We start from the raw sequence: 55637 nt of genomic DNA, 5'->3' as shown, positions 1-55637 counted from the left end.
CAGAAGGTCATGCACGCCGTCTGGGGCGCGCACATGATGTCGCTGACCAAGCTGATCGTGGTCGTCGACTCCGACTGCGACGTGCACGATCTGCACGAGGTCGCCTGGCGGGCGCTGGGCAACACCGACTACGCCCGGGACCTGAGCATCGTCGAGGGCCCGGTCGACCATCTGGACCACGCCTCCTACCAGCAGTTCTGGGGCGGCAAGGCCGGTATCGACGCGACGAAGAAGTGGCCCGAGGAGGGCTACACGCGCGACGGCGGCTGGCCCGACATGGTCGAGTCCGACCCGGAGACGGCGGCGAAGGTCGACCGCCGCTGGAAGGAGTACGGGCTGTGAGTTCCGCATCCGCCGCCATCCCGCAGCCGGGACGCACCAAGGCCTTCCTCCGGCTGGTGATGATCGAGCACTCGGTCTTCGCGCTGCCCTTCGCCTACATCGCCGCGCTCACGGCGATGTTCCAGTGGGACAAGAACATCCACTGGGGCAAGCTGCTGCTGGTCACCGTCTGCATGGTGGGCCTGCGCACCTTCGCGATGGCGGTCAACCGGATCATCGACCGGGAGATCGACGCGAGGAACCCGCGCACGGCGCAGCGCGAACTGGTGACGGGCGCGATGTCGGTGAAGCACGCGTGGACGGGTGCGCTGATCGCCCTGGCCGTTTTCCTCGGCGCCGCTGCCCTGCTGAACCCCCTGTGCCTGGCGCTGGCCCCCATCGCGGTGATCCCGATGGTGATCTACCCGTACGGCAAGCGGTTCACGAACTTCCCGCAGGCCATCCTCGGCCTCGCCCAGGCGATGGGCCCGGTCGGCGGCTGGCTGGCGATCTCGGGTTCCTGGTCCTGGGACGCGGTGCTCCTCGGTCTCGCCGTCGGCATCTGGATCGGCGGCTTCGACCTGATCTACGCCTGCCAGGACGTCGAAACCGACCGTGAGATCGGCGTCATGTCCGTCCCGGCCCGCTTCGGCATCCCGGCGGCCATCTGGGGAGCACGGGTCTGCCACGCGGTGACGACGGCCCTCTTCGTCTGGTACGCCCTCGCCACCGGCGCCGGTGCCTTCTTCTGGCTGGGCCTGCTGATCGTCGCCGCCGCGTTCCTCTACGAGCACTCGATCGTCCGCCCCCACGACCTGTCCCGCGTGAACAGGGCGTTCTTCAGCGTCAACGGCTTCATCGGCATCGCCCTGTTCGTGTGCGCGCTGCTGGATCTGCTGGTGCGCGGCCTCACCGTGTGAGCGCGGGCGGTGCTGCCGGGTCGCGGCGGAACACGAACGCCGCCGCCACACCCGCCAGCAGGCCCAGCAGATGGCCCTGCCAGCTGACGCCCGTCTGGGTCGGGGCCAGGCCCGCCAGGATCGAGCCGCCCCAGATCGAGGCGATCAGGACGCCCGCCAGGACGCCCCAGGGGCGGCGCTCGACGAAGCCGCTGACCAGAAGGAAGCCGAAGAGGCCGAAGATCACGCCGGAGGCGCCCGCGGTGTTGGTGCGGTCCGGGGCTATCAGCCAGACGCCCAGGCCGTCGACGACGATGATCAGCGCGCAGACGAGCAGGAACCTGCGCAGGCCCGCGAGCGCGGCGAGGAAGCCGAGGACCAGCAGCGGCACGGTGTTCGCCGCCAGATGGGCGAAGCCGAAGTGGATGAAGGACGACGGGACGACGTCGACCAGCTCGGACGGGTCGCGCGGGGTGACGCCGAAGCGGTCCAGCGCGTGGCCCGTCGCCACGTCCACCACTTCCAGCAGCCACAGCAGCGCCACCCAGGCCAGCATCAGCTTGCCCGCGACCAGCGCACGGTCGCCCGGTGACCACCCGGCTTGCGGACCCGACATGGCGACCCCCAGTGCTCGCTCATCCCCTCCGTGCAACGGCCCGCCCCCCTTGGCCGGTTCCCACCCTGGGACGCCGGATAGGCTCGGTCTTGTGAACCCAGTCAAGCCAGGCGAGATGCCGCGTACGCCTTGGATCGTAGGGGTGTCCGGCGCCTCGGGCACCCCGTATGCCGCTGCCGTGCTGCGGGCGCTTCTCGCCGCCGGCGAGAGCGTCGACCTCGTGGTGTCCCGGGCCTCCCGGCTCACCCTGCTGGACGAGACCGGGATCTCCTTCCGGGACGCCCACTGGCAGACTGACCTGCAGGAATGGCTGTCCCGGGGCGCCGACGGCAAGCCGGACACCTTCTCCGTCGACATCGGCGCCGTACGCCACTGGAGCGCCGGCGACCTGGCCGCCGGGCCCTCCTCGGGGTCGTACCCCACCAAGGGCATGCTCATCGTGCCCGCCTCGACGGCGAGCGTGGCCGGAGTCGCGCTCGGTCTGTCGAAGGACCTGCTGCAACGGGCGGCGAGCGTGACCCTCAAAGAGGGCCGCAAGCTGATCGTGGCCGTACGCGAGACCCCGCTGAACGGCCAGACCCTGCGGCATCTGGTCACCCTCGACGACGCGGGCGCGACGGTCGTGCCCGCCTCACCCGCCTTCTACGCGGGCGCGACGCACATCCAGGACCTGGTGGACTTCGTCGCCGGACGCGTACTCGACGCGGCGGGCGTGCCGCACGGGCTCTACCGCCGTTGGCAAGGTGAACTCGGCGGCGGTGCACACCGCGACGGCTGAGCAGCACCCGAACCTCATCGGACTCAACGACAACTTCAGCGGAAGGCTTCGATCGCAATGGACGCGGTGGACAGGCAGCTCATCCAGGCCCTGAGGGAGAACGGCCGGGCCTCCTACGCGGAGCTGGGACGCCTCGTCGGACTGTCGGGACCCAGTGTCACCGACCGCATCAACCGGCTGGAGGCGGCCGGAGTCATCACCGGCTACCGGGCCACCGTCGACGCCGCCTCGCTCGGCCTCGGCGTCACCGCCCTGATCGGTATCTCACTCTCCGACGCCACCGACCACGAGGACGTGGCGCAGCGGCTGAAGGACCTCTCGGAGATCGAGGACTGCTGGTTCATCGCGGGCGACGACTCGTACATGCTCAAGGTGCGGGCGGCGGACGTGGACGGCCTGGAGAAGATGATCCGGCGGCTCAGCGGAATCGAGGGCGTCTCCCGGACGCGTACGACCATCGTGCTCTCCACGAAGTGGGAGAACCGGGTCGGAGAGCTGCCCGAAGAGGAGTAGTCGTACCGTTGGGGACGTCGTCGATGAAAGGTGTGGGCATGGATCTCGGGCTCAAGCGCGAGCTGGAGGAGAAGGTCAGGGCGGGTGTCCGCCTGACCCGTGAGGACGGCATCGCGCTGTACGAGTCGGACGACCTGGCCTGGCTCGGCGGCCTCGCGCACGAGGTGCGGACGCGCAAGAACGGCGACGTCGTGCACTTCAACGTCAACCGCCACCTCAACATGACGAACGTGTGCACGGCCTCCTGCGCGTACTGCTCCTTCCAGCGCAAGCCGGGGGAGAAGGACGCGTACACGATGCGCATCGAGGAGGCCGTGAAGCTCGCGAAGGCGATGGAGTCGGAGAACCTCACCGAGCTGCACATCGTCAACGGGCTGCACCCGAACCTGCCGTGGCGGTACTACCCGCGGTCGCTGCGGGAGCTGAAGGCCGCGCTGCCGCACGTCTCGCTGAAGGCGTTCACCGCCACCGAGATCCACCACTTCGAGACGATCTCCGGGATGAGCGCGAGCGAGATCCTCGACGAGCTGATCGACGCGGGGCTGGAGTCGCTCACCGGTGGTGGCGCCGAGATCTTCGACTGGGAGGTCCGGCAGCACATCGTGGACCACCGGACCCACTGGGAGGACTGGTCCCGGATCCACCGGCTCGCGCACGAGAAGGGTCTGAAGACCCCGTGCACGATGCTGTACGGGCACATCGAGGAGCCCCGGCACCGGGTGGACCACGTGCTGCGGCTGCGTGAGCTGCAGGACGAGACCGGCGGCTTCCAGGTCTTCATTCCGCTGCGGTACCAGCACGACTTCGTCGACATGCAGGACGGCAAGGTGCGGAATCGCCTTCAGGCGCGGACACAGATGGCGACGGGGGCGGAGGCGCTGAAGACCTTCGCGGTGTCGCGGCTGCTGTTCGACAACGTGCCGCACGTCAAGGTGTTCTGGGTGATGCACGGGGTGCAGACGGCGCAGCTCGCGTTGCAGCACGGTGCGGACGACATGGACGGGTCGGTCGTCGAGTACAAGATCACTCATGACGCGGACAACTACGGGACGCCGAACAAGCTGACGCGTGAGGATCTGCTGGATCTGATCCGGGATGCCGGGTTCCGGCCCGTGGAGCGGAACACCAGGTACGAGATCATCCGAGAGTACGAGGGTTCTGACCCGGAGCGTCGCGAATCGCCGCAGCCCATGCGGGTGTGATTGCGGCTTTCGGTGCGTGGGGGCTGGTCGCGCAGTTCCCCGCGCCCCCGGGTGGGGTACTCGGAGGGCATGGTCAGGACCTCGGCGCCTGAGGACGCCTACACCGCTGAGCCCTTCTTGCCCGAGCGCGGCGGTCTTCCCGCTCTGCGGCGGGCCGCTGCCGAGTGTCGGGGGTGTCCGCTGCACCGGGACGCCACCCAGACCGTGTTCGGGGCCGGCAGCAAGGACGCCCGGGTCATGCTCGTGGGGGAGCAGCCCGGGGATCAGGAGGACTGGCAGGGGAAGCCGTTCGTCGGGCCTGCCGGGAAGCTGCTGGACCGGGCCTTGGAGGAGGCCGGCATCGACCCCTCCGAGGCCTATGTCACCAACGCCGTGAAGCACTTCAAGTTCACGCAGGCCGAGCCCCGGAAGCGGCGGATCCACAAGGCGCCGAGCCTGCGGGAGACGACCGCGTGCGGACCCTGGCTGGCCGCTGAGCTCGCGGTCGTGGAGCCGGAGCTGATCGTCGTCCTGGGGGCCACCGCCGGGAAGGCGCTGCTCGGGTCCTCGTTCCGGGTCACGCAGGTGCGGGGGACGGTGCTGGAGGAGGAGATCCACGGTCGGGCCGAGCGACTGGTGCCGACCGTGCACCCGTCGTCGGTGCTGCGGTCCGACGACCGGGAGGCGGCGTACCGGGGGCTGGTGTCGGACCTGAAAGTGGCGGCGGACGCCCTCTCGTAATAGCTACAATCGCTCCATGCCCCTTACCTTCACGCTCGACCCCGCCGTCACGCCCGAGCTGCGTGACGGCCTGCTCGATCTGTGGACCGACGTCTCCAACGCCGGCGGAGCCGTCGGGTACGTGCCGCCGGTGACGCGGGAGGAGATCCGCCCCGCGCTGGTGCAGCACTTCGCGTCGATGGCGGAGGGCCGGGTCAAACTCCTCGTCGGGCACGACGAGGAGGGGCGGGTCGCGGCGACCGCGTTCCTGACCTACAACACGCATCACCTGATGACGCACTGGCTGTGGCTGTACACCGTGATGGTGCACCCGCGGCACCAGGGGAAGGGCTACGGCCGGGATCTGCTGGGAGCCGCCGCGGACGCAGCCCGGGGCATGGACGGGATCGAGTCGATCCGGCTGACCTGCCGGGGCGGTCTCGGTCTCGAGCGGTTCTACGCGTCCTGCGGATACAAGGAGGTCGGGCGGATCCCCGGGGCGATCCGGGTGGCGCCGGGAGACGACCGGGACGACGTCATCATGCTGCTGCCCCTCGCCTGACCCCCGTGCAAGATCGGCCGCTCGGCGTGCTTCACTGGACGGTGCCCCTTTGGGTGCGTTCTGGCCGTTCGAACCGGAAGAGTGGATTGAGATGCTCCGCTACACGCTGATGCGCCTCGGAATCTTCGTGGGCTGCCTCGTGGTCGTCTGGGGCGCTGTCTACTCCGGCATCGCCCCGCGCGGGCTCGGCAACAGCAACGGGCTGTGGATCGTGGCCCTCGCCCTGCTCATCTCCGCGCCGATCAGCCTGGTCGCGCTGCGCAAGGAGCGGGACCGGGCGTCGGTCCAGGTCGCGCAGCGGGTCGACCGGATGAAGGCCAACCTGGACGCCAACCGCAACCAGGAGGACGTCGCCGACGACACCGCCCGGGCCCAGGGGCAGACCTCGTAAGGTCCCTCACGCGCGTTCCGGCGCCCCGTTTCCGTACATGCTCGGAAACGGGGCGCTTTGCGTTGTATGGGTGTGTGTGCGTCGTCACCTATCAAAGCCAGGCTTTGGGGTCCCCAAAGCTCAGGTGTTAAGGTCGTGGTATGAAGTCAGCAGTCGCGCCCCTTTCGCCCCTGAGCGTTTCGCTCGTGGCGCGGCTGCACGTGGATCTCTGTCGGTGCGCGTCCGCTTTCTGTCGTCCCTGACGTAACGCAACCCCCCGCCGTATCCCACGTCAGCTCCCCTACGCGTCCCCCCAACGGAGTCAGTCCGTGTCCTCACACACGAAGTCCTTCAAGGTGCCCTTCTGGGCCCAGATACTCGCCGGTCTCCTCCTGGGTGTGCTGCTCGGCTGGCTCGCCCGCGACCAGGATCTGTCCTGGCTGGTCACGACCCTGGAGAAGGTCGGTGACACCTTCATCGGGCTGCTGAAGCTCGCGGTCGCCCCGCTCGTCTTCTTCGCGATCCTGGTCTCGATCACCAACCTGCGGAAGGTCAACAACGCGGCCCGCCTGGCCTCGCGCACCCTCCTGTGGTTCATGGTCACGTCGCTGATCGCGGTGAGCATCGGCCTGATCATCGGCCTGGTCACCAACCCGGGCTCCGGTACCGGACTCACGCCCAAGGACGGCGCGAAGCCCGAGAGCACCGGTTCCTGGATCGACTTCCTGACCGGCATCGTCCCGACCGACGTCATCACGCCGTTCACCGAGCTGAACGTGCTGCAGATCGTCTTCATGGCCGCCGTCGCCGGTATCGCCGCCCTCCAGCTCGGCGAGAAGGCCCAGCCCATCCTCACCCTGAGCGAGTCCGTCCTCAGCCTGCTCCAGAAGGCGCTGTGGTGGGTCATCCGGCTCGCCCCGCTCGGCACGATCGGCCTCATCGGTCACGCCATCGCCACCTACGGCTGGGACCTGATCGGCAAGTACGCGACGTTCACCGCCGACATCTACGTCGGCTGCCTCATCGTGATGTTCGGCGTCTACCCGACGCTGCTCGCGACCGTCGCCAAGGTCAACCCGATCCAGTTCTTCAAGGGTGCCTGGCCCGCGATCCAGCTGGCCTTCGTCTCCCGCTCCTCCGTCGGCACCATGCCGCTGACGCAGAAGGTCACCGAGCGGCTCGGCGTGCCGAAGGAGTACGCCTCCTTCGCGGTGCCGTTCGGCGCGACGACCAAGATGGACGGCTGCGCCGCGATCTACCCGGCGATCGCCGCGATCTTCGTCGCCCAGATCTTCGACATCCAGCTGGGCGTCGGCGACTACCTGCTGATCGCGTTCGTCTCGGTGGTCGGCTCCGCCGCCACGGCCGGTCTGACCGGCGCGACGGTCATGCTGACCCTCACCCTGTCCACCCTCGGCCTGCCGATGGAGGGCGTGGGCCTGCTCCTCGCGATCGACCCGATCCTGGACATGATCCGCACCGCGACCAACGTCGCCGGGCAGGCGCTGATCCCGGTGCTGGTCTCGGCCCGGGAGAACCTGCTCGACCGCGACGCGTACGCCACGGCCGACGGCTCCTCCCTGGACGAGCCGCTCGACGAGCCGCGCGACAAGGCCGAGCCGGTCCCCACGGCCGCCTGACGGCCGACGGCACAGACGCGTCGAAGGGCCCCCTGGGCGGTCCTCCTCCGGTTTCCCGGGCGAGGGCCGACCAGGGGGCCCGTACGCTAAGCGGTATGGGTGCCGTGAAGACCAAGCGGATGCCGCGTGCGGTCCGTGAACAGCAGATGCTGGACGCCGCCGTGCAGACCTTCGGCCAACGGGGCTACATGGCCGCGTCGATGGACGAGATAGCCGAACTCGCCGGCGTGTCCAAGCCGTTGGTCTACCTCTACCTCAACTCGAAGGAAGACCTCTTCACCGCCTGCATCCGCCGGGAGGCCAAGGCCCTCGTCGAGGCGGTACGGGCCGGGGTCCGTCGTGACCTGCCCGCCGACCGGCAACTGTGGGAAGGCCTCGGTGCCTTCTTCACGCACACCGGCGAGAACCCGGACGCGTGGTCGGTCCTGCACCTCCAGGCCCGTACGCACGGCGAGCCGTTCGCCGCCGAGGTCACCGCGATGCGCGAGGAGATCGTCGCCTTCGTGACCCAGTTGATCCTCGCCGGTGCCCGGGAGGCCCACCGGGACCCCGACCTTCCGGAGCGTGAGGTCGCCGGGCTCGCCGAGGCCCTGGTCGGCGCAGCCGAGTCGCTCGCCGCCTGGGCCAACGCCACCCCGGGCGTCACGGCCCGCCAGGCCGCGGCCACCCTGATGAACTTCGCCTGGGCGGGGCTCGGCGACCTCATGGCCGGGCGGCCCTGGGCACCTCCGGAGGAGCCGCCGGGCCCTCACGCCGGGTAGACGTCCCCCGTCACATGGATCCGGTCCTCCGGGCCACGCAGTTCGAAGCGGCCGTCCCGCGCCGCGTACGTCACCGTTCCGGGCAGCAGGACCGGTGCCCTGAACTCCGCGCGCAGATGGCAGCACTCCGGGACGCCGTGCGCGGCGAGACAGCGGGCCACGGTCCACATGCCGTGGGCGATGGCCCGGGGAAAGCCGAACAGCCGGGCGGTGAGCGGGTGCAGGTGGATCGGGTTGCGGTCCCCGGAGGCGGCCCCGTAGCGGCGCCCGACATCCCCGGCGAGCCGCCACTCGGCGAGCGCGGGCAGCGGCTTGCGCGCCTCCGGCTCCCGGGGAGCCGCGGTCAGCCGGTGGGTGCGGTGCCGGGCCAGGTACGTGCTCCTCGACTCCCATACGACGTCCCCGCCGCCGCGCACCTCGGTGACGACCGTGGCTTCCGTGCCGCGCCGGTGGGGGACCAACCCCTCGATGTGCACGGAGAGTTCGTACGAGCCGCCAGCCGGCATCCGTGCGTGCCGGGTGACGGTGATCGACGTGTGGACGAGGCCGAGCAGCGGCAGCGGGAAGCCCCGGCCGCTCATCAGCCGCATGGCCAGGGGGAAGCCGAGCACGTGCGGGTACGTCACCGGCAGCGCGTCCTCCCCGGTCGGGAACCCGCAGACCCGCTCGTACGCCGCGAGCCGCGTGAAGTCGACGCGCAGGCCCGGCAGGACGAGCCGGGTACGGGGGAAGTCCGCGTCGGGACTGGGGCGTTTGAAGGCGGACAGCAGGGCGCCGCGGGCGAGGAGCGGTGCGAGGGAGGGGGACTGGGCGAGGGCGAGATCGCTCGGGCCGGCCATCATGCCCCCAGCAGGCTCTGGCCGCAGACGCGGACGACCTGGCCGTTGACCGCGCCCGAGGCCGGGTGGGCCAGCCAGGCGGTGGTCTCGGCGACATCGACCGGAAGGCCGCCCTGGGCGAGGGAGTTCATCCGGCGGCCCGCCTCGCGGATGAACAGCGGGACGGCGGCCGTCATCTTCGTCTCGATGAAGCCGGGCGCGACCGCGTTGACCGTCACGCCGTGCTCCGCGAGCGCGCGCGGCGCGAGGGAGCGGACCATGCCGACGACGCCCGCCTTGCCGGCCCCGTAGTTGGTCTGGCCGGCGTTGCCGGCGATCCCCGCGATCGAGGCGGTGGCGACGATCCGGCCGCCGCGCTTCAGCGTGCCGTCCTTCAGCAGCGCGTCCGTGGTGCGCAGCACGGACGCCAGGTTCACTTCGAGGACGGAGATCCAGCGTTCGGAGGGCATGTTCACCAGGCGCCGGTCGCGGGTGATGCCCGCGTTGTGGATCAGCAGATCCAGGCCGTCGGGCAGGGCCTCGGCGATCCGCGCACCCGCGTCCGCGGCCGTCATGTCGAGCAGCAGCGCGGTGCCGCCGAGCCGGTCGGCGACGCGCCGGGCGTCCTGCTCGGCCTGCGGCACATCGAGCACCACGACCCGGGCACCGTCCCGGGCGAGGGTCTCGGCGACCGCTTCGCCGATCCCCCGGGCGGCACCGGTGACGAGTGCGGTGCGGCCGGTCAGGGGGCGGTCCCAGTCGGGAGGGGTCGTCTCCTGGGGTGCTCCCACCTCGATCACCTGCCCGCTGACGTACGCCGACTTCGGCGACAGCAGGAAGCGGAGCGTGGACTCCGCGGCGGCGGCGTCCGTGAGCCGGACCAGGTTCGCCGTCCTGCCCCGGCCGATCTCCTTGCCGAGGGAGCGCGTGAAACCCTCCAGGGCCTGCTGGGCCGCGGCCTGGTGGTGGTCGGCGGGGTCGAGCGGCGCGCCGAGCACCACCACGCGCCCGCTCGTTGCGACCGACCGCACGACGGGATGCAGGGCGGCATGCACCTCCGCCAGGCCCTCGACGTCCCGCACCCCGGTCGCGTCCAGGACGACGGCGGCCGCGCGGCCGGAGCCGGCCGGGCCGTTCCCCGTACGGGTCAGGACCGGAGCCAGGCCGAGGGCCGACCGGCCGACGGTGAGGTGCAGCAGGCCGCCGTCCAGGGCGGGCCGCTCGGGGGACCAGCGGGTCAGCGCCGCGGGCTGCGGCAGTCCCAGCCGGCGGGTGACGAAGCGGCCGGGCGCGGTACCGGTAAAGCGCAGATAGCGGTCGGCCATGACAACTCCCAGTTCCCGACGACGGCTCAGTGAAGCCCCACTCATGCTTACTCTGGAGTAAGGTTACCGGAGGTAAGGCTACGTCACGGACGAGGAGCAGGTCGAGATGAGCCCCCAGCAGCTGTCGCCGTCGGTGCGGCGCGTGGCGATCGTCGGCGGAGCGCGCATTCCCTTCGCCCGCTCCGACGGCCCCTACGCCACCGCCTCCAACCAGCAGATGCTCACCGCCGCCCTCGACGGCCTCGTCGAGCGCTACGGCCTCCAGCAGCCGGGCGCGGTCGGCGAGTTCGTCGCCGGGGCCGTGCTCAAGCACAGCCGCGACTTCAACCTCGCCCGCGAGACCGTCCTCGGCTCGGCACTCGACCCGCGCACTCCCGCCTACGACATCCAGCAGGCCTGCGGCACCGGACTCCAGGCCGTCGTCGCCGCCGCCAACAAGATCGCCCTCGGCCAGACGGAGTCGGCCGTCGCGGGCGGCGCCGACACCGCCAGCGACGCGCCCCTCGGCGTCAACGACTCCCTGCGCCGCATCCTGCTGGAGGCCCGCCGGGCGAAGTCGCCCGGCGCCCGCCTGAAGGCCCTGGCGAAGGTGCGCCCCGGCCACCTCGTCCCCGACATCCCGCGCAACGCCGAGGCGCGCACCGGCCTGTCGATGGGGGAACACGCCGCCGTCACCGCCCGCGAGTGGGGCATCGCCCGCGAGGCGCAGGACGAACTCGCGGCCACCAGTCACCAGCGGCTGGCGGCGGCCTACGAACGCGGCTTCTTCCAGGACCTGGTCGTCCCCTTCCGCGGCCTGGCCCGCGACCAGAACCTGCGCCCCGGCTCGACGGTGGAGAAACTCGCCTCCCTGAAGCCGGTGTTCGGGCTCGACCACCCCGACCCGACCATGACGGCCGGGAACTCCACCCCGCTGACCGACGGCGCGGCCACCGTCCTGCTGGCGAGCGAGGAGTGGGCCCGCGAGCGCGGCCTGGAGCCGCTGGCGTACCTCACCGCCTACGAGACGGCGGCCGTCGACTTCGTGGGCGGCCATGTGGCCGGCGGTGAGGACGGCCTGCTCATGGCGCCCGCCTACGCCGTCCCGCGCATGCTGGAGCGGGCCGGGCTGGGCCTGGACGACTTCGACCTCGTCGAGATCCACGAGGCGTTCGCCTCCCAGGTGCTGGCGACGCTCGCCGCCTGGGAGAAGCGGGGCCTGGGCACGGTGGACCGCGCCCGGCTGAACGTCGCCGGCTCGTCCCTCGCCACCGGTCATCCCTTCGCCGCCACCGGCGCCCGGATCGTCGCCACCCTGGCCAAGCTCCTCACCGAACGGGACGCCCCCGCCCGAGGCTTGATCTCCGTCTGCGCGGCGGGCGGGCAGGGGGTGACGGCGATCCTGGAGCGCGCCTGAAGGCAAGGGATGTGCAGAACCTGAGGAACCCTCACGTAACCCCCGAGATTGCACAGGTCTGGCTCCGGACCATCCCCGAATTCGCACAAACCCGCCACGTGAGCGCCGTACGATCCCGTTCCTACCGTCAGTAACCCCTTTCTGGGGGTTCAGCCGGTTGAGCGCCTCGGCGTGCGAGGCACGTACGTCATGCAGCAAGCAGTCCTTCGCTGCACGCCCCAGGAGCCGCCCGTGTCCACTGCGTATCCCTCCTCCGCCTACGGCGACGTGTACGGAGGGCCGGTCCTGGTCGAGCCCGAGGTGCGGCGGATGGACGGGGCGGTACGGGAAGCCTCCGTACCGCCGCTGGCCCCGCCGTGGACGCACGGGTCGCTCGCCGACCTGCCCTTCGACAACGCGACCGCGCATCCGGATTCCGTGGCGCTCAGCCGCAAGGACGCCGACGGGCTCTGGAGCGACGTCACGGCGGCACAGTTCGCCGACCAGGTGAGGGCCGTGGCGAAGGGCCTGATCGCCGAGGGCCTGATGCCGGGCGACCGGATCGCCGTCATGGCCCGCACCATCTACGAGTGGACCGTCCTGGACTTCGCCGCCTGGGCGGCCGGACTGGTCACCGTCCCCGTCTACCCCACCTCCTCCGTCTTCCAGGCCCGCTGGATCCTCCAGGACTCCGGCGCGGTCGCCCTGGTCACCGAGACCGCCGCGCAGGCCGCCGCCCTCGGCCCGGAGCGGGAGCGGCTGCCCGACCTCCAGCACCTGTGGATCGTCGAGAAGGGCCACGTGGACCGACTCGCCGAAGCCGGGGCGCACCTGCCCGACCAGGAGGTCGAGGTGCGGCGCGGCATGCTCGGCCCCGACACCCTCGCCACCCTCGTCTACACCTCCGGCACCACGGGCCGCCCCAAGGGCTGCGCGCTCACCCACGGCAACTTCTTCGCCGAGGTCGACAACGCCATCGAGCTGCTCTACCCCGTCTTCCGGGCGAAGACCAGCGAAGAGGCCTCGGTCCTGCTGTTCCTGCCGATGTCCCACGTCTTCGGCCGCATGGTCGCGATCGCCTGCGTCCGGGCCCGCGTCCGGCTGGGCCACGCGCCCAGCATCAAGGCCGAGCACCTGCTGCCGGACCTGGCCAGCTTCCGGCCGACCTGCCTGCTGGCCATCCCGTACATGCTGGAGAAGGTCTTCAACTCGGCCCGCGCCAAGGCCGAGTCGGGCGGCCGGGCCTCGTCGTTCGACCGCGCGGTGTCGGTGGCGCAGCGCTACGGAGAGGCCCTGGAGGCCCAGCAGACGGGCACCGGCCCCGGCCCCTCCCGCGCCCTCAAGACCGCTCGGGCCTTCTACGACCCCCTGGTCTACCGCCGGATCCGCAACGCCATGGGCGGCAGAGTCCGCTACGCCATCTGCGGCGGCTCGCCCCTAGGCCGCCGCCTCGCCGCGTTCTACGCCGGTGCCGGCATCGAGATCTTCGAGGGCTACGGCCTGACGGAGACCACCGGAGCGAGCACCGTCACCCCGCCCCTGAAACCCCGGCTGGGCACCGTCGGCTGGCCGCTGCCCGGCACCCGCGTGCGTATCGCCGCCGACGGGGAGATCCTCGTCGGCGGCGACCACGTGCTGCGCGGCTACTGGGACCCGCAGGCCGGCGGCGTCGTACCCGCCGCCCCGGACGGCTGGCTCGCCACCGGCGACATCGGCGAACTGGACGACGAGGGCTACCTGACGATCACCGGCCGCAAGAAGGAACTCCTGATCACCGCGGGCGGCAAGTCCGTCGCCCCGGCCCCCCTGGAGAACTGGCTGCGCGCACACCCGCTGATCTCCCAGTGCCTCGTCCTGGGCGACGGCCGCCCGTTCGTCTCCGCGCTGATCACCCTCGACCCGGCCGGCATCACCCACTGGCGCCAGATGAACGGCAAGCACCCCGTCCCGCCCACGCTCCTCGTCGACGACGAGGAGCTGCGCGCCGTCCTCCAACGCGCCGTCGATGACGCCAACAAGCTGGTCTCCCGCCCGGAGTCGATCCGCCGCTTCGTCGTCCTTCCCGAGGACTTCACGGAGGAGGCGGGCCATCTGACCCCGTCGATGAAGCTCCGCCGGGAGGCCGTGCTGCGCGCGTTCGCCGCGGAAGTAGAGGGTCTGTACACGCAGTGAGGCACCTTTGCGATCTCTTCACACGTGGTTCTTGACGACGCACGGCGTCTGCCCGTTGGCTTTCGACCACCTCGTCACGATGCTCCCCCCATCGGAAGGCACCACCAGTGATAGCGCGCAACACCCGTCAGGCCGCCGTGCGGCACATCTCCGTGGCCCTGGCGGTCTCCGTATCGGCCCTGTCCCTCGCCGCCTGCGGTGGCGGCGGGAGTGACGAGACCGCCGCGAAGAAGGGCAACGACATCACGGTGGGCCTGCTGCTGCCCGACCGGGACACGGCGCGCTTCGAGAAGTTCGACTTCCCGCTGATCAAGCAGGAGGTCGCGTCCCTCACGGAGAACAAGGGCAAGGTCCGCTACGCCAACGCCGATGCCAGCGTCACCAGACAGAGCGAGCAGTTCCAGAAGATGATCGCCGACAAGGTCGACGTCATCCTCGTCGACGCACTGAACTCCAAGACCATCGCCACGGACGTGCAGAAGGCCAAGGACGCCGGCATCCCGGTCATCGCCTACGACCGGCTCGCCGAGGGCCCGATCGACGCCTACGTCTCCCACGACAACGAGCTCGTCGGCCAGGTCCAGGGCCGCGCCATCGTCGGGGAACTCGGCGACAAGGCCGCGAAGAGCAAGGTCGTCATGATGAACGGCGACCCCGGCGACCCGAACACGGCACGGTTCAAGGACGGCGCGCTCGGCGAACTCCAGGGTCAGGTCGACATCGTCGAGCAGTACGACACCAAGGAGTGGAAGCCCGCGATCGCCAAGGCGAACATGAAGAAGGCGATCCAGGCCGTCGGGCTGAACAACATCGCCGCCGTCTACTCGGCCAACGACGGCATGGCGGGCGCCGTCATCGAGGCGCTGGAGGACGCCGGTGCCACCAAGATGCCGCCGGTGACCGGGCAGGACGCCAACCTCGACGCGGTACAGCGGGTCGTCTCCGGGCAGCAGTACATGACGGTGTACAAGTCCTTCCTGCTGGAGGCGACGAACGCCGCGAAGATCGCGGTGGCCAAGGTCCAGGGCCGTGAGATCGAGTTCGCCGCGCTGACCCGGGAGACGGTCGACAGCCCGACGGCGAAGAACATCCCGGCGATGCTGGTGCCGGTGGTCGCCCTCACCAAGGACAACATCAAGGAGACGGTGATCACCGACGGTGTGTACACCGTCAAGGACATCTGCACCTCCGAGTACAGGGCGGACTGCGCGGCGATCGGCCTCGACTAGCGGACGCGCGGTGGGGGCCGCACGGGTCTTGACTTCGCAAGACCCCCGCGCGACATTCCCCACCCCTTTCGCGTTCTCGCAGGGCTGGAGCGGCCATGACCACACGCACGGACACCGCGGAGACTGCCGGAGCCCCGTCCCGAAGACGACTGCTGGCCGGGGCCGCCGGGGCCGGGCTGGCGGTCGCCACGGGAGTACAACAGGGCGCCCGGGCGGCCGACTTACCCCCGCTCGGCACGTACGACGTCGTCGTCATCGGCTCCGGCGCCGCCGGCATGACCGCCGCGCTGACGGCCGCGCGCCAGGGCCTGAGCTGCGTCGTCGTGGAGAAGGCACCGACCTTCGGCGGCTCGGCCGCCCGCTCCGGTGCCGGGATCTGGATCCCGAACAACCCGGTGATCCTCGCGGCCGGGGTCCCGGACACCCCCGCGAAGGCCGCCGCCTACCTCGCCGCCGTCGTCGGCCCGGACGTCCCCGCCGACCGGCAGCGGGCCTTCCTCACCCACGGCCCGGCGACGATCTCCTTCGTGATGGCGAACAGCCCGCTCCGGTTCCGCTGGATGGAGGGCTACAGCGACTACTACCCCGAGCTGCCCGGCGGCCTGCCGAACGGCCGCTCCATCGAGCCGGACCAGCTCGACGGCAACCTCCTCGGCGCCGAGCTGGCGCACCTGAACCCGCCGTACATGGACGTCCCCGCCGGCATGGTGGTCTTCAGCGCCGACTACAAGTGGGTCGCCCTGGCCGCCGTGAACGCCCGGGGCGCCGCCGTCGCCGCCCAGTGTCTCGCCCGAGGCGCGAAGGCGGCGACGCTCGGCCAGAAGCCCCTGACCATGGGCCAGGCGCTGGCGGCGGGTCTGCGGGCGGGGCTGCGATCGGCGGGGGTCCCGGTATGGCTGAACACGCCTCTGACGGACCTCCACGTCGAGAACGGCACGGTGACGGGAGCCGTCGTCACCCGCGACGGCGCGCCCGGCCTGGTCCGCGCCCGGCGGGGCGTGATCGTCGGCTCGGGCGGCTTCGAGCACAACGCGGCGATGCGGAACCGCTACCAGCGGCAGCCCATCGGCACGGAGTGGACCGTCGGGGCGAAGGAGAACACCGGCGACGGCATCCGGGCGGGGGAGCGGCTGGGCGCGGCGCTCGACCTGATGGAGGACGCCTGGTGGGGCCCGGCGATCCCCCTCCCCGGCCGGCCCTACTTCTGCCTGGCCGAACGCACCCTGCCCGGCGGGCTGCTGGTGAACGGCTCGGGCCGGCGCTTCGTCAACGAGGCCGCGCCCTACAGCGACGTCGTGCACACCATGTACGACGTCCACGCCACCGACCCGGCCATCCCGTGCTGGCTCGTCGTCGACCAGAACTACCGCAACCGGTACCTCTTCAAGGACGTCCTGCCGACGCTGCCCTTCCCCGACGCCTGGTACGACTCCGGGGCCGCGCACAAGGAGTGGACCCTGGACGCGCTGGCGGCCTCGATCGGCGTCCCCGCGGCGGCCCTGCGCACCAGCGTGAACCGCTTCAACGCCCAGGCGCTGCAGGGTGAGGACCCCGACTTCCACCGGGGCGACAGCGCCTACGACCACTACTACACGGACCCGTCGGTCCTCCCCGACTCCTGTCTGGCCCCCCTCTGGCTCCCGCCGTACCACGCCTTCCGCATCGTCCCCGGCGACCTCGGCACGAAGGGCGGCCTCCGCACGGACGCCCGGGCCCGGGTGCTGCGGGAGGACGGCTCGGTGATCCCGGGGCTGTACGCGGCGGGAAACGCCAGCGCGGCCGTGATGGGCCACAGCTATGCGGGGGCGGGGTCGACGATCGGTCCGGCGATGACGTTCGGGTACATCGCGGCGAGGGACATCGCGCGGGTCCTCTAGGGGCCGGGCCGCCGGGGGCGTGTGGCCGGCGGCGGGTCCGCTCTGGGGAGCGTGCACCCCGCTGCGGGGGCCGCTCGGGCATCGCACGTGGGGCTGGGCGATGCCCGAGCGGCCGCTCACGACGGGTCGCGGCGGGTGAGGCTACGCCCTTGGTTCGGGCCGGGCCGGGTCCTTCCGGGGCTCCGGACCCGGCCCGGGACACCGGGGACGCCGTCGGGACCGTCACCGGCCCGCGACGAGCTCCCGGGGCCGGGGTGCCCGCCGTCGGCTGCCGCGAGCGCTCAAGCGGGGGCGCCCAGGGGTGTGGCGCGGCCGGGATGGTGTCCGGGTGGCCGCTTCGGTCGGCTTGTGGGGCATGAGGGCGTGGGTGCGGCCGGGGCGGTGTCTAGGGGGCCGTCTCGGTCGGCTTGCGGGCCACGAGGCTCGCCTGGGCGACCGGCTCGCCGCTCGCCTCGTCCGGCTCGCGCACCGTCCGGGCGCGAAGGGTGAAACCGGCGGCTTCCAGCAGGGCCGAGAGGTGCTCCGGCCGGCGGCGGCGGAAGGTCAGGGCCACCGGGTGGCCGAAGGCCTCCTCGTAACGGCGGGGCTCGTCACCGCACTGGAACCCGAGGAGGAGGTGGCCGCCGGGCCGCAGGACGCGGTGGAAACCGGCGAAGAGGGCGGGCAGGTGCTCCTCGGGGGTGTGGATGATCGAGTACCAGGACACGACACCGTCGAGGGAGCCGTCCGGCAGGTCCAGCTCCAGCATCGAACCCTGCACGAACCGCAGGCCGGGGTTCTCACGGCGGGCGATCGCGAGCATCGACTCCGACAGGTCCAGCCCGAACACCGACAGCCCCCGGGACGCCAGGTACGCCGTCACCCGCCCGGGCCCGCACCCCAGGTCGGCGACCTCGCCCCCCGCACCCACCAGCTCCGCGAAACCGTGGAGCACGCCCCGGTCCAGGGGCGTCCCCGGACCCAGATCCTGGAAGTGGGTGGCGTAATCCTCGGCCAGGGTGTCGTAGAAAACGCGGGTCTCGGTCACGAAGTCAGCGGCGTCGGTCATGGCCGGAGACCCTAGCGCGAGCCCTCGTCTCCCCGGTCCTTTTCCGGCTCCCCGTCCCCCTGGCCCCCCTGTGCCCGCGCGGCGCCGACGCCCGCGCCCGCGCCGATCGCCGTGCCGAAACCGAGGCCCAGGGCCAGGCCCAGGGCGAGGTTGTCGAAGACGGTCATGCCGAGCACCAGGCCTATCGCGGTGCCGAGGGACAGGCCGACCGACAGGCCCGTGGCCAGGGACTTGTCGGCGGGAGCGCCGCCGGCCTCCCCACTGTTCTCCGACTCTTTCCGCATGCGCCCATCGTCCCATGGCCGGAATTCGCCGGGAATTCACCGGACGGAAGGACCCGGAAAGGGCAGGAGCCCCGTCGCCTGGCGGCGCGGGGCTCCTTGGGTACTACAAATCAGACCGGCGTGACGTTCTCAGCCTGCGGGCCCTTCGGACCCTGCGTGACGTCGAAAGACACCTGCTGGTTCTCCTCGAGGGACCGGAAGCCGGTCGCATTGATCGCGGAGTAGTGGACGAAGACGTCGGGGCCGCCGCCCTCCTGGGCGATGAAACCAAAGCCCTTTTCGGCGTTGAACCACTTAACGGTTCCGGTAGCCATAAGCCCTCCTTGGGCCCAAAAGGGTTGCCCTGCTCCAGAACCAGCAAGTGTGAAGATGAATTCCGCACAAGTGCATATGTCTGAGAATGACGAGAGCCCGCGGTCACATGCTCCGCAGGCTCTGTACTGCAAGGGAAACCAAACTGCAACTTGCGACGAGCCTAGCACGCAGGCCGTGGAATGCAATAGGGGTCAAGATCACGTCACCCGAATGTTTGAACATCCCTCCGCCGACTGGCGGTGAGGGCGCCCACGACGGTCCGCACCCCGACGGCGGGGCCGCGCGCCGGTCCGTACGCCGTGAGGGCTAGCCTCACGATGTGGACAATCCTCGCACCCGGCCGCGTGTCGGCCACATCCAGTTCCTGAACTGCCTGCCCCTGTACTGGGGGCTCGCGAGAACGGGCACGCTCCTCGACTTCGAGCTCTCCAAGGACACCCCGGAGAAGCTCAGCGAGAAGCTGGTGCAGGGCGAACTCGACATCGGTCCGATCACCCTCGTCGAGTTCCTCCGGCACGCCGACGACCTCGTCGCCTTCCCTGACATCGCCGTCGGCTGCGACGGCCCGGTGATGTCCTGCGTGATCGTCTCGCAGGTCCCGCTCGACCGGCTGGACGGCGCCCGCGTCGCCCTCGGGTCGACCTCCCGCACCTCCGTCCGCCTCGCCCAGCTGCTCCTCGCCGAGCGCTACGGCGTACAGCCGGACTACTACACCTGCCCGCCCGACCTCAGTCTGATGATGCAGGAGGCCGACGCCGCCGTCCTCATCGGCGACGCGGCGCTGCGCGCGAACATGCTCGACGGGCCGCGCTTCGGCCTGGACGTGCACGACCTGGGCGCGCTGTGGAAGGAGTGGACGGGCCTGCCGTTCGTCTTCGCGGTCTGGGCGGCCCGCCGCGACTACCTGGAGCGCGAGCCGGTCATCACCCGCCGGGTGCACGAGGCCTTCCTCGACTCCCGCAACCTCTCCCTGGAGGAGGTCGGCAAGGTCGCCGAGCAGGCCGCCCGCTGGGAGGCCTTCGACGAGGAGACCCTCGCCCGCTACTTCACGACCCTCGACTTCCGCTTCGGCGGCCCGCAGCTCGCGGCCGTCGCCGAGTTCGCACGCCGGGTCGGCCCGACGACCGGCTTCCCGGCGGACGTGAAGGTGGACCTGCTCCAGCCGTGAGCCGGGCGGTGCTCCCGCACTACTCTGCTGGGGAGTGCAGGCGCACCGGGACCGGAGCCGTCCCCGCCTGCCCACGGGGGAGGGGTGACGCCCATGCGGCCGCTCGACGTCGACGAACCCACCGTCGTGGGGCCCTACCGGCTGCTCGGCCGGCTGGGCTCCGGCGGCATGGGCCGGGTCTACCTGGGCCGCAGCGCCGGTGGCCGTACGGTCGCCGTGAAGATCGTGCACCCGCACTTCGCGCTGGACGAGGAGTTCCGGGCGCGTTTCCGGCGGGAGGTCGACGCCGCGCGCCGGGTGGGCGGTGCCTGGACGGCGCCCGTCCATCCGGGCGCGTTTCCGGCGGGAGGTCGACGCCGCGCGCCGGGTGGGCGGTGCCTGGACGGCGCCCGTCCTGGACGCCGACCCGGGGGCGCGGGTGCCGTGGGTGGCGACGGCCTACGCCGCCGGTCCGTCCCTGTCGGCCGCGGTCACCGACGGCGAACCCCTGCCGGCCCACACCGTACGGGCCCTGGGCGCGGGACTCGCCGAGGCGCTGGTGGCGGTGCACGAGCTGGGCCTGGTGCACCGGGACGTGAAGCCGTCGAACGTCCTGCTGACCCTCGACGGCCCCCTGCTGATCGACTTCGGGATCGCCCGGGCCACGGACGGCACGGCGTCCCTCACCTCCACCGGCGTGTCCATCGGCTCGCCCGGCTACATGTCGCCCGAGCAGATCCTGGGCCGGGGCGTCACGGGCGCGGCCGACGTCTTCTCCCTGGGTGCGGTCCTCGCCTACGCGGCGACCGGCCGGCCGCCCTTCCCCGGGGACTCCTCCGCCGCCCTGCTCTACAAGGTCGTCCACGAGGAGCCGGAACTGGGCCCGCTGGACGGGGAGTTGCGGAGCCTGACGGCGGCGTGCCTCGCGAAGGACCCGGGCGCGCGGCCCACCCCCGCGCAAGTGGCCCGCCGGCTGGCCCCCGAGGGCGCGGCCCGGCTGGTGGCGGGCGGGTGGCTGCCGGGGGCCCTGGTGGAGCAGGTGAGCCGCAGTGCCGTGCAGCTGCTGAACCTGGAGGCGACGGGGCCGGGGGCGGGGGCGCCTTCCGGGCCGGTCGGGTTCAGCAGCCCGTCGGTGGGGGTGCCGGAAGCGGCCGGGGGCGAGGGGCTGGGGGTGTTCGGACCGCCACCGGTGATGCCGCCGCCGGTCCTGCCCGCGACGGCCGGGGCGCCCGCGTCCCGCTACGCCGCCGTACCCGACCACGCCGCCGTACCCGAACCCCGGGACGGCGACCACGCCGCCGTACCCGAACCCCGGGACGGCGACCACCCGCAGGACACCGCGCCGACCTCCGGTCGCCGCCCCGGCAGGGTCTCCGTCTCCGTCGCGGCGACCTCCACGCCGGAGGGCGGCGGCCGGGTGCGGAGGCTGAGCTGCTCCGTGGCGCTGGCGGTCGCGGGGGCGATGGCGGCTGTGACGATCGGATCGGTGTTCGTGTTCGACCTGCTGCCGGACCGGGGCGCCCAGGACGACCCGGACTCCAGCAGCGGGTCCGACTCGCCCCCGGCGGCGACCGCGAGCTCCTCCCCTTCCGGTACGGTGCCCGCCGCGTACCTCGGCACCTGGGAGGGCCAGGGCGTCGCCCTCGACGGCAGACTGCCCCTCGGCACCTTCCGCATCACCGTCGAACAGGCCTCCGTCGGCGAGGAGTTGGGCAAGCTCCGCCAGACCGACCAGATCGGCGGCGTCTGCGTCGACGTACTCACCCTGAAGCAGGTGACGAAGAAGGAGCTCGTCGCGACGTCGGTCGGCGCCAAGACCAACCACAGCGGCTGCAACCCGGCGAAGACGACCGTCCACCTCAAGCCGGTGGGCGACGACCTCCAGTACCAGTCGGAGAGCGCGGAGTCGGGTCGTCCTCGGGCTCGGATGTCGAAGGTGGGGTAGCAGGCGTCCCGCGGCTGAGCCTGACCAGCAGGGTGATCAGCAGCGCGGCCGCCGCGAGCGTGGCGGCGAGGCCGACGGCCCACAGCCACGGGTAGTGCACGTGCACCCAGCAGGGGCCGCCCTCGCGGTAGCAGTCGTAGTCCCAGTTCCGGCGTCGCTTGGGCCTCGCGGTCGTGCTGATCACCCCGGCGACGAGGTAGCCCGCGGCCAGCCCGGGCAGCGACGCGACCGCCCAGGCCAGCGAACGCGGCTTGCTCTTCTTCCAGTTCATCCGGGTCAGCGGTGCCACCCAGGCGAGGAAGACCACCGGCACCAGAGCGCCGACGGTGGCGGCGAAGGCGTAACCGCCGCCGGGCCACGCGGGAGCGACGTCGCCCCAGAGCTCGTGGCCCCAGTACATGTCGAAGAGGACCAGCGGCATCAGCAGGACGACGAAGCCGGGGAGCACCACGCAGCCGAAGGCACAGCTCCAGTCCCGCTTCCTGGGCTGGTCGGGGGTACGGCGGCCCGGCCGGTGCTCGTACCGCAGCGCCGACCCGGCCGCCTTCCTCCGCTTCGGCTTCGCCGAACTTCCGCTCAACGCCTCACCCCGGGATGACGACCGTACGCAGCTCCCCGTCGCCGAGGTGGAGCATGCCCTTGCCGGGGGCGACCTGGCCGCCGACCATGCTGCGGTTGAGACGGACGCCGACGAGGTCGCCGCTGGAGGACTCCTGGGGGGAGAGCAGGATGCCCCGGCGGGCCTTCTTCGCGTCGACCTGCCAGCCCGAGAAGCCGCTGCACACGTCCTCCTCGTCACCGGCGATGACGAGCGCGAGCCCGCGCTCCGCGCCGCGGGAGACCAGCTTCTTCATCTGGCTCTCGGCGTCACAGTCCTCCAGGAGCTCGCCGTCGTCGACGAGGACGGCGATCGGCTCCTCCAGGGACGCCTGGTCGATGAGCTCCTCGAACTCGTCCTCGTCGATGTCGTCACCGGTGAAGACCTTCAGCACGCCGTCCGTGCCGTCGAGACCGCGGAGCGGGGACTGCCGCGGGGCCGCGATGACCAGGCGGGTGCCCTGGGCCAGGAACGAGTGGGCGAAGTTCAGCAGGACCGTCGAGCGGCCCGACTTCGCCGGGCCGGCGATGACGAACGCCGGTACGCCCTGGGCCAGATCGGGGCCGAAGCCGATGATCTCGTCGCCGCCGATGCCGACCAGACCCCACAGACGCGAACGGGACGCGTCCGGGTCGCGCATCTCCCACGCCTCCGGGAAGGCGATGCGGCTGGGCAGGCTGTCGACCCGGAACGGGCGGCGCGAGCGCGGCACGTCGGCGTCACGGGCCGTGGCCGCCTCGCCGATCGCCGCCAGCGCCGCGGCCTGCCCCTGACCGGTGGTGTCCTGCGCGAGCAGCGCGAACTGCGTCTCCGTACCGAACTCGTTGCGGAACGCACGCCCCGGCGGAATCTCCTCCGGCACCTTGCGGGCCGGGATGCCGAGCGCGGAGAAGTCGCTGCGGTCGGCGAGCCGCAGACCGTACTTGTCCTCGGTGAGGGTCGCGATGCGGCCCACCAGGAGGGTGCGGTCACCCGTCAGGACCAGGTGGATGCCGACGCTCGCGCCCTCGCGCATCATCGTCTGCAACTCGTCGGTCAGCGACCCGTGGTCGACTTCGCCGAGGGTGGGCACCCAGCCCTCCCAGCGGTCCAGCAGCACCACGATGTGCGGCAGCCGCTCGTCCTCGGCGACCGACGCCCGCTGCTCGCCGATGTCCGCGAAGCCCTTCTCCGACAGCACGTCCTGGCGGCGGCTCATCTCGCCCTTGAGCCGGTTGACCAGCCGCACGACCCGCTCGGTCTGGTTACGGCTCACCACCGCACCGCAGTGCGGCAGCCGCGTCAGCGCGTTGAGCGCGCCGTTGCCGCAGTCGATGCCGTAGAGGTGCACGTCGGCGACGGAGTGCGTACGGGCGATGGAACCGGCGAGGGTGCGCAGCACCTGGGAGCGGCCGCTGCGCGGGGCGCCGCCGATCATGAGGTGGCCGAAGGTGGAGAAGTCCACGGCGACCGGGCGGCGCGACTGGCTCGCGGGCAGGTCCTCGATGCCGTACGGGGCCGGCGGCAGCTTGCCGGGGCCGCCGGCGAACGCGGGCAGCTCCACGTCGTCCAGCAGCAGCGTCTCGTCCAGGGCGGGCAGCCACGGGCTGTGCTGCGGCGGGATGCCGAGGGAGGCGTTGGCGTCGCGGATGGTGTCGACGAGGACCTTCAGGTCCGTGATCTCCTCGTCCTCACGGGACTCGGCCTTCGGCTTGACCAGCGCCGCCCGGCCCAGGTCCTCCCAGGTCAGCGGGCCCACCCAGGGCATCAGCACGGCAGGGTCGGCGGCGCCGGGCCGGCGGCCACCGACGCGCCCGGACTGGAAGGGCACCAGGGAGGCGTGCCCGAGCCGGGCGTACGCGCGACCCGGGGTGTTCTTGGAGATGTGCCCGGCCTCGGGCGAGTCGATGACGTCCGACGACTCGCCGCCGTCCGTCACCCGCAGCGCGATACGGAGGTTGGTGTTGGCGCGGATCTCGGGCGAGACGACACCCGACGGGCGCTGTGTGGCCAGCAGCAGGTGAATGCCGAGGGACCGGCCACGCTGGGCGATGTTCACGAGCCCCGTGACGAAGTCGGGCAGGTCACGCACCATCGAGGCGAACTCGTCGATGACGATGAGCAGTCGGGGCACCGGCTGGTGCGACGGATCCCGGCGCACCAGGTCCTGGTAGTCCTCGATGTCCTTGGCGTCGGCGGCGGCCAGGATGTGCTCGCGCCGGTGCAGCTCCGCACCCAGCGACTCCAGGGCCCGCTCCACGAGGTGGGCGTCGAGGTCGGTGACCATGCCGACGGTGTGCGGCAGGTGCACACAGTCCTTGAACGCCGCGCCACCCTTGTAGTCGACCAGCACGAACGTCATGTTCTCGGGCGTGTTCGCCACCGCCAGCGCCGCCACGATGGTCTGCAGCAGCTCCGACTTACCCGAACCGGTCGTACCGGCGATCAGACCGTGCGGACCGTCCTTGCGGATGTCGAGGCCGAACGGCCCGTCGTACGACTCACCGATGACGGCCAGCGTCGACTGCCCGCCCATCCGCCAGCGGGCGACGATCGCGTCACTGGTCGGCGGCTCCAGCTGCAGCACGTCCAGCAGCCGGCTCGAACCCGGGAGCGCCGAGTCCTCGGTCTCGCCGCTGATGTCACGCAGCGGCGACAGCGACCGGGCCAGGCGAAGACACCAGGCGGCGGAGACGAAGTCGGGCCGCACGTCCTTCAGCCGCTCCGCACCGGCCTCCTCGACGCGCAGGCGCAACTGCTCGGTGCGTTCGGCCTGTTCGGGCTGGAGCGCGGTGGTGTGCCAGGCCTGGAACGAGGGGAATCCGCCGGCGACCTGCGGGGACTGCTGCACCTGCTGGGTGGCCGGCTGGTACTCCTCGGCCTTCGGCTCGGCCACGACGTACGCCTGGCACTCGCCGGGCAGGAACCGCTCCTCGGCGTCCAGGCAGATGGCGAACATGGACACGGACGGCCCTTCGCGCAGCAGCCGTACGACGCCGGGGAGGGACCTGAGACGCCGCGACCCGTCCCACACCACCACGATGTCGGGGTCGCCGAAGCTCGAATTGCCCTGCGACTTGTTCTCCTCGGCGGCCTTCTTGCGCGCGTCGAGGATCTGCGTCAGCTCGCCGATGCGGGCGCCGACGGTCTCGGCGTCCGTCCCGATGAGCGCGTTGACGTCCTGCCCGCCGGACGGCCGCGCGTGCGGCAGCCAGCGCACCCAGTCCCAGGACTCCTGCGCGGCGTTGTCGCTCAGCACGTAGAACTGCACGTCCATCGGGCTGTGCAGCGCCGCGGTCTGCGCGACGGCCCAGCGCCCGAGGGACCGGGCGGAGTCGCCGGGCCCGGCCATGCCGACGACACCGAGGGTGCGCAGGTGCAGCGCGACCGGGGCGTCCTCGATCTTCCAGGTCACCTGGCGGCGGTGGTCGTCCTGCTCCGGGTCGTCGAGCACCACCTCGGAGGGCAACTGCCCGGTGCCGAAACGGATCAGGAGGTGGTCGCGGTCGGTGCGGCGCCGCTCCCACAGACGGGTACGGGGCCCGGTTCCGAGGGCGAGCACGGTCGCCGGGTCGGGTATGGCCTGCCGCCGGTCGTTCCGCTCGGCGACCAGCGCGTCCTGGGCGTCCTTCTCGATCCGCTCCTTCTGCTCCTCGTACTCCTTGACCTGCTTGGCGTGCGACTTACGCCCGTGCTTCTTGTCGTTGTAGTAGTTGGCGAAGAGCAGGATCGGGCTGAGGGCAGCCATGATCAGGTAGTACCAGCGCTGGAAGATCATCACCGACACGACGGCACCGACCAGCGGCGTGAGCGCCATCAGCCAGGGCAGCGGCCTGGCCTCGTACTCACGGGGCGGCGACGGCAGCCGGAAGCTGGTCTGCCGCTCGGGCGGACGCAGCCGCGGGGGGCGGTTGTAGTCGAGGCCGATGCCGTCGTCGGACCACTTGAGGGCGGCGTTCGGGGGTGTGTACCGGATGAGTTCGAGAAGGGTGTTGCCGACGGCGATCTGAGCGCCGAGGGGCCACTCGGTGGGGCCGTCCTTCTTCTCTTCCTTCTTCTCCTGGTCCTTCTTCTTGCCGCTCTTCTTGCCGCTCGGCTCGTCCTCTTCCTTCTCTGCGAGGGACTTGCCGTCGAGGGTGACGTGTTCCTTGTCCATGTGCACGGCGACCTGGCAGGTGCCGTCGGTGGCGACCGAGAGGGTGAGGGCCCGGGCGTCGACCTCGGGATCGTCGATCCGGACGTACGACGCCGCCCCGCTGCCGATGTCGTAACGCCCGACGCCGAGCCGGTGCACGAACCCGGCCGCGGGCCCGCCGACGACACGCAGCTCGACGAGCCCGGTCGGTTCCCCCGGAAGACACCCGGAGGGATCCTGCAGACTGACGACGGCACCCTCACGCAGGGGCGATCCGACGACGGTGGCGTTGGGATCGACGGCGTACCCGTCCACGTACACGAGGGGCGCGTTGTTGGCCGGCGCGTGCCGGTGCTGCCCGAGCGGGATGACCTGCGCCCCGCTGTGCCCCACCTGCTTGGCCAGCTCCTGCGCGATGTCCCCCACGGTGGACTCAGGATCGGCATCGAGCACGACGTCGACGGTGCCACCGCCGTACGGGTCGACGACGGTCAGAGCCAGGCGCACGACTTGTCCTCCCCGTGCCACTGGGCCGGTACGGCCGCTGTGGTGTCTGTCGCTGGTTCCGCTGTTCCTCCGCTGTGCCGATCTCCTCGGTCACGCGGGTCCCAGCGGTACAGGGACGATATCCGTTCGGTACGACGGCGGGGCAATGGGGATGCGCCGTGACGTTCCCGATGGCAACGGCGTCCACGCTTTCATGACGTCTCGTTCACAAGGCGGGTATGGGGCACCACAGGCCACACCCGTAAGCTGCTGACGCAAGAGCGGACGATCACACCGGTTGCCGGCTGTGACTGCAACTCGGCTTCCGGGCCGGTGAGTCCGCAAACAGGGAAGCCACGGGGGTTGGCCCTGCGGCGTTGCGAGAGGGAGCGGCTTCATGGCCAAGGACCTTGATGTCACATATCAGGACATGCGGGATGCAGCCAAGCATGTCGTGAAGGAGAAGGAAAAGCTCCAGGAGAAGCTCGAGGGCCTGAAGAAGTACATCAACAACCTCGTGCAGGGCGGCTACGTCACGAAGAGCTCGTCGAAGGCGTTCGACGAGAACTTCGACGAGTTCGTGCGCGGCATGAAGGACACGCTGGACGGTCTGGACGGCATGGGTGACTACCTGACCATGGCTGCGGACAAGTTCGAGCAGATCGACGAGGAGCTGGCCAAGCAGGCTCGGAGCAAGTAGAGCCAGGGGCTTGCCCGGGCGCCGGCAGCGGATACCGCCGGCGCCCGGCACCCGGCCGGCGACCCACCGGTGGGACTCGTCAGTTGTCGGGGAGAGGCTGCCGGAGCAGGTAGGTGTGGAGGTCGCTGCGGAGCTCTTCCGTCTCGACGCGAAGCCAGGACCCGTCACGAAAACGCATGAGCAACATCCTCGTCTCGAACTCGCCGGAGAACGGGTCGACGAGGGTGGCTTCGGAGGCGGGGAGCCGGGCGACGATCTGCATGGCCTTCTCCCTTCCCACGGTGATCCGCTGCGGTGGAGCTGCCAGGACGATCCCGTCCTTGGTGGCGAGCAACAGCCGCTGATGGTGAGTCGAGTGGCTGTACCACTGCAGCAGGAACTGCCCGGCGTTGCCCTGCCAGTTACCGTCGAAGACCCGGTCGAGCCCTTGTTCGGCAACCGTGGCGTCCCGACGCCTGTCGTCCTCGTCCTTGGCTCGCAGTCGTTCCTTCTCGCCTTGTGTGGCGAGGGCCCGCTTGAACGCTTCTTCCATGTTGGACAGAAGGGTCAGCAGCATGAGGAGGGGCATGAACGGTACAGCGAGGACTGCACCGAGCATGCCCAGCGGGCGCAGTCTTCCCGGCCGGAGTCGAGGGGAACCGGCAGCCTGAAGCACCTCCGCGGGGGGTTGCGGGATCTTGTCGATCGTGCACCATTCCCCCGCTTCGGCGTGGATGCCGAGGCGGTCCGCTATCACGCGCTGCTTGCCCCTGGATGTCACGTCACGACTCTCCTTGTCGACGCGGAAAAGTTCGGTATGCCGAGAGCGTATCGGGTGCCGGGCGCGAAGTGGAGTGACGAACGTCCGGCCTGTGCTCAAGCGCATCCTGTTTAACCGAGAGAAACCAGAAAGAGAAGTATTCATGGGGGACCATATCAAGGCGGACCTTGCCGCCATCAAGCGATGCTCGCGCGATCTCACCAAGATTCACGGCGAATTCGAGCGGCATGGTAATCCCGCGGATGAGTATGGCCGAGCTATCGGTCATGGCGGCTTGAAAGATGCCTTCTCTGAATTCGGGGACACCTGGAAGAAAACTCGGAAGAAACTGATGAAGGAACTTGAGCTGCTGGCCGAGTTCACCTCAACAGCCGCCAAGGCGTACGACGAAGTCGATCAGAAGTTGGCACAGGCCATCCGGGATGCCAAGGCGCAGAGCAAGGGGAAGAAGTGAGCAGGACGGACGCCGACTGGCCGCCTCTGTGGCATGACGACCCTACGCCGGGCGATCCGGAGGAAGTGGCCGAGCTGGGGCGCAAGTTGCGCAAGATGGCCAACATGATCGAAGAGCAGTCACGGGTCATCAAGGCGCTTGCGTCCGTGGAGGGTTGGGACAGCGAGGCCGGTAAGGGTTTCCATGAGCTGGCCGGTGGCACGGCGGACAAGCTGAAGAAGTCTTTCGAGCGCTACGACGAGGCGGCCAAAGCCATCGGAGAAGACGTGCGCGAAGGGAGCTCGGACCAGTTCGCCAGCGAGATGCGCCGTGCGCAGCGAAAGGCCGACAAGGCGCTGAGCGACTATCGCGAAGCCAAGAGCGACCACGACCTTGCGGACCGTGAGGTGCAGAAGTACGACGATAAATACCCGATGCGGAACATTCCGGCGGCAGAGAAGGACGAGTACGACCGCTGGGTCAAAAAGCGCTCCGAGGCTTTGCTTCGCCTCGGTGATTCCCGGAAGGCTGTGAAGGACGCCAGGGAAATCTACGACGATGCGGGGGACAAGGCTGCTCGTCATATCAAGAACGTTGTGCATCACGATGCGGTTCGGGACCCAGGCGGGTTCATGAACTTCTTGGCTGACTGGGCGGATATGCTGTCGAACATCTCAGCTGTGCTGTCCGTGCTGGCCGTCATCTGTGCTTTCGTTCCGCCGTTGCAGTTCCTGACTCCCATTTTTGCGACTCTTGCCGTGCTGTCCAGTGCCGCCGCGCTCGCTGGCCATGCGTACGACATGTCAGTGCGCGGGGGGAAGGTCGACTGGCTGAAGCTGGGAGCCGATGCGCTCGGGATTCTGCCGGGCATGGGGGCCTTGAAGGGGTTCAGGGCTCTGACCGGCCTCAAGGGGCTCGCGAAAGTCAAGGCATTCGGAAGTCTCAAGACCATTGGGTCGTTCCGGGGCATGGCGGCGATGGACGGAATTGGGCACGCGTTCCTGAATGGGGTCGCTGTCACGGTGACCAACAAGGTCCTGGGCAGGGTGGCGCGCAACGAGCTCGTCGACGGCAGGAAGGTCACGGCGGTGGTCAAGGGCATGGGGCTCGGCAGCGCCTTGCACAGGATGCTCAGCGGTGAGAACGGCGAGAAGACGGGATACCAGGAGCCGGAGGCCGCAAAGCCGACTCCTTCGCCGTCTCCCTCACCCGGCCCCGCCCCGAGTGTCACACCCAAGGCATTCAACACGGCTCTGGCGGCGTAGGTCTCGGGGCATGTCCGAGGAGGGCAGATGCTGTGAACGACAATGACGAACTGAAGGAATGGGAGTTCATAGGACGCCGGGGCGGTGACGTCGCCACATTGGTCAGTGGCTCGGTGATCGCTGCTGTCCCCGAAGCGAATCGAGCTGCGAAGCAAGCAGAGCAGGAACTGCGGTTCGACTTCCTTGACGACCGGGCGGTGCTGACAATGCTGCGTCGGCGCCATCACGACGAAGAGGACATGTTCAAGGCGGGCTTCGCGCATGGAGTGCCCTTGGCCTTCGTGGGCCTCGGGGCCGTGCTCTATTGGGGCGGTGTGGCTCAGTACTGGGAGACCGCCGCCCCCCGCAACGCCTATCTGGCGGTCGCCATCACCGTCGTGGTGACTCAGGTCTTCTTCTTCGTGCGCAGTGCGATGTCGCACTGGGGCGACCCGGTCCAACAGAACCTGCGGGCACGGGCGGCCAGGTACCGAAAGATCGCGCACATCGCTCGACGGGGAGGGGCGGACATCCCCGCTCACTATCCGCACTACGGGCCCTACCCCTTCGCAGCGACATTCCGTCCTGAAGTGGACGATCGCGAACAGTCCGAGAGTGAAGGTGCAGATGACCACGGACACCGTTGACGAAGCCCGGCGCAGTCTGACGGACAGCGGCGGGATAGAGGTCCGTTGGATCATGCCGGAGGGTTTCCTCGAGCTGCCCTTCGAGGCGGATGACCTGGATGAGCTGGCTGGGCAACTGGTCGAGCTGGCCAAGCAGGCGTTGCCCGGTGCCGACGAGGAAGTGCAGGTGCAGTACGCCGCGATGTGCGCGGCGCACTACGACGAGTTCATCGAGGCGGGCGTGCAGTACGCCGGCTTCGTCACCACGGAGGTCGACGGCGTCCGCTGCACGGCCACGGTGAATGTCAGCCTCCTGGACCTCGACGAGCGAGCCGGCGCCAATCCGGTGGGCTTCATCGCGACCACGATGCGGCACCTGGAGCTCGGACAGATCGAAGAAGTGCAGCTGCCCTGCGGCCCTGCCGTGACATGCGTCGGCAACCGGTCTTCCAACGTCGACGGCAGTTTGACCCAGTCGGGCCAGGACGAGCCGATCTGGACGTCTTTCATACAGGTGCAGATTCCCCTGAACAACGGGACCGTCCTGCTGCTGGAGATGGGCACGCCGACGGTCGAAGGGTGGGACGTCTTTTCCGCCATGTTCGCCGGGGTCGTGAAGAGCGTCCGCTTCTTCGACATCGACGGAGCGCCGCTGGTGATGCCGGGATGAAGGAGCCGGCACCGGGCGGTACCTCACCGAGGGTGGGGGCGCCCAGGGACTACAAGCTGCTGGTTCCTCGCGAGTGGTTCCGTGTCGACCTCATGCGAGACCGCTGGCGCGCTCAGCTCAAGACGTTCGTCGACGCTCAGTCGGAGGGTCGGCACGTCTCCGCTGAACTCAAACGACACGTCTGGACCACACTGCGCAACACCGCTGAGGCCGGCCGGACTCGCGGAGCCATGGAGTTCTTCCTCCTGACGACCTCACGGGACGGTGGCCTCCCGGCCTCGCTCCTGGTGTCGGTGATTCCGCTGGGCGATACCCCAGCTGACCCGGAGAAGTACGCTGCTTGGCTCGAACTGCGAGAGCCTGACGGTGCAGGACGGCGGCACGTGTCGGTGGTGGAGCTGACGGCAGGGCCGGCTGTCCGCGTTCTCGGTGCCACCACGTTGAACGTCCATGTTCTGATGCCCGGCGAGGTCGGTTACCTGACGCTCTCCTTCTCGTCTCCGCTCACCGGGATGGCCGGTCCGATGGGGCGCTTGTGTGACGCCATCGCGGGCTCACTTCGGTGGGTGGAGTGACTCGGAGGGAGACAGATGCAGAGGCAAGTTGATGAGACGGGCGCCGATCGGCGCTCGGGAGTGCGCGATGGCTTGGGAATCGCCGTAGTGATCCTCTGCCTGGTGGTCGGCACGGGACTGGTGCTGCTGCTCACGGGCCTGTGGAAGGGGTTCGCACGCGAGACCATCCCGACCGTGTTGGGACTGCCCGGAGGCTCTTGGGCGCTGGGTGCGGCCCTCGCGTTGATCACCGTGCTGGGGGTGATCGGAGGGCTGCGTTGCACCCCCGGAGTCTCGGGCGAAACCCGCCTGGCGCGTGGACTGCGATCCGCGGGAACAGCGCTGTGTTGCGCGGCCGCTTTCGGGCCGCTTTTCTACCTGCTGAGTGGCTTGCGTGCCAGGAACTGTCGTTCGACGAGTTGCGCATACATCCCGGGGACAGGCACCGCGTTCCTCGCCTACGTCGTCACTGCCGGCCTGGTCGGCTGGTCCGTCCACCACTGGGCCAGTGCGCGGGCAGCGGACAAACTCGCGCTGGAGCAGGCGCGGGTGCGGAGGCTTCGGAAGAAGGGCAAAGGGAAGAGCCGCGCCGCTCGCAGGTGAAGGCCGCCTCCACCGCGAATCAGTGATCGGTTGTATCGGTCGGCACATCCGTCGGATCGATGAATGACGTTGCTTGATGCCGTAGCCCCAGTCGTCGGCGAAGTCCTGGACGTCTTCGATGAGTTGGCTCTCGCCGACGGCCGAGGAGTCGGCGCCTCGAAGGTCGCGGCGCGCGTCCTCCATGCGGTCGCTGATGGAGGAGAAGGTCTTCTTCAAGTGCTCGAACACGGTGTCTTCGAGGCGCAGATCGCTCATGGTGGCGCTCAGTCTCTGTCGGTGGATGGCGGCCTGCGGAGTGGCGGACCCCGCCTGTGCCGGGTCAGCGGGTGTCGGCCGCGAGCATGCGGTGGCTGATGTCGCGGCCGTAGTGTCCGTTGAGTGGGCCTGCACAGGTGATGCGCGGCGGCGTGCGGAGCGGAAGGCGACGCTTCAAGTGACTCCCCCGAGAAGCGAGAGAGGTCTGCCAGGTGACACCGACGGTATCTGCTGAGTTCCGCGGTTCGCCAGCGCGAAGTTCTCGGTGGAGGCTGGGCGATTTCTGGGGGTGGGGGTGGGGGTGGAGTTGGGAATGCCCAACTGTCGGGCGCACCTCTTACGAAAGGCGGGCCTGTGAAAGTTCATGAAATGGGCGGCCTTCGGTGTGAAGAGCTCTTCACGAAGATTGCACGATGAAATCAACCCGGGGGTGCGGTGCCGCAGCCGACTGCCGATGCGGCGGGCCAGGCCCGGAGCCGGGCGGAACGGGGCGAGACGGCTGGAGAGGCGGTCGCTCCAGCTCTCCTGCTCCTTGCCGCTCGTACCCCTTGCAGCGCAGCGGCTGCCCGTGCCGGCCCAGTGATCTCACGAAGCATGACCGGACAACGACATCACCGCTCACCGCTCGAACCGCCCGCGGCGGCGCCGGTCAATGGGCCGTCCTGGGAAGCCGGAGCGTCCGCGCGAAGTCGTCCAGCGCCTCCAATGCCGCGGCCATCACTTCCGGATCGTCGTGGTGCCCACGGAGGCAGACGTCGGGGATGCCGGGCGGGGTGTGCCAGTGATAGGTCACGGAGGTCATCATGATGGTGCTGTCCGCCGGGTAGGAGCGGGTGACCCGGATGCCGTCCTCGCCCAGATGTGGGGAGGCGAAAGGAATGCTGCCGGTGCGTTGCTGCCACTCGGGAATGTCCTGGTGTGGCACGGTCGGCGCACTGAACCCCTCACAGGAGGCCGTGTCAGGGGCTTCGCAGTGGATGCGGGTGGCGTGCATCACCAGGGGCATGTAGGTGAGTGGAACTGGGTGGTAAATAAACGCTTCGTCGGCCTGGAGTTTGTCTCGCAAGATGACGATCGTCTGCTCGTAGAAGTTCCTGTGGAAGCGGCGGAGCTTACGGGTGAGTTCGATGTTGTGAATGGCGGCCAAGCCGATCAGGTGCTGGTCCAGCCATTCTTTGAAGGTCTTCTTGTCCGTCTGGAGCCATAGGTAGCCCCAGAGGCCCGTATTGGCATCCGTATCGACGTGGAGCGCACCGAGGTCGGCGCTCCACAGGGTGCCTTCGGACATGAGCGGTCTCTTTCGTCAGGGGCGTGGGCAGGGGCGTTCAGGCGTAGCTCCAGCGGAAGGTGCTCATCACGGCGTCGAACAGCTCCACGAGGGTGTCGTAGAAGGCGGGATCCGAGCCGGGTGCGATCAGTGCGCTGAAGGAGAAGGTGAGGTACTGGTCAGGCGCGCTGTCCGGGATCGGCACGAGGTACTCGACCCGGCGGTGAGCGACGTCGACGCCCTGGGCCGCGTCGGCGGCTACATCTCGCTCTGAGCGGAGGGCCGCGGTGTCGTCGAGCTCCCGCAACTCGGCTCCGGGGGTTTCGGAGGCGAGCGCGGCCAGGACCGTCTCTGGGCCGCTGTCGGGCGTGACCCGCGGAATCTCGATCGGCTCGGAGGCCACGATCGAGACGGGCAGTGCGACGCCATGGAGGCGTTCGGTGGGGAGGTAGAGGGTCATTCCCCCTTTGGCCCTGGCCCGGCGGACGACCTTCTTTATCTCTTGCGTGAGTTTCAGTCGGGCCTTCGGAATGTCGTCCTTGGGAAAGCCGACGGGAAGCTGTGCGACGGCCTTGCGAACGATGCGGTCCATTGCTTCCTCGGTGCCTGTGTGCAGAGGAATCACGTCCCAGCCGGGCGGTGGCACGAGGTTGAAGCCGTTCGGTGCCCGTCGGTGCTCAGTGGCGGTCATGGTGCTCCCGCATCACTTCCACGGCGTAAGTAACGCCAACGAAAAGGGCCCACGCCGGGGCGGCGATGATGCCCGGCCAGAAGCCGAGCATCAAAGAAGGCAGGAAGAAGCCGCTACCCATGGCGAGATCTCTGGTGAGGTATGGCGGACGTCCCGCATATCGGGGGTACTTCGCGAAGACCCAGGCATAGTGCAGGAGGCAGCCGATGATCCCGGCCTCATAGGCGTAAAGAACGTCATCTCTTAGAGACTTCGGCACGAGGATCATGATTCCGATCACCGGGAATACCAGCGGCATTCCGATAAACAGAGTAAGCCTGAGCCGCCGGTTGGGGCCGGTGCCGAGTCCCGTGCGGGCTGCTTCGGCTTCGACAATGCGTTGCGCGGAGGGCAGGTCCATGATCGGTCCTCACCAGTGGGTGTCGGGGGCGGGCTTGAGGGTGTTGTCCTTCCAGTCGGAATACCCCTGGTTGTACGGCTTTTCGCCGGTTCCGAGGTTTTCGTGTGTCCAGCTTGTCATGTCGCTCTTTCCCAGCGTCTTGTCCATGACGTCCATTCCCATGCCGGTCCAGGCGATGCCGAGGCCCACCTGATAAGACTTGTACGCCTTGTCCGCCGCGGCGGCCGCGGCCTCTGGGAAGGCAGCCTTGTTAGCCTGCAGCATCTTTGCCATGCCGGCCATCTCCTTGTCGCCGAGGTGCAAAAGCGTCGACAACGGGCTGACCTGCAGAGGTCCCTTGGCTACTAGGCCCACGTTCTGGGAGATGGACTTGCGTATGCCGTTACGGGCCGCACCGACTACCTGCCGTCCCGCCCCTTCCGGCATTTTGGACATCAGCCGCCCCATGTCGTCCATGATGCCCTTGACGCCCCTGAGCCCTCGGCTCAGGCCGGCGGTCCGGGCGGCCTGAGCGGCACCCACGGTGGCCTTCGCGCCGCTGGCAAGCTTAGAGGCGGCTCGGAGGCCGCCCACAACGAGCAGCCCACCCACGACGTCGAAGATGACATCCGTCCAGGTGGCGTCGCCGGATGCCACCAGCAGGAGTCTGAGTCCGATCGTGAGCAGCGCGATGCCGAGGACGAGCGCGTTCAAGCCGGGAATGGCGAGTGCCAGAAAGCCCGCAAACGTTGCGATCCAGCCGAGAACGTCTATGAAAGCCTTGATCAGGTCGGCATTGTCGTGGATCCAGCCCTTGAAGTTGTCCCACGGCGAGTCCTCGATCACGTCCTCGATCTCGTCGCGGATCTTCCCGGCATGGTGATTGGCGCGGGTGTCCCGGTCTCCGGTGATCTCGTTCAACCGGTTCCGGTACGACTGGAGAGGATCGTGGTCGGTACCGCTGACGGAGGGCCGGGGGGTGTCCTTGTCGGCGGAGGCGGCTTCCTTCTTCTTCTCCGCCTCGATCTCGCCTTGCTTCTCCTTCGCCTGCTGCAGGACCTTGTCGGCGTCCGACTGGAAGTCCTCCAGCTCGTTCGACCACTTGGTCAGATGGCCGTGCACGCGCTCGTACCGGCCGGCCACCTCCCGCATGTGCTTCTCCAGCGTGCCGGACTCCTCGCGCAGGCGTTTGACGTACTTGCCCTTGAGAGTGTCCTCGTCGCTGATCGCCTTGAGGTTCTTGGCCTGTTCCCGGAGTTTCTCGGCGACCGAGACCATGTGCTTGACCTCGGCGCGGATCTCCTCCGGGTCACCGGGCACGGGGTCGGAGTCACAGAGCGGCTGCCAGTCGACCGGACGGCGCTTGGATGTCGGTGTCACTTCTTCTGCTTCTTCTTGTTCTGCTTGGCCAACTCCTCGTCCAGGCTCACGAACGCCTTCTTGGTGCCGGCGACGAGTTGGCCGACCGATTCGAGCGACTCGACGAGCCGGGTGCGGTAGTCGTCCCAGTTGTCGACGAAGTCCTTCATCACGTCGGCCATCTCACCGGAGCCCCAGTGCTTGTCCATGTCGTCGCGACGGTTCTCGATGTCCTCGAAGGTCTTCTTGAGCTGCCCGAGCTTGCGCTCGCAGTCAGCGAGGAAGTCGTAGTCGACCGTCAGGTCCGAGTCGCTCATGGATGACCCTTCCCCCGTATGTGTGCTCGCTGCTGTCGGTTCACCGGTTGACGGACTGGATTTCCTGGACGGTGACGTCCTGGGTGTTGCCGAAGGTGCCGTTCGGGAGGTCGCCGCCGGCGCCGCCCGTGCCGGTCCAGTCGATCTCCCACGTGATGGTGGCCTGGAGCTTGTACGTGCCGTCGCCGGACGAGCGGAGGTACTTGATGCCACAGGGCGGGTCCTGGTCGGCCTTGCCCTTGGCGTACGGCTCGCCGATGGACTTGTCGGCGTTGATGACGCACTCGCCGGAGGCCGGGTAGGTCTCGGCGTCCTTGGTGCCCGGCTCCAGCTTGAGGGACACCGGCCTGGCGGTGGTGGTGGCCTGGATGTTGAAGCCGGGGACGTTGAGAGCAGCCGTGGCCTGGACCTCGTCGAAGACGGCCTTGTCGAGCCATGCCCAGGTCGGCAGGTTCACCTTGGTGTTGGCCTCGGGAGCGAGGGTGACCTTCGTGTCGGGAAGCTGCATGTGCTGGTAGGCCAGAGCGGCGAGTATCTCCGGAGAGATGGCCTCTTCGTACTGGGGCGGCGGAGCCTCACCGTTCTCGACCCAGAAGGGGAGGTCGGTGCACGAGGTTCGCTTGAGGTAGTCCGGCTCGTCGGGGTTCTCGACCCCGGCCCAGAACATCCCCTTGCCGTCGTTCTCGACGTTGTAGTCCTTGTAGCCGGGAGTTCCGGTCCAGCCGTACTCGTCCTCGTAGTGGCGCTCCATCTCGCCGATCGCCGCACCCGCGGTCCCGGCCATGCCGGGTGTGTTCTTCTTGTCCTCGATGTCCTTGGACATCTTCTTCTTGAAGTCCTTGGCACCGAGGTAAGGGGCGTACCAGCAAGGCGGGGGCGTCCAGTTGACGTCCGAGGAGGTCACGTTGCCGGTGCCGCCGCCCTTGGCTACCGCTCCGGAGTACTGGATGCGCGCGGCGGCGTAGATGCCGGTGTCGTCGCTGCCGCCCGCCTCCTTCTTGTCGCTTCCCTTGCCGAAGTCCACGGGTTCCGCGGCGGCGTTGGGCGCCGAGAGGATGAGCGCACCGACCGTAAGGGTCAAGGCAGCAGTGCTGGTGCCGAGGACTCTAAGGTGCGACCGGCTCACTGGCACTTCTCCGCTTCCGTCTCGACGAACACCTTGGACGCCTGCCACAGGCCCTTGCCCGTCGGGAACTTGACCATGACGACCTTGTAGTAGCCGAAGTCCTTGAGGCTTGGCTTGGTCTTCAGGACCTTCCCCGTCTTGACCTCTTTGCCGTAGAACTTCCCGGTGTCCGCACAGAAGGCGACCTCGACGGACTTACCGTTCGGGGCGGATCGGGTGGTGGCGTCGTAGTGGCGGCGGGTGCCTTGTGCGGTCCAGCCGCCCTTGATCCATTCGTTGATCTGCACCTCGGCGTAGTGCAACCCATCGCCGGTCGCGTAGGCGGTCACGGCCGCGTCCTTGGTCGTGCGCTTGTCGACGCCCCGATAAATGGCCCGGAGGAAGTTCGCGGCATCCTCCATCGCAGCCGCCTCGTTCTTGTCCTTCGGCTTGTCCCAGTCGAAGACCAGGTCCATGTCGCTGGGCAGGGACACGTCCACGCCGTCCGGCTTGTCCCCTGCCGGTGCTCCCGAGGGCGATGCCGACTCCTTCGGCGTCTCCGCTCCCTGGCCGGCGCCGGCGATCTTGTCGTTGTCGCCGGACTTGTCATCCCCGCTACCGCAGGCCGTCAACAGCAGTGCTGCCGTCGCCAGAGCGGCGGCAACGGGCAATGAGCGGCGCTTCACAGTGACTCCCCGTGAGAGACAGAAGTTCGTTATGAGCACTGACGGTACCGGTGAGGTTTCCGGTTTCACCAGCGCGAACTTCCCTGAGAACACGGGCAATGCCGGATGTATAGGGCTCTCCGGTCCGGGTGGCGTGGTGTCGCCGGGCCGCGATTCGCTAGTGCGGTGTCCTGCGTCACAGCGCCCCCTTCGGCAGCTCGATCTGCCTCAGCTGCACCCACCGCCCCAGTCGCCCTTCATCGCGCCCCGCCACCACGAACAACGCGAACGGTGCCGGGATCCCGACCAGTACCACCGCCCACGTCGGCAGGAACCAGCCCAGTTGGGAGACACACAGGCAGCACGCCAGCATGGCCGTCGACGTGCGGGCGAAGGTCTTCGCGTCGTCGATCATCCTGCGGCTGCTGTCCGCGCGGTGGGTGAGCCGTGAGCCGATGAGCATGCCGAGGGAAGCGCCTGCCAGGAGGCCCCAAAGGGCCCCGCCCGGCAGGAACATGGCCGGGTAGCCGTTGCGGGGCAGGGCGAAGTGGTAGCCGGACGTCAGACCCGCGACCAGGCCCGTCAGGGTGCAGCAGAGGATCGTGACCGCCGTGACATGGTCTCGGAGCGGGGTGGTGGCTCCGTTCCCTTCCTCTCCGTTCCCGTCCTTACGGAACACAGCGCCCGAGCCGACCGCGAACACCGGCGTGCCGATCACCAGCAGGATCGCCGCGCCGAACAGGCCTCCGTTCTTGCCGGGGGCATCGTGGGCGGGGAACAAGCCCTGCACCTGCCAGGCCAGCGCCGCCATCAGGACGACGTACAGCCAGTACGCGGCGATCAGCGCCCAGCCCGTGCCGATCCGGGCCCGGCGTGCCAGGGCCAGTGGGGTGTGGAGCAGGCCGGCTACGGGGAGGGCGAGCAGGGCCCAGGCGAAGACGAAGGCCTCGGAGGCGCGGTCCTCGGCCCGGATCCCGTCCAGGAGTTCCGGTGGCGTCGGCAGCAGCAGTGCCAGGACCAGGGAGGCCACTCCCGCCGTCGTGCCCGCCGTGATCCGTGCGATCTTGGCTCGCCGCCCGCCCCGTGTGTCCGTCGCCGGGGCCATCCGCGGTTCTCTCCTGTGAAGCTCGCCGTTCCGGCCGTCCGGCCGAGCCTCCGAAACTACACTCCCGCCCCATGCGTAACTCCCGCAGCACCAACGCGCATTCGATGCCCATGGCCTCCACCACGTCCCATCACAGCGCGGGAAGAAGACACCCCGCGGAAGACGCCGCCCCCGAACGATGGCCGGAGCCCGGAGGCGGTGACTCCCCCTGACCCCCGCCACGTCCAAGGCCCGGGCCCGCGCCCGCCACAAACAGTCCCGCGACCCCCGAGCCCACTGGCTCCTGCTCGCCCTCACCCTCCCCCTCGTCTTCGCGCTGTTGATCTTCGAAGGCTGGACCCAGCACGAGGTCGACGCCGCCAAAGCGCGGTCGCCCTGTACGGCTCCCGTACCCGACGCCGTCGCCCGCGGCGGGCCCGTGATCGGGATCAACCGGGACGGGATACGGACCGGGTCGATGCCCGCCCGGACCGTCGCGCTCACCTTCGACGGGGGGCCCGACCCCGTGTGGACACCCCGGCTTCTCGACCTGCTGCGCAGCAACAACGCGCGGGCGACGTTCTTCGTGCACGGCGCCCGGGCCGCCCGGTACCCGGAGTTGATCCGGCGGATCCGCGCCGAGGGGCATGAGATCGGGTCCAACACCTATACCGGGGCCGTCCTGGGGGAGTCCTCCGCGCCCCGTTTCCGGGCCGAGCTCGAGATGACCCAGAGCGCCCTGGCCGGGGCCACCGGCCGACGGGCGAATCTGCTGCGGATGCCGCGCACCACCACCCCGGACACCCTGTGCGGACGCGAGTGGCAGGCCGCGCGGCGGGCCGCCGGGTACGGGTACGTGCTCGTCGCCGCCGACAAGGGCTCGCGCAGGCCCGCGCAGGGAATCGTCCGGCAGCTCAGCCAGACGGAGAGCGCGTATCAGGAGGCGCGCAGGCTGCTGAAGAACCGGACCGTCGACCGGTTCACGACCGTGTCCGACGGGCTCGGCCTCGTGCCGTACGCCGCTCCGTCCCTCGTCGAGCGGTGGCTGGGGCAGGGGCTGATCCGCGTCACCGGCCTCGGGCAGGTCTTCTCCACCGCCATGATCTGGATCCTCGGTGTCGCCGGTGGGCTCGGCGTCCTGCGGCTGTTGCTGCTCGCGCTGTTCGCGCGCGCCCACGTGCGGCGGCTGGAGCGGTTCCGGACCGGTGCGCCCTGGATGCGGGAGACGTCCGGGCCGGTGACCGTGCTCGTCCCGGCGTACAACGAGGAGGCCGGGATCGGGTCGACCCTGCGGTCGCTGCTCGACTCCACCCACCGGCAGCTCCAGGTCATCGTGATCGACGACGGGTCCAGCGACCGGACCGCCGACATCGCCGAGAACATGGGGGACGCGCGGGTGGAGGTCGTACGGCAGGCCAACGCCGGTAAGGCCGCCGCCCTCAACACCGGGCTGGCGCACGCCCGTTACGACATCGTCGTGATGGTCGACGCCGACACCGTCTTCGAGCCCGACGCCGTCGAGCGGATCGTGCAGCCGCTCGCGCACCCCGCCGTGGGCGCCGTCAGCGGCAACACCAAGGTCGGCAACCGGCGCAGCCTGCTGGCCAGATGGCAGCACCTGGAGTACGTCTTCGGGTTCAACCTCGACCGGCGCATGTTCGAAGTGCTGGAGTGCATGCCGACCGTGCCGGGTGCCATCGGGGCGTTCCGCCGGGACGCGGTGATCGGCGTCGGCGGGGTCAGCGAGGACACCCTCGCCGAGGACACCGACCTGACGATGGCCCTGTGGCGGTCCGGCTGGCGGGTGCTGTACGAGGAGTCCGCCGTCGCCTGGACCGAAGTGCCCACCAGCGTGCGGCAGTTGTGGCGGCAGCGGTACCGGTGGTGCTACGGCACGCTGCAGGCGATGTGGAAGCACCGGGGCGCTCTCGTGGCCACCGGGCCCGCCGGGCGGTTCGGGCGGCGCGGGCTGACGTATCTCGCGCTGTTCCAGGTCGCGTTGCCGCTGCTCGCGCCGGTCATCGACGTCTACGCCCTCTACGGCGTGCTGTTCCGCGATCCGTGGGAGTCGGCCGCGGTCTGGTTCACGTTCCTCGGCGTGCAGATCGTCTGCTCCGGCTACGCGCTGAGACTCGACGGCGAGCCGGTGCGGGCCCTGTGGTCGATGCCGTTCCAGATCGTCGTCTACCGGCAGTTGATGTATCTCGTCGTCATCCAGTCGCTGGTCGCGCTGCTGCTCGGCAGCCGGCTGCGGTGGCAGCGGATGAAGCGGTCCGGGACGGCCGCTGAACAGATCGGTGGGCCCGTTCCGTACAGGAGTGTGCCGATGCGCTGACCCCAGAGCCCCCCACAGCACCTTCGAGGCGTCGATGAGCGACTGGACCGACCGTCCGGGAGAACCCCCGCCGGAGTGGACCCCACGGAGGGGGCCCCTCGCCCCACCCCCCTCGACCCGCACCGCCCCGCTGCCCGGCATGCCCTCGCCCGCCGCCCCCGGCCGCTACGACAGCGGCCCGGACCCCCGTGGCGGACGCGGCAGCAGGAACCCGCGGCGCCGGGCGGGGAGGGGCCGGAGGTACCTGCGTACGGCTGCCGTCCTGTCGTCCGTGCTGGTGCTCGGCGGCGTCGGTACGTACGTCTGGGCCGACACCCGGCTCAACCAGCAGGTCGACCTCGGCGCACTCGGCGCCCGGGTGCCGGCCGGAGAGGGCACCAACTACCTGGTCGTCGGCTCCGACAGCCGCGAGGGACTGTCGGAGCAGGACCGGAAGGACCTCAGCACCGGCTCGGCCGAGGGCCGCCGCACCGACTCGGTGATCCTGCTGCACACCGGCGCGAACGGCACCACGATGCTCAGCCTGCCGCGCGACTCCTGGGTGACCCTCCCGCCCTACGTCGACCCCGGCACCGGCCGCAGCTACCGGGCGGCGCCGGACAAGCTGAACGCCGCGTTCTCGCTGGGCGGCCCCGACCTGCTGGTACGGACCGTGGAACGCAACACGGGTGTGCACATCGACCACTACGCGGAGATCGGCTTCGCCGGCTTCGTGGGCGTGGTGGACGCCGTCGGCGGCGTGGATCTGTGCCTGGACAAGGCCGTACGGGACGAGGACTCCGGCGCCGACCTGCCCGCCGGCTGCCAGACCCTGGACGGCGCCGAGGCGCTGGCCTTCGTACGGCAGCGCAAACAGGAGGCCCGGGGCGACCTCGGGCGCACCCGCAACCAGCAGAGGTTCCTCGCCGCCCTCGCCCGCAAGGCCGCCACCCCGGCCACCCTCGCCGATCCGTCGAAGTCGTTGCCGACCCTGAGCGCGGGCCTCGACACGCTCATCGTCGACGAGGGCACCGAACTGCCCGACCTCATGGCGCTGTTCGAGGCCCTGCGGAAGGCCACGGGCCGTGGGGGCAGGCAGTTGAACGTGCCCGTGGCCGACCCGGACCTGCGTACCTCCAAGGGCAGCGCGGTGAAGTGGGACGACCGGCGGGCCCGCGCCCTGTTCAGCGCCCTGCGCGAGGACCGGCCGCCGGGCTGATCAACGGGCCCTGGCGAGACCGGCCGACGGGGGCATCAGCGAGCCGTATCCGCTCGCCGCCCACGCGCTCCGCCGCGCCGGGATCTCGAAGTAGGGCACCGTACGGCCGTTCTCGTCCGTGTCGGTGAGCACCTCTGGGGCGCGGCGGTCCCGCAGCGCGTCCGCGCACGCCCCGCACACGGCGACGTCGAGCCGGTCCCGGCGGCCGAGCGGACGCCACCCGGAGCGCAGGGCGGCCCGTCCGTGCAGGGGGTTGAAGAAGCAGAGGGGAAGGCCGGGGGAGCCGGTCAGCGCGTCGCGGCCCTCCTGCGCCAGGGCCAGGGCGCCCGCCAGGTCCGGCAGGCCCCGGGCCTCGTCGAGGACCTTGCCGGCCGCGGCGTAGGCGTCGAGGGCCTGCTGGAGATCGGGTGTCGTGGTCACGTCGGCGGCCTGGGTCGCCTCGCCCAGCGCCAGTACCTCCGCCTCCGCCCGGCGCCGCAACCCCGCCTCGTCGGCCGCGCGGGCCGTCGCGAACACCAGTTGGGGGAAGGCCGGTGAGGGCTTGCGGGAACGGACCAGGACGGCGCGGGTCGCGAGCGCGGTCAGGGCGAGGACCGGTACGCCGACGAGCGGCCACCAGCCGGTCCAGCCGGAACCGGAGCCGGACTCGGACCTGGACCTGGACCTGGACCCGGACTTCGCCGGCGAGGCCGAACGGTCCAGGTCCCTCATCGCCTCCTCGTAGCGCTGCTCGCCCTTGCCCTCCGCCACCAGGTCCACGGCCTTCGCCGTCAGGTCCGCCAGTCCCGCGTCCCGCATTTCGTCCAGGAAACCGGTGGCGGCCACGGCCCTGTCGGCCTGGTGGGTGTCGGCGGGCCACTCGTAGCCCCGCAGGGAGTCGGGGAAGTCGCTGTCGGGCGTGATGAGGACGAGCTCGCGCCGGTCCGGGAGCCGGTCGCGGACGATCCCCGCCAGGATGTCGGAGTCGCCGTCGAAGGCGTCGCCCTTGGTGAAGGGCGTGAGCACGACCTTGATGGGCAGGCCCGTGCGGCGGATCCGGTCCGCCAGTTGCCGCTGCCGGGACGGCGGTACGGCATCGGCGTAGGCCTCGTCGACGTAGACCGGGGAGGTGCGCAGGGCGTTCGCGATGCGCTCGCCGGCGCTCGGGGCGTCGCCGTCGGCGGCCCGCGCGGCCGTGGTGGTGAGCGCCGAGCAGAGCAGCGCCACCAGGAGTGTGATCAGGCGCTTGACGTCAGTGGACACCTGCGGTCTCCCTCACCTTGTCGATGAGCCGGGCGATTCCGTGGGGTACGGCGGTCAGGGGGCCGTCGGTCACGTCGTAGTAGGGGAGGCGGGTGCTGCCGGAGGACCGGTCGGGCAGCTTCAGCAGATCGCCCGGGATGTCCCTCGGTGCCGCGATGGCGGTGTTGCGGCAGAACTCGCAGACGGGGAGCAGGCGGCGGGCGGCACCCTCCGCGGAGACGCGGACGTGGTGGCGGCTGACGCCGGGCCCGTGCAGGGGGTTGACGCCGCAGCACAGGTCCGTCGTGTCGCCGGCGAGCGCGGCGCGGCCCGCTCGCGCGAGCACGATGACGGCGACCAGGGTCGCCGGGTCGGTGTCCGCATCCCTGGCGCGGTCGAGGTCGCAGTCCACGAGGAGCATCGCCGCGTCGAGGTGGTCCCAGGCGCGACCGCGCTCCTCCTCGCTCGTGAACCCCCGTGCCAGTGTGCTGAGTTCCGCGTAGGCGGTACGCCGGAGGTAGGACGCCGACGGCTCGGTCGGGGCCGTGAGGGGCAGGCGGTGGGCCGGCTCGGGGGCGGGAGAGCGCCACCGCAGCAGGCCGCCGGCACCCCACGTCAGCCCGGCCACCACACCGGCCAGCAGGAGGGCCGCGAAGGCGCCCACGAACAGGCCGGGCCAGAAGTCGGTGGCGAACAGGGGCGGGAGGGTGTTCTCGTCCGCGGCCCTCGGGGCGGCGGCCGGGGCGGACTCGGACTGCGGCCGGTCGGTGCGCGGGGTCTTGTCGAGGAAGGTCATCAGCGCGTCGAGGCGTTCGCCGAGGAGGTGGTCGTCGGCCTCGTCCGCCTTGCTGTCACCGAAGGTGACGGAGTCCGGCAGGTCGAAGGACAGGCGGTTGGAGTCCAGGCGCAGCCCGTGGTTGTAGACGTCGATCGTGCCGTCGTCCGGGTCGGCGACCACGTACACCCCGTCCTCGCCCACCTTGGCGTGCACCGCCGCGGTGAACAGCCCGGCGTCGCCGGCCGACTCGCTCTCCGGCGTCTGCGGCACGAGGGAGACGTACACCGGGCCGCCGCCGTCGGAACGCCGGAAGTCCCGGATCCGCTCGTGCAGCCGGTCCAGTTGGCGGGAGCCGAGGACGCGGGGGCTCTCCGGGTCGGCGTACACCGGGTCCTGCTTCAGACCCGCCGCGACGCGTTCCACCCGGGCGGACAGGTCGGCCGGGGTGGGCGGCTGCGCCGCGCTCGACTTGGTCTGGTCGAAGACGACGGGAGCGGTGAGGGCGATCGCCGCCGCGGTGAGGACGGCAGCGCCGGGCACGACCCACCGGGGGACGCGCCGCTCGGCCCCGGCACGCCGACGGCTGCGGCGTACGAACCCGGCCGTCAGCACGATCAGCAGCGGTACGCCGGTCAGCAGGCTCCCCGTGAGGAACGACTGGTTGCGGCGGTCGGACGGGCCGATGTACATCTCGGCGGGCTCGTCGTCCCGGTACGTCTCGCGAGCGGCCTCGGCGCGGGCGGTGGCTTGATCCCCGCCCTGCGCGATGACGTCGACGAAGTGCTCGAAACTGAGCAAGGGGCCTGCGTCGGAGGCCAGTTCGTACAGAGTGACGGTGACGGCGGCGTCAGCCGGGGCACGGACCCCGTAGGCCGTGGCCGCCGCGACATCCGTCCCCTCGATCAGGACGTACAGCCCCTCGCGCCCGAGCCGGTCGTGCACCGCGCCGAGCAGCTGCTCGCCGTCCGTGCCGCTCTGCATGGGCAGGACCAGGACGTAGGTCGGGACCCCGGTCTTCTTCGCGAGCCTGGCGAAGTCGGGGGCGGTGGACCGCGGGACCTCGCGGGGGAGTTGGTCGGTGACGTAGACCGGGTTCTCGCGGAGGCGGTCGGCGAGGTAGGCGGCCTGGGTGGGGGAGTCCGCGGCGTCGGCCGGGGTGGCGGTTGCGAAGAGAGCCGCCAGCGAGCAGATGGCGAAGAGCAGCCGGAGGACGCGGGTGCGGCCGTCCCTCCGTGCCCATATCCCTGCTGCGCAGGCGTCGTTCGTCGTCACTGCTCTCACCGGTGAGCCCCCCGCGGTCCGATCGATGTCCGCGCGGCACTCTACTCAAGGCTTCGCGAGTGCTACAGGTCGGCCGGTTGCGGCCTCGCCTGTCGGCTGGGTGCGCAGGGCGCCGGACGGGCAGGGCGAGGACTGGTGCCGGTGGCTTCAGCCCAGCTTCGCGTTCTGTGCCTTCACCACCGCCGCGGGGAGCTTCGCGTCGCCCGGCCTGTCCTGGACCATGGCCATGCCGTCCACGGACACGTAGACGGCGATGACATCGTCCTTGCGGACGGCCTGGGCGTGCATGGTGTGGGTGATGCCCTGGAAGGGCATCGTGGAGCGGAAGGCGAGTGACTCGTCACCGGCCTTCGCCACCGGCTCCTCGGCGGTGACGGAGTCGTACGTCGTCGTGCCGTTCGCCTTCGCCGTGAAGCCACTTCCGCACGAGTCGACGCTCTTGGCCAGCCCGGCGAACGCGGCCTCGGCCTTGCCGGGCGCGTACGTCGTGAGCGTGATGTACGTGAACTTGTTGCCCTCCGGGACATAGTGGGTCAGGTCGCCCTGCGGCCCGCCGATGGGCAACTGGTTCAGCGTGTAGGCCAACGGGGCGCAGGCAGGCTTGTCGACCGTCACATCGTCCGGGGACTTGGCGAAGACGTACTTGTCGTCCCCCTCGTCCCTGGAGGTGGACTTCACGTCCAGCCCCGGCACGTCCGCCTTCGTGATCATGAGCTTCGCGAGCCGCTCGTCCGGTGTCACCTGCTTCGCCCGGGTCGCGGTGGGCCGCGGCTCCCCGGTCGTCGCGTCCGAGTCGGCGCTGCCGCCGCACGCGGTGAGGGACAGCAGGGACAGGGTGGAGACGGCGAGCACGGCTCGCTTCATGGGGCACTCCTCGTGGGGGGCAAAGCGAAGATCATGGCACGGTGATTCCGGTATCACGTGAGTGAATGGTGTGGGCCTCATGGCCGGTACGTGACGAAGGCCTCGGTCGCCGGACGTCTGTCCACCCGTCGTCCGCCCGTGCCGGATTCGCTCCCGCACAGCAAATGACCTGTCCCCGTGCCGCCATCAACGGGTTTGTCCAGCACTGAAGTTGCAGATGGATAACGGCGCGTGCGGTGGGATGCGTGACGCCGGACGCGCCTTGAGGGGCTTATGTGCGGCTGATACGGTGCGATGGCTTGACGCTCACCCCCGGTGCTGGCTATTCGCCCAGGTCGGGCGGGTACGTTCGGCCCGTCCCATGCTTGTGCGTGCGGACAGGCGCGGGTGAAGTGTCCAATTTTGAAGGCAAATTGACAGACATCTTCTTGGGTGTACGGGGAGCGGTTGCGTGAAGATCCAAGAGCGTACGGGGGCGGGCGCCGGTCGATCCGCCGCTCCGGCTCAGCCGTCGGTCGGTGACCGGCTTCCCACACCGCCTCGCGAGCGCAAACCGGCACTGGCCGCGCTCGCGGTGCTGCTGATCCTGGTGGGTGCGCTGGGCGCGACCATGCTCGTGCTCCAGGCCGGTGACCGCATCGAGGTCGTCAAGGTGACGCAGGCCATCCCCGCGGGCGGCTCCGTCAACACGTCGAACACGACCTCCGTGATGGTCGCCAAGGACGACAGCATCCACTACGTCGAGTGGACCCAGCTGAACGATCTGAAGAAGCTGGAGGCCGTCAACGCCATCCCCGCCGGAGTCGTCGCGGTCGGCGAGATGTTCGGCAGCGAAGCGGGTGTCGCCGCCGGCAAGGCCACCGTGGGCCTGTCCCTCAAGGCCGGCCAGTACCCGACCGGCATCAAGCAGGGCGACACCGTCGCGGCCTACCGCGTCAGCACCGCCACCGGCTCGTCCAACAGCAACTCCTCCTCGTCGTCGGCGTCCAGCAACTCCGTCATCGTCGACAGTGCCCGCGTCGACTACGTCCCGGGCCCGAAGGACAGCGGCGATGAAATCGTCAGCAGCACCAACCTGGCGGTCACCCTGACGGTCGACAGCGACAAGGCCGCCGACCTGGCCCAGGCCGCCTCCAACGGCGAGGTCGCTCTCGTCAAGGTCCCCGGTAACTCCGGCAACTAGAAGGCGGCACTCGACCCATGGCGCTCATCGCTCTCGCCGCCGACAAGGGTTCCCCCGGCGTCACCACCGCGGCCGTCGCACTCGCGGCGGTCTGGCCGCGGCGTGTCCTGCTCGCCGAGGCGGACCCGGCGGGCGGTGACCTCGTCTACCGCAGTGCCGCCGCGCACGGCGGACCGCTCAACCCCAACACCGGCATGCTGTCCATCGCCGCGACCGCACGGCGCGGCCTCGCGCCCGACCAGCTCTGGGACCACGTCCAGCCGCTGAGCGGCGGGCTGGAGGTCCTCGTCGGACTCGGGATCGCCGAGCAGGCCGCCGGACTCGCGGGGCTGTGGCCCACCCTCGGGCACGCCTTCAACTCCCTCGCCGACTCCCCGAACGCCGCCGCCGACGTCATCGCCGACTGCGGACGCATCAGCGGGGACACCCCCGCCGTGGAGCTGTTCCCGCACGCCGCGCTCGTGCTGCTCATCTCGCGCACCGAGCCGGAGGCCATCGCCCGCGTCCGCGACCGCGCCGCCGCCCTCGCGGGCAAGCTGCACGGCGGACCGCGTGGCGCCGCGAGCCTCGGCACCCCGATGATCGGCGTCGTCCTGATCGCCGACACCGGCACGGCCGGCAAGCTCGCCTCGCAGGTCAACGACATGCTCGTGCACGCCCAGACCGGCGCCCGCGTGGTCGGCACCATCGCCGACGACCCGGCCGGCGCCGACCAGCTGGCCGGCCGCAAGCGAGGCCGCCTCGACAAGTCGCTGCTGATCCGCTCGGCCCGCAAGGTCGCCGGCGACCTCTACCAGCAGTACGGCGCCGCCTGGGCCGCCTCCGCCCAGGCCAACCAGGCCCACCACGCCCCGGGCCAGATGCAGGGCCACGCGGGGGCCGGCGCATGACCGCTGTCGACCACCAGTTGGTCAAGCGGTTCCGCCAGGACGCCGGCGACCGCATCGCCGAGCAGCGCCGACAGGACCAGGTCAACAACGTCACTCCGATGTCCACGGAGGACGAACGGCAGTACGCCCGTGCCGTCATAGCCCAGATCCTGGAGGAGTACGCCCGCGCCGAGATCAACGCGGGCCGTACGCCGCTGGACGCCGAGACCGAGGAGCAGTACGCGGCCGCCGTGCACGCCGCGCTGTTCGGCGTCGGCCGGCTCCAGCCGCTGCTGGACAACCCCGAGGTCGAGAACATCGACATCAACGGCTGCGACCAGGTGTTCGTCGGGTACGCCGACGGCCGCGAGGTGCAGGGCGACCCGGTCGCCGAGACCGACGAGGAGCTCATCGAGCTCATCCAGGTGCTGGGCGCCTACTCGGGTCTGTCCTCGCGTCCCTTCGACTCCGCCAACCCGCAGCTCGACCTGCGCCTGCCCGACGGTTCGCGACTGTCGGCCGTCATGGACGTCACCCGGCGCCCCGCGCTGTCCATCCGCCGGGCGCGCATGGGCAAGGTGTTCATCTCCGACCTCGTCGGCAACGGCACGCTGTCACCCGAGGTCGCCCACTTCATGGCCTGCGCGGTCCGCGCCCGCAAGAACATCATGATCGCCGGCGCCACCAACGCCGGTAAGACCACGCTTCTTCGGGCCCTCGCCAACGAGATCCCGCCGCACGAGCGCCTCATCACCGTCGAACGGGCCCTGGAGCTCGGCCTCGACACCTTCCCCGACCTGCACCCCAACGTCGTCGCCTTCGAGGAGCGCCTGCCCAACTCCGAGGGCCAGGGCACCATCTCGATGGCGGAGCTGGTACGACGCTCGCTGCGTATGAACCCCTCCCGCGTCATCGTCGGTGAGGTCCTCGGCGACGAGATCGTCACCATGCTCAACGCCATGTCGCAGGGCAACGACGGCTCCCTGTCCACGATCCACGCCAACAGCTCGCACGAGGTCTTCAACCGTATTTCCACCTACGCGCTGCAGGCCACGGAACGGCTGCCCATCGAGGCCAGCCAGATGCTGATCGCGGGCGCGGTCAACTTCGTCGTCTTCATCCAGCGGCGCAACAACTACGGCAACGGCGGCCGCCTCCAGCGCATGGTCACCTCCGTCCGCGAGGTCAACGGCGTCGACGGACGGGTGCTGTCCAGCGAGGTGTTCGCGGAGGCTCCCGACGGCCGGATCGTGCCGCACGCCCCCATAGCCTGCCTGGAGGAACTGATGGCACACGGCTACCGGCCGTCCGGGACCTGGGGGTGAGCCGGGGATGAACACGAATCTCGCGGCAATCGGCTCGCTCGGCTCCATGGGCGGCCTGTTCTCCACCACCGTCCTGTACTCGATAGGGAGCGGCGTCGCCGTCGGCGGCGGTCTCGCCCTCCTCCTCATCGCCGTCCGCGGGCTGCCCGCCAAGCCCGAACACGAGAAGCAGAAGGCCGCCGAGCGGGCGAGCGAACTGATCCGCTTCGCCGGCCAGCGCGGCTCGCTCGCCGCCATCGTCGGCCTGGTCGTCCTCGTCCTCACCCGCTGGGCCGTCGCGGGCATCGCGGCCGGCGTCCTCGTCTTCTTCTGGGACCGCCTGTTCGGCGGTGCCGGTGAGGAACGGGCCGCCATGCGCCGCGTGGAGGCCCTGGCCTCCTGGACGGAGTCCCTGCGCGACACCATCGCCGGCGCCGTGGGCCTGGAGCAGGCCATCCCGGCCTCCGCCCGCGCCGCGGCCCCCGTCCTGCGGCCCCACCTCGACGCCCTCGTCGACCGGCTGCGCGCCCGCACCCCGCTGCCCGAGGCGCTCCAGCAGCTCGCCGACGAGATCGACGACGCCTCCGCCGACATCATCGTCGCGGCCCTCATCCTCAACGCCCGCCTGCGCGGCCCGGGTCTGCGCCAGGTCCTCGGCGCCCTGGCCAAGTCGGCCCGCGAGGAGGTCGACATGCGCCAGCGGGTCATGGCCCAGCGCGCGTCGACCCGCAGGTCCGTGCAGATCGTCGTCGCGGTCTCCATCGCCTTCGTCCTCGGCCTGTCGATCTTCAACCGCGACTTCGTGGAGCCGTACGGAACGGCCGTCGGCCAGCTCGTCCTGGCCTGTGTCTGCGGCCTGTTCGCGCTCGGCTTCTGGTGGCTGCGCAAGCTGTCCACCATCGAGACGCCCGAGCGCTTCCTGGTCCGCGACGAGGCCTCCGTCCAGTTCGTCCGTCCCAGGACGCCGTCTGGGGCGCAGTCCCAGCAGCGGCTGCCGCAGGAAGAGGGGGCACGCTGATGGACCTCACGATGCCGCTCGTCGTCGGCGCCGTCATCGGCCTGGGCATCTACGCCCTCGTCCGCGCCCTCATGCCCAGCAAGCGCAGCGCGATCTCACAGGTCGCGCGGATCGACGCGATGCGGGCCCGCGGCTCGGCCTACGAGTCCGCGCGGGCCGAGCGCGAGAAGGGACGCCTGGGCGCGCTGCGGGCCGAAGTCGGCCTGCGCGTCTCGGAGTTCTACCTCCAGCAGGGCTGGGAGCAGCGCTCGCTGCGCGCGGACCTGGCGGTGCTGGACCGCAGCTGGGAGAAGTTCCTGGCGACGAAGGTGCTGCTGGGCGTGGCCGGCCTGTTCTTCGGCCCGTTCCTGTTCGCCATTGTCTACACGCTGGGCTTCGGCAGGAGCCCGATCATCCCGGTCTGGCTGGCCCTGCTCTTCGCGGTCGTCTTCTTCTTCCTGCCCGACCTCGAAGTACGGCGGGACGCGGCCGAGAAGCGGCGCGACCTGCGCCGCGTGATCGGCGCCTACCTCGACCTGGTGTCGATGAGCCTCGCCGGCGGACGCGGTCTGCCCGAGGCGCTCATGGCGGCGGCCGAGATCTCCGACGGCTGGGCCAACCAGCGCATTCGCAACGCCCTGTCCGACGCCCGCATCACCGGCGTCAGCCAGTGGCAGGCCCTCGGCGCGCTCGGCGAGGAGATCGGCGTCGAGGAACTCAAGGACCTCTCCGCCTCCCTGGCCCTGGTCGCGGACGACGGCGCCAAGGTCCGCGAGTCCCTCGCCTCCCGCGCCGAGACCATGCGGCACCGTGAACTCGCCGAGATCGAGGGCAGCGCGGGCGAGAAGTCCCAGTCGATGCTCGTGGCGCAGCTGCTGCTGTGCGCCGGGTTCCTGGTGTTCCTGATCTTTCCGGCGGCGATGCGGGTGTTCCAGGTGCAGTGAGCCGTGCATGAGCCTTGCAGCGACCTTCACAAACTCCAGAACCTCCGTGAACCGATTTCGAAAGGACAAGACGTCATGAACGGACGCAACTTCCACACCGGCATCCCTGCCGTGGACTTCCTCGTCACCTTCCTCCAGGCCCGCACCGAGCGTGCCCGCTCCGGCGAGCTGGACCGCGGTGCCTCCGCGGTCGAGTGGGTCATCATCTCCGCGGTCGTCGTGGCGATCGTCGGTGTCGTGGCCGCCATCATCAACGCCGCGCTGAGCGAGGGCGCCAACAAGGTCGGCGACTGCATCAAGGGTGCGGACGCGGGCAAGACCTGCTGATCGTCTCAGGAGCAACGGGGTTCACGGGGATGCCGGCAGACGTCAGCAGACGGGCACGCCGCTGGGTGCGGGCCGCACGGAAACGGGCGGCCACCCGCGGCGACTCAGGCATGACCGCGATCGAGTTCGTGCTGCTCACCCCGGTCCTCTTCTTCATGATCTTCGCGACCGTGCAGTTCGCCCTGTACTTCTTCGCGGATCACGTGGCCCAGGCGGCGGCCCAGGCCGGAGCCCGCAAGGCCCGTGCCACGGCCGACGAACAGCCCGGCGCGTGGCGGGGCGAGGCGCGGGACGTGGTGGACAGCTACATCCAGCAGTTGGGCCCGCAGCTGGTCCTCTCCCCGGACGTGACGATGGTGCAGCCGGAGCAGAACACGGTGGGCGTGGAGATCGCGGCGAGGGTACCGACGGTGTTTCCCGGGCTTGATCTGACGGTCCATGCGCAGTCGGTGGGGCCGGTGGAGCGGTTCGTGCAGGAAGAGGGGAACTGACATGTCCGTCCCCTCGGTTCAGGAGGGCCGCCGGTCTGCGGACGACAGCGGCCTGTCCACCGTCGAGGTCGTGATCCTCGCGCCGGTCATGATCCTCTTCATCCTGGTCCTGGTGGCCTTCGGCCAGCTCGTGGACGGCCGCGGAGCGCTCGACGGCGCGGCCCGGGACGCGGCCCGCGCCGGTTCGATCCAGAAGGACCACGCCACGGCCATGGCCGAGGCCAAGAAGGCCGCGGAGGCGAACCTGGCGGACGTCTGCTCGGGCCCGGTGTCCGTCGAGCAGACCAGCCAGGGCTTCGAACCGGACACCATCTTCACGGTCGAGGTGAGCTGCCAGGTGCGGGGCCTGGCCATGCTGGGCCTCGACGTCCCGACGACCCTCACGGCGAGCTTCAGCTCCCCGCTCGACCCGTTCCGGAGGTCGGTGTGAGACGACTCCTGCGGGCCGGTGCCGTAGCGCCGAACCGGCGTTCCTGGTGGACCACGCGCGTGGCTCACCTGGACGACCGTGGCTCGGGTGCCGGCGCGGTCATCATCTTCACGCTCGTCTTCCTCTCCCTCTCCGCGTTCGTCATCGACGGCGGCCTGTCCATCTCCAAGCGGGAACGCGCCGCCGACATCGCCGAACAGGCCGCCCGCTACGCCGCCCAGGACATCGACCGCGACGCCCTCTACGAGAACGAGGGCGGCCCGGCACCCATCAACTTCGAGAACTGCAACGCCCGCGTGAAGGCCTTCGCCCGCGAGATGGACATGACGGGCGCGGACATCGGCGCGACCCACTGCGTGGCGGCGAACGCCGAGCAGGTCGAGGTCGAGGTACAGCTCACGTACTCCCCGGTCTTCACGGGCATGTTCTACGGCGGCGACGTGGTGGTCCACGGGCAGGCGGTGGCGCAGAACGAGGTCGGCTGAGCCGATCCGGAACATTCGGCGAATCTGCACACCGTTCACTGTGAGGTCGTGACGGAGCAGGGCAGGAACAGAGCCCGGCCCCATTCCAGCGACGCGGACCGCATTCCTGTACCGCGAAGCGGCAGAAGATGTGAAGACCACGGGAGCGTCGGCGACCGAATGGTCACACCCGTGAATTCGAGCCCCGAAAACCACTCACATCCATATCCACAGGCTGAGCACTGACTGGCCGCCCCTTCTCCCGACGTGCTTTGATCGATCGCACTCAGGCATTTCGAATTATTGAACGAAGGGAACCACCCTCCATGGCCTTCACCCCGCAGATCGAGACCGCCCAGATGTCCGACGCCGAGCTGGACACCATCGCCGGCGGCCAGGCGGGCGGTGCCGCAGCGGGTGCCGGCGCCGCGGCCGGTCTCTACGTCGAGACCACGGCCGCCGGCATCACCACCGGCGTGGGTGGCGGCGTGGGCCTCGCCGTCTCGCCCCAGGGCATCGCGGCGGACCTGCACCTCAACGCTGCCGTCGCTTCCTGAAGCAGCGCACACGAAAGGCCCCGGATCCTCGGATCCGGGGCCTTTCCGTTCGTCGGCAGACGGGCTCACTTACCCCCGCCGTCCCCCTTGCTCCCTTTTCCGCCGCGCTTGTCCTCGGTCTTCATGGCGTCGTTCACCTTCTTGGCGAGTTCGTCGTCGAGCTTCTTGAACTCGCGAACGACGGCATCGGACATACTCGCCAGCGCATCCAGCTGCTGGGTGATGTCCTCGCGCCCGTCCTCCCAGTTGGACTCGAAATCATCGAGCGCGTCATTGACACTGCCGTCGCCGATGTCGTCCTTGTAGGACTCGAAGAGCTTCTTGGTGTGATTAAGACGGGTCTTGATGGAGCGAAGCCGGCGCCCGTAGCTCTCCAGCTCCGTCAGCGGGAGCGCGAGGTCGCTCTTGCCCTTGCCCATCCGGCAGCCCCCCAACGTCCGACACTCGGATCTCGGAAGAACCGTACCCCGGTCCGATCTTTCCGTCGAACGGTTGTGCCTTGTAAGTTCACGTGTGCATACGGTTGTTGACGTAGATGTGCACGTGACGGGGGTTGCGGTATGGCGGGGCACAGGCCGACGGACTGGC

General features: G+C 69.9%; 56 protein-coding genes and 1 pseudogene (1 of these 57 running past the window's edge). 36 read left to right on the top strand and 21 right to left on the bottom strand.

Annotation, left to right across the window (positions count from 1 at the left end):
* Positions 1-342, top strand: partial view of a menaquinone biosynthesis decarboxylase gene (locus AB0G20_RS35325; RefSeq protein WP_361309781.1) — the final stretch only. It extends 1110 nt beyond the left edge of the window; only the last 342 of its 1452 coding nucleotides appear in the window; the start codon falls outside the window, past its left edge; its stop codon occupies positions 340-342.
* Entirely contained in the window at positions 339-1241 is a 903-nt protein-coding gene (gene mqnP, locus AB0G20_RS35320) for a menaquinone biosynthesis prenyltransferase MqnP (protein WP_361309779.1), read from the top strand. The genes AB0G20_RS35325 and mqnP overlap by 4 nt, the downstream gene beginning before the upstream one ends.
* Here the strand turns inward: mqnP and AB0G20_RS35315 are convergent.
* Entirely contained in the window at positions 1231-1836 is a 606-nt protein-coding gene (locus AB0G20_RS35315; protein WP_361309776.1) for a rhomboid family intramembrane serine protease, read from the bottom strand. The two genes, mqnP and AB0G20_RS35315, sit on opposite strands and share 11 nt — an antisense overlap.
* A 115-nt stretch (positions 1837-1951) precedes the next feature.
* Here AB0G20_RS35315 and AB0G20_RS35310 point away from each other — a divergent pair, with 115 nt between their 5' ends.
* The 9 genes from AB0G20_RS35310 (at position 1952) to AB0G20_RS35270 (ending at position 8361) form a co-directional block, all read left to right on the top strand.
* Positions 1952-2614: a UbiX family flavin prenyltransferase gene (locus tag AB0G20_RS35310; RefSeq protein ID WP_361309774.1), complete on the top strand. Its 663-nt coding sequence runs from the start codon at positions 1952-1954 to the stop codon at positions 2612-2614.
* 57 nt (positions 2615-2671) lie between these two features.
* Positions 2672-3127: an Lrp/AsnC family transcriptional regulator gene (locus tag AB0G20_RS35305; RefSeq protein ID WP_033314055.1), complete on the top strand. Its 456-nt coding sequence runs from the start codon at positions 2672-2674 to the stop codon at positions 3125-3127.
* Positions 3128-3165: 38 nt separating this feature from the next.
* Positions 3166-4329 (top strand): aminofutalosine synthase MqnE, encoded by a 1164-nt coding sequence (mqnE, locus tag AB0G20_RS35300; protein ID WP_361309770.1) that lies wholly within the window; start codon positions 3166-3168, stop codon positions 4327-4329.
* A gap of 69 nt (positions 4330-4398) precedes the next feature.
* Complete coding sequence (locus tag AB0G20_RS35295; protein WP_361309767.1) at positions 4399-5049, top strand: UdgX family uracil-DNA binding protein; 651 nt, start codon at positions 4399-4401, stop codon at positions 5047-5049.
* A 16-nt stretch (positions 5050-5065) separates the two neighbouring features.
* Entirely contained in the window at positions 5066-5590 is a 525-nt protein-coding gene (locus tag AB0G20_RS35290; RefSeq protein ID WP_361309764.1) for a GNAT family N-acetyltransferase, read from the top strand.
* 91 nt (positions 5591-5681) lie between these two features.
* The gene (locus AB0G20_RS35285) at positions 5682-5981 is read left to right on the top strand and encodes a DUF4229 domain-containing protein (RefSeq protein WP_361309761.1); all 300 of its coding nucleotides are present in this window, start codon (positions 5682-5684) and stop codon (positions 5979-5981) included.
* A 140-nt stretch (positions 5982-6121) separates the two neighbouring features.
* Positions 6122-6223: a putative leader peptide gene (locus tag AB0G20_RS35280; RefSeq protein WP_361309758.1), complete on the top strand. Its 102-nt coding sequence runs from the start codon at positions 6122-6124 to the stop codon at positions 6221-6223.
* A 66-nt stretch (positions 6224-6289) separates the two neighbouring features.
* On the top strand, positions 6290-7600 hold the full coding sequence (locus tag AB0G20_RS35275; protein WP_361309756.1) for a dicarboxylate/amino acid:cation symporter: 1311 nt from the start codon (positions 6290-6292) through the stop codon (positions 7598-7600).
* Between the two features lie 95 nt (positions 7601-7695).
* Positions 7696-8361 (top strand): TetR/AcrR family transcriptional regulator, encoded by a 666-nt coding sequence (locus tag AB0G20_RS35270; protein ID WP_361309753.1) that lies wholly within the window; start codon positions 7696-7698, stop codon positions 8359-8361.
* Here AB0G20_RS35270 and AB0G20_RS35265 read toward each other — a convergent pair.
* Both AB0G20_RS35265 and AB0G20_RS35260 read right to left on the bottom strand, forming a co-directional pair.
* On the bottom strand, positions 8349-9200 hold the full coding sequence (locus AB0G20_RS35265) for a MaoC/PaaZ C-terminal domain-containing protein (protein ID WP_361309967.1): 852 nt from the start codon (positions 9198-9200) through the stop codon (positions 8349-8351). The genes AB0G20_RS35270 and AB0G20_RS35265 overlap by 13 nt on opposite strands.
* The gene (locus AB0G20_RS35260; RefSeq protein ID WP_361309751.1) at positions 9200-10504 is read right to left on the bottom strand and encodes a 3-oxoacyl-ACP reductase; all 1305 of its coding nucleotides are present in this window, start codon (positions 10502-10504) and stop codon (positions 9200-9202) included. Before AB0G20_RS35260 ends, AB0G20_RS35265 begins: the two co-directional genes overlap by 1 nt.
* A gap of 106 nt (positions 10505-10610) precedes the next feature.
* Between AB0G20_RS35260 and AB0G20_RS35255 the strand changes: the two genes are divergently transcribed.
* From AB0G20_RS35255 to kstD, 4 genes are all read left to right on the top strand, one after another.
* Positions 10611-11900 carry an acetyl-CoA C-acetyltransferase gene (locus tag AB0G20_RS35255; protein ID WP_361309749.1) on the top strand — a complete coding sequence of 430 codons (1290 nt, stop codon included), beginning with the start codon at positions 10611-10613 and terminating at the stop codon, positions 11898-11900.
* Positions 11901-12131: 231 nt separating this feature from the next.
* On the top strand, positions 12132-14051 hold the full coding sequence (locus AB0G20_RS35250; protein ID WP_361309747.1) for an AMP-binding protein: 1920 nt from the start codon (positions 12132-12134) through the stop codon (positions 14049-14051).
* A gap of 107 nt (positions 14052-14158) precedes the next feature.
* Entirely contained in the window at positions 14159-15280 is a 1122-nt protein-coding gene (locus AB0G20_RS35245; protein WP_361309744.1) for a substrate-binding domain-containing protein, read from the top strand.
* A gap of 95 nt (positions 15281-15375) precedes the next feature.
* The gene (gene kstD / locus AB0G20_RS35240; protein WP_361309741.1) at positions 15376-17157 is read left to right on the top strand and encodes a 3-oxosteroid 1-dehydrogenase; all 1782 of its coding nucleotides are present in this window, start codon (positions 15376-15378) and stop codon (positions 17155-17157) included.
* Positions 17158-17542: 385 nt separating this feature from the next.
* Here kstD and AB0G20_RS35235 read toward each other — a convergent pair whose 3' ends face one another.
* The 3 genes from AB0G20_RS35235 to AB0G20_RS35225 all read right to left on the bottom strand — a co-directional run bounded on the left by AB0G20_RS35235 (position 17543) and on the right by AB0G20_RS35225 (position 18803).
* On the bottom strand, positions 17543-18205 hold the full coding sequence (locus tag AB0G20_RS35235) for a methyltransferase domain-containing protein (RefSeq protein ID WP_361309738.1): 663 nt from the start codon (positions 18203-18205) through the stop codon (positions 17543-17545).
* Between the two features lie 11 nt (positions 18206-18216).
* Entirely contained in the window at positions 18217-18489 is a 273-nt protein-coding gene (locus AB0G20_RS35230) for a hypothetical protein (protein WP_361309736.1), read from the bottom strand.
* Positions 18490-18599: 110 nt separating this feature from the next.
* Complete coding sequence (locus tag AB0G20_RS35225) at positions 18600-18803, bottom strand: cold-shock protein (protein WP_004984723.1); 204 nt, start codon at positions 18801-18803, stop codon at positions 18600-18602.
* A gap of 320 nt (positions 18804-19123) precedes the next feature.
* Here AB0G20_RS35225 and AB0G20_RS35220 point away from each other — a divergent pair, with 320 nt between their 5' ends.
* Both AB0G20_RS35220 and AB0G20_RS35215 read left to right on the top strand, forming a co-directional pair.
* Positions 19124-19972, top strand: a complete 849-nt coding sequence (locus AB0G20_RS35220) for a menaquinone biosynthesis protein (RefSeq protein ID WP_361309734.1) — start codon at positions 19124-19126, stop codon at positions 19970-19972.
* A 93-nt stretch (positions 19973-20065) separates the two neighbouring features.
* Positions 20066-21896, top strand: a pseudogene (locus AB0G20_RS35215) (serine/threonine-protein kinase).
* Here AB0G20_RS35215 and AB0G20_RS35210 read toward each other — a convergent pair.
* Complete coding sequence (locus AB0G20_RS35210) at positions 21811-22476, bottom strand: hypothetical protein (RefSeq protein WP_361309731.1); 666 nt, start codon at positions 22474-22476, stop codon at positions 21811-21813. The pseudogene AB0G20_RS35215 and the gene AB0G20_RS35210 sit on opposite strands and share 86 nt — an antisense overlap.
* Positions 22477-22480: 4 nt before the next feature.
* Complete coding sequence (locus AB0G20_RS35205; RefSeq protein WP_361309728.1) at positions 22481-27115, bottom strand: FtsK/SpoIIIE domain-containing protein; 4635 nt, start codon at positions 27113-27115, stop codon at positions 22481-22483.
* A gap of 376 nt (positions 27116-27491) precedes the next feature.
* On the opposite strand from AB0G20_RS35205, the gene AB0G20_RS35200 reads away from it, so the two are divergent.
* Positions 27492-27794, top strand: coding sequence for a WXG100 family type VII secretion target (locus AB0G20_RS35200; RefSeq protein WP_033309092.1), 303 nt, complete (start codon positions 27492-27494; stop codon positions 27792-27794).
* Between the two features lie 79 nt (positions 27795-27873).
* On the opposite strand, the gene AB0G20_RS35195 is transcribed toward AB0G20_RS35200, so the two are convergent.
* Positions 27874-28554 carry a hypothetical protein gene (locus AB0G20_RS35195; RefSeq protein WP_361309725.1) on the bottom strand — a complete coding sequence of 227 codons (681 nt, stop codon included), beginning with the start codon at positions 28552-28554 and terminating at the stop codon, positions 27874-27876.
* A gap of 91 nt (positions 28555-28645) precedes the next feature.
* Here AB0G20_RS35195 and AB0G20_RS35190 point away from each other — a divergent pair, with 91 nt between their 5' ends.
* The 6 genes from AB0G20_RS35190 to AB0G20_RS35165 are packed head-to-tail and all read left to right on the top strand — an operon-like array spanning position 28646 to position 32684.
* Positions 28646-29008, top strand: coding sequence for a hypothetical protein (locus tag AB0G20_RS35190; RefSeq protein WP_361309722.1), 363 nt, complete (start codon positions 28646-28648; stop codon positions 29006-29008).
* Positions 29005-30252, top strand: a complete 1248-nt coding sequence (locus AB0G20_RS35185; protein WP_361309719.1) for a putative T7SS-secreted protein — start codon at positions 29005-29007, stop codon at positions 30250-30252. The genes AB0G20_RS35190 and AB0G20_RS35185 overlap by 4 nt, the downstream gene beginning before the upstream one ends.
* A gap of 32 nt (positions 30253-30284) precedes the next feature.
* Positions 30285-30878 carry a hypothetical protein gene (locus tag AB0G20_RS35180; protein WP_361309716.1) on the top strand — a complete coding sequence of 198 codons (594 nt, stop codon included), beginning with the start codon at positions 30285-30287 and terminating at the stop codon, positions 30876-30878.
* Positions 30859-31527, top strand: coding sequence for a hypothetical protein (locus AB0G20_RS35175; protein ID WP_361309713.1), 669 nt, complete (start codon positions 30859-30861; stop codon positions 31525-31527). Before AB0G20_RS35180 ends, AB0G20_RS35175 begins: the two co-directional genes overlap by 20 nt.
* The gene (locus AB0G20_RS35170) at positions 31524-32102 is read left to right on the top strand and encodes a hypothetical protein (protein ID WP_361309710.1); all 579 of its coding nucleotides are present in this window, start codon (positions 31524-31526) and stop codon (positions 32100-32102) included. The genes AB0G20_RS35175 and AB0G20_RS35170 overlap by 4 nt, the downstream gene beginning before the upstream one ends.
* A gap of 15 nt (positions 32103-32117) precedes the next feature.
* Positions 32118-32684 (top strand): hypothetical protein, encoded by a 567-nt coding sequence (locus AB0G20_RS35165; protein ID WP_361309708.1) that lies wholly within the window; start codon positions 32118-32120, stop codon positions 32682-32684.
* 904 nt (positions 32685-33588) lie between these two features.
* Here the strand turns inward: AB0G20_RS35165 and AB0G20_RS35160 are convergent.
* From AB0G20_RS35160 to AB0G20_RS35125, 8 genes are all read right to left on the bottom strand, one after another.
* Complete coding sequence (locus tag AB0G20_RS35160; protein WP_361309705.1) at positions 33589-34227, bottom strand: hypothetical protein; 639 nt, start codon at positions 34225-34227, stop codon at positions 33589-33591.
* 37 nt (positions 34228-34264) lie between these two features.
* Positions 34265-34798 (bottom strand): hypothetical protein, encoded by a 534-nt coding sequence (locus AB0G20_RS35155; protein WP_361309702.1) that lies wholly within the window; start codon positions 34796-34798, stop codon positions 34265-34267.
* An 85-nt stretch (positions 34799-34883) separates the two neighbouring features.
* Entirely contained in the window at positions 34884-35297 is a 414-nt protein-coding gene (locus AB0G20_RS35150; RefSeq protein ID WP_361309700.1) for a hypothetical protein, read from the bottom strand.
* A 9-nt stretch (positions 35298-35306) separates the two neighbouring features.
* Complete coding sequence (locus tag AB0G20_RS35145) at positions 35307-36656, bottom strand: hypothetical protein (RefSeq protein ID WP_361309698.1); 1350 nt, start codon at positions 36654-36656, stop codon at positions 35307-35309.
* Positions 36653-36952, bottom strand: coding sequence for a hypothetical protein (locus AB0G20_RS35140; protein ID WP_361309695.1), 300 nt, complete (start codon positions 36950-36952; stop codon positions 36653-36655). The genes AB0G20_RS35145 and AB0G20_RS35140 overlap by 4 nt, the downstream gene beginning before the upstream one ends.
* A 40-nt stretch (positions 36953-36992) precedes the next feature.
* Positions 36993-38033 (bottom strand): hypothetical protein, encoded by a 1041-nt coding sequence (locus AB0G20_RS35135; RefSeq protein WP_361309692.1) that lies wholly within the window; start codon positions 38031-38033, stop codon positions 36993-36995.
* Positions 38034-38074: 41 nt separating this feature from the next.
* On the bottom strand, positions 38075-38743 hold the full coding sequence (locus AB0G20_RS35130) for a hypothetical protein (protein WP_361309689.1): 669 nt from the start codon (positions 38741-38743) through the stop codon (positions 38075-38077).
* A 175-nt stretch (positions 38744-38918) separates the two neighbouring features.
* Positions 38919-39827 carry a hypothetical protein gene (locus AB0G20_RS35125; protein ID WP_361309687.1) on the bottom strand — a complete coding sequence of 303 codons (909 nt, stop codon included), beginning with the start codon at positions 39825-39827 and terminating at the stop codon, positions 38919-38921.
* 208 nt (positions 39828-40035) lie between these two features.
* On the opposite strand from AB0G20_RS35125, the gene AB0G20_RS35120 reads away from it, so the two are divergent.
* Together AB0G20_RS35120 and AB0G20_RS35115 are read left to right on the top strand one after the other, a co-directional pair.
* Positions 40036-42141 carry a glycosyltransferase gene (locus tag AB0G20_RS35120; protein ID WP_361309965.1) on the top strand — a complete coding sequence of 702 codons (2106 nt, stop codon included), beginning with the start codon at positions 40036-40038 and terminating at the stop codon, positions 42139-42141.
* Positions 42142-42280: 139 nt separating this feature from the next.
* Positions 42281-43339, top strand: coding sequence for an LCP family protein (locus tag AB0G20_RS35115; protein WP_361309684.1), 1059 nt, complete (start codon positions 42281-42283; stop codon positions 43337-43339).
* Here the strand turns inward: AB0G20_RS35115 and AB0G20_RS35110 are convergent, their stop codons facing one another.
* The 3 genes from AB0G20_RS35110 to AB0G20_RS35100 all read right to left on the bottom strand — a co-directional run bounded on the left by AB0G20_RS35110 (position 43340) and on the right by AB0G20_RS35100 (position 47483).
* Positions 43340-44581, bottom strand: a complete 1242-nt coding sequence (locus AB0G20_RS35110; RefSeq protein WP_361309682.1) for a hypothetical protein — start codon at positions 44579-44581, stop codon at positions 43340-43342.
* Positions 44571-46610: a hypothetical protein gene (locus AB0G20_RS35105; protein WP_361309679.1), complete on the bottom strand. Its 2040-nt coding sequence runs from the start codon at positions 46608-46610 to the stop codon at positions 44571-44573. The genes AB0G20_RS35110 and AB0G20_RS35105 overlap by 11 nt, the downstream gene beginning before the upstream one ends.
* 156 nt (positions 46611-46766) lie before the next feature.
* Positions 46767-47483, bottom strand: a complete 717-nt coding sequence (locus AB0G20_RS35100) for a hypothetical protein (RefSeq protein ID WP_361309676.1) — start codon at positions 47481-47483, stop codon at positions 46767-46769.
* Positions 47484-47934: 451 nt separating this feature from the next.
* On the opposite strand from AB0G20_RS35100, the gene AB0G20_RS35095 reads away from it, so the two are divergent.
* The 10 genes from AB0G20_RS35095 to AB0G20_RS35050 all read left to right on the top strand — a co-directional run bounded on the left by AB0G20_RS35095 (position 47935) and on the right by AB0G20_RS35050 (position 55049).
* Positions 47935-48666: a hypothetical protein gene (locus AB0G20_RS35095; RefSeq protein ID WP_361309673.1), complete on the top strand. Its 732-nt coding sequence runs from the start codon at positions 47935-47937 to the stop codon at positions 48664-48666.
* 17 nt (positions 48667-48683) lie between these two features.
* The gene (locus tag AB0G20_RS35090) at positions 48684-49556 is read left to right on the top strand and encodes a hypothetical protein (protein WP_361309670.1); all 873 of its coding nucleotides are present in this window, start codon (positions 48684-48686) and stop codon (positions 49554-49556) included.
* On the top strand, positions 49553-50860 hold the full coding sequence (locus tag AB0G20_RS35085; protein WP_361309667.1) for an ATPase, T2SS/T4P/T4SS family: 1308 nt from the start codon (positions 49553-49555) through the stop codon (positions 50858-50860). Before AB0G20_RS35090 ends, AB0G20_RS35085 begins: the two co-directional genes overlap by 4 nt.
* Positions 50861-50906: 46 nt before the next feature.
* Positions 50907-51857: a type II secretion system F family protein gene (locus AB0G20_RS35080; RefSeq protein WP_361309963.1), complete on the top strand. Its 951-nt coding sequence runs from the start codon at positions 50907-50909 to the stop codon at positions 51855-51857.
* On the top strand, positions 51857-52780 hold the full coding sequence (locus AB0G20_RS35075; protein WP_361309664.1) for a type II secretion system F family protein: 924 nt from the start codon (positions 51857-51859) through the stop codon (positions 52778-52780). Before AB0G20_RS35080 ends, AB0G20_RS35075 begins: the two co-directional genes overlap by 1 nt.
* A 75-nt stretch (positions 52781-52855) precedes the next feature.
* On the top strand, positions 52856-53107 hold the full coding sequence (locus AB0G20_RS35070; RefSeq protein ID WP_010041603.1) for a hypothetical protein: 252 nt from the start codon (positions 52856-52858) through the stop codon (positions 53105-53107).
* Between the two features lie 29 nt (positions 53108-53136).
* A complete protein-coding gene (locus AB0G20_RS35065; RefSeq protein ID WP_361309661.1) occupies positions 53137-53598 on the top strand; it encodes a TadE family protein in 462 nt (153 codons plus the stop codon).
* A gap of 1 nt (position 53599) precedes the next feature.
* Positions 53600-54028, top strand: a complete 429-nt coding sequence (locus AB0G20_RS35060; RefSeq protein WP_361309658.1) for a TadE/TadG family type IV pilus assembly protein — start codon at positions 53600-53602, stop codon at positions 54026-54028.
* 8 nt (positions 54029-54036) lie between these two features.
* Positions 54037-54513: a pilus assembly protein TadG-related protein gene (locus AB0G20_RS35055; RefSeq protein ID WP_361309960.1), complete on the top strand. Its 477-nt coding sequence runs from the start codon at positions 54037-54039 to the stop codon at positions 54511-54513.
* Between the two features lie 305 nt (positions 54514-54818).
* Complete coding sequence (locus AB0G20_RS35050; RefSeq protein WP_361309655.1) at positions 54819-55049, top strand: hypothetical protein; 231 nt, start codon at positions 54819-54821, stop codon at positions 55047-55049.
* Between the two features lie 65 nt (positions 55050-55114).
* Here the strand turns inward: AB0G20_RS35050 and AB0G20_RS35045 are convergent, their stop codons facing one another.
* The gene (locus AB0G20_RS35045; RefSeq protein WP_361309652.1) at positions 55115-55468 is read right to left on the bottom strand and encodes a hypothetical protein; all 354 of its coding nucleotides are present in this window, start codon (positions 55466-55468) and stop codon (positions 55115-55117) included.
* Positions 55469-55637 lie beyond the last annotated feature (169 nt).

It is taken from the genome of Streptomyces sp. NPDC024017 (assembly GCF_040638895.1).
In the GTDB taxonomy this organism is placed as follows: Bacteria; Actinomycetota; Actinomycetes; order Streptomycetales; family Streptomycetaceae; genus Streptomyces.
The sequence above is the reverse complement of the archived record's forward strand: the minus strand, read 5'-3'. Positions and strand labels throughout refer to the sequence as shown.

Excerpts from the sequence above, each read along its gene's own strand:
- AB0G20_RS35315 (WP_361309776.1), bottom strand. The coding sequence starts at position 1,836 with ATGTCGGGTCCGCAAGCCGGGTGGTCACCGGGCGACCGTGCGCTGGTC.
- AB0G20_RS35310 (WP_361309774.1), top strand. The coding sequence starts at position 1,952 with ATGCCGCGTACGCCTTGGATCGTAGGGGTGTCCGGCGCCTCGGGCACC.
- AB0G20_RS35305 (WP_033314055.1), top strand. The coding sequence starts at position 2,672 with ATGGACGCGGTGGACAGGCAGCTCATCCAGGCCCTGAGGGAGAACGGC.
- mqnE (WP_361309770.1), top strand. The coding sequence starts at position 3,166 with ATGGATCTCGGGCTCAAGCGCGAGCTGGAGGAGAAGGTCAGGGCGGGT.
- AB0G20_RS35295 (WP_361309767.1), top strand. The coding sequence starts at position 4,399 with ATGGTCAGGACCTCGGCGCCTGAGGACGCCTACACCGCTGAGCCCTTC.
- AB0G20_RS35290 (WP_361309764.1), top strand. The coding sequence starts at position 5,066 with ATGCCCCTTACCTTCACGCTCGACCCCGCCGTCACGCCCGAGCTGCGT.
- AB0G20_RS35285 (WP_361309761.1), top strand. The coding sequence starts at position 5,682 with ATGCTCCGCTACACGCTGATGCGCCTCGGAATCTTCGTGGGCTGCCTC.
- AB0G20_RS35280 (WP_361309758.1), top strand. The coding sequence starts at position 6,122 with ATGAAGTCAGCAGTCGCGCCCCTTTCGCCCCTGAGCGTTTCGCTCGTG.
- AB0G20_RS35270 (WP_361309753.1), top strand. The coding sequence starts at position 7,696 with ATGGGTGCCGTGAAGACCAAGCGGATGCCGCGTGCGGTCCGTGAACAG.
- AB0G20_RS35265 (WP_361309967.1), bottom strand. The coding sequence starts at position 9,200 with ATGGCCGGCCCGAGCGATCTCGCCCTCGCCCAGTCCCCCTCCCTCGCA.
- AB0G20_RS35260 (WP_361309751.1), bottom strand. The coding sequence starts at position 10,504 with ATGGCCGACCGCTATCTGCGCTTTACCGGTACCGCGCCCGGCCGCTTC.
- AB0G20_RS35255 (WP_361309749.1), top strand. The coding sequence starts at position 10,611 with ATGAGCCCCCAGCAGCTGTCGCCGTCGGTGCGGCGCGTGGCGATCGTC.
- kstD (WP_361309741.1), top strand. The coding sequence starts at position 15,376 with ATGACCACACGCACGGACACCGCGGAGACTGCCGGAGCCCCGTCCCGA.
- AB0G20_RS35235 (WP_361309738.1), bottom strand. The coding sequence starts at position 18,205 with ATGACCGACGCCGCTGACTTCGTGACCGAGACCCGCGTTTTCTACGAC.
- AB0G20_RS35230 (WP_361309736.1), bottom strand. The coding sequence starts at position 18,489 with ATGCGGAAAGAGTCGGAGAACAGTGGGGAGGCCGGCGGCGCTCCCGCC.
- AB0G20_RS35225 (WP_004984723.1), bottom strand. The coding sequence starts at position 18,803 with ATGGCTACCGGAACCGTTAAGTGGTTCAACGCCGAAAAGGGCTTTGGT.
- AB0G20_RS35200 (WP_033309092.1), top strand. The coding sequence starts at position 27,492 with ATGGCCAAGGACCTTGATGTCACATATCAGGACATGCGGGATGCAGCC.
- AB0G20_RS35175 (WP_361309713.1), top strand. The coding sequence starts at position 30,859 with ATGACCACGGACACCGTTGACGAAGCCCGGCGCAGTCTGACGGACAGC.
- AB0G20_RS35170 (WP_361309710.1), top strand. The coding sequence starts at position 31,524 with ATGAAGGAGCCGGCACCGGGCGGTACCTCACCGAGGGTGGGGGCGCCC.
- AB0G20_RS35165 (WP_361309708.1), top strand. The coding sequence starts at position 32,118 with ATGCAGAGGCAAGTTGATGAGACGGGCGCCGATCGGCGCTCGGGAGTG.
- AB0G20_RS35160 (WP_361309705.1), bottom strand. The coding sequence starts at position 34,227 with ATGTCCGAAGGCACCCTGTGGAGCGCCGACCTCGGTGCGCTCCACGTC.
- AB0G20_RS35155 (WP_361309702.1), bottom strand. The coding sequence starts at position 34,798 with ATGGACCGCATCGTTCGCAAGGCCGTCGCACAGCTTCCCGTCGGCTTT.
- AB0G20_RS35150 (WP_361309700.1), bottom strand. The coding sequence starts at position 35,297 with ATGGACCTGCCCTCCGCGCAACGCATTGTCGAAGCCGAAGCAGCCCGC.
- AB0G20_RS35140 (WP_361309695.1), bottom strand. The coding sequence starts at position 36,952 with ATGAGCGACTCGGACCTGACGGTCGACTACGACTTCCTCGCTGACTGC.
- AB0G20_RS35125 (WP_361309687.1), bottom strand. The coding sequence starts at position 39,827 with ATGGCCCCGGCGACGGACACACGGGGCGGGCGGCGAGCCAAGATCGCA.
- AB0G20_RS35115 (WP_361309684.1), top strand. The coding sequence starts at position 42,281 with ATGCCCTCGCCCGCCGCCCCCGGCCGCTACGACAGCGGCCCGGACCCC.
- AB0G20_RS35100 (WP_361309676.1), bottom strand. The coding sequence starts at position 47,483 with ATGAAGCGAGCCGTGCTCGCCGTCTCCACCCTGTCCCTGCTGTCCCTC.
- AB0G20_RS35090 (WP_361309670.1), top strand. The coding sequence starts at position 48,684 with ATGGCGCTCATCGCTCTCGCCGCCGACAAGGGTTCCCCCGGCGTCACC.
- AB0G20_RS35085 (WP_361309667.1), top strand. The coding sequence starts at position 49,553 with ATGACCGCTGTCGACCACCAGTTGGTCAAGCGGTTCCGCCAGGACGCC.
- AB0G20_RS35080 (WP_361309963.1), top strand. The coding sequence starts at position 50,907 with ATGGGCGGCCTGTTCTCCACCACCGTCCTGTACTCGATAGGGAGCGGC.
- AB0G20_RS35075 (WP_361309664.1), top strand. The coding sequence starts at position 51,857 with ATGGACCTCACGATGCCGCTCGTCGTCGGCGCCGTCATCGGCCTGGGC.
- AB0G20_RS35070 (WP_010041603.1), top strand. The coding sequence starts at position 52,856 with ATGAACGGACGCAACTTCCACACCGGCATCCCTGCCGTGGACTTCCTC.
- AB0G20_RS35065 (WP_361309661.1), top strand. The coding sequence starts at position 53,137 with ATGCCGGCAGACGTCAGCAGACGGGCACGCCGCTGGGTGCGGGCCGCA.
- AB0G20_RS35060 (WP_361309658.1), top strand. The coding sequence starts at position 53,600 with ATGTCCGTCCCCTCGGTTCAGGAGGGCCGCCGGTCTGCGGACGACAGC.
- AB0G20_RS35050 (WP_361309655.1), top strand. The coding sequence starts at position 54,819 with ATGGCCTTCACCCCGCAGATCGAGACCGCCCAGATGTCCGACGCCGAG.
- AB0G20_RS35045 (WP_361309652.1), bottom strand. The coding sequence starts at position 55,468 with ATGGGCAAGGGCAAGAGCGACCTCGCGCTCCCGCTGACGGAGCTGGAG.